Source organism: Geodermatophilus sp. CPCC 206100, from assembly GCF_048569675.1.
Classification (GTDB): domain Bacteria; phylum Actinomycetota; class Actinomycetes; order Mycobacteriales; family Geodermatophilaceae; genus Geodermatophilus.
Genome location: NZ_JAQISV010000015.1, coordinates 55,924 through 110,659, shown reverse-complemented (window position 1 = coordinate 110,659; position 54,736 = coordinate 55,924). Strand labels below are relative to the sequence as shown.

61 protein-coding genes and 1 pseudogene (1 of these 62 cut by a window edge) are annotated in these 54,736 nt (G+C 76.4%); 26 read left to right on the top strand and 36 right to left on the bottom strand.

Features of this window, described 5'->3' with window-relative positions; genetic code table 11:
• The 5 genes from PGN05_RS09080 to PGN05_RS09060 all read right to left on the bottom strand — a co-directional run.
• Positions 1-391: the 5' portion of a class I SAM-dependent methyltransferase gene (locus PGN05_RS09080; RefSeq protein WP_419752208.1), read on the bottom strand. It extends 380 nt beyond the left edge of the window; the window shows 391 of its 771 coding nt (coding positions 1-391); its start codon is at positions 389-391; its stop codon lies off the left edge, out of view.
• Positions 392-398: 7 nt separating this feature from the next.
• Positions 399-3,317 carry a type I DNA topoisomerase gene (gene topA, locus PGN05_RS09075; RefSeq protein ID WP_419752207.1) on the bottom strand — a complete coding sequence of 973 codons (2,919 nt, stop codon included), beginning with the start codon at positions 3,315-3,317 and terminating at the stop codon, positions 399-401.
• 197 nt (positions 3,318-3,514) lie between these two features.
• Positions 3,515-5,023 carry an alpha/beta hydrolase gene (locus PGN05_RS09070; protein ID WP_419752206.1) on the bottom strand — a complete coding sequence of 503 codons (1,509 nt, stop codon included), beginning with the start codon at positions 5,021-5,023 and terminating at the stop codon, positions 3,515-3,517.
• Positions 5,020-5,337, bottom strand: coding sequence for a hypothetical protein (locus PGN05_RS09065; RefSeq protein ID WP_419752205.1), 318 nt, complete (start codon positions 5,335-5,337; stop codon positions 5,020-5,022). Before PGN05_RS09065 ends, PGN05_RS09070 begins: the two co-directional genes overlap by 4 nt.
• 170 nt (positions 5,338-5,507) lie before the next feature.
• Complete coding sequence (locus PGN05_RS09060; RefSeq protein ID WP_419752204.1) at positions 5,508-7,772, bottom strand: sodium-translocating pyrophosphatase; 2,265 nt, start codon at positions 7,770-7,772, stop codon at positions 5,508-5,510.
• 195 nt (positions 7,773-7,967) lie between these two features.
• On the opposite strand from PGN05_RS09060, the gene PGN05_RS09055 reads away from it, so the two are divergent.
• On the top strand, positions 7,968-10,463 hold the full coding sequence (locus PGN05_RS09055) for a DEAD/DEAH box helicase (RefSeq protein ID WP_419752203.1): 2,496 nt from the start codon (positions 7,968-7,970) through the stop codon (positions 10,461-10,463).
• Positions 10,464-10,504: 41 nt separating this feature from the next.
• Here PGN05_RS09055 and PGN05_RS09050 read toward each other — a convergent pair.
• From PGN05_RS09050 to ssd, 7 genes and pseudogenes are all read right to left on the bottom strand, one after another.
• A pseudogene (locus tag PGN05_RS09050) lies at positions 10,505-10,849 on the bottom strand (Rv3654c family TadE-like protein); the annotation flags it as partial.
• Positions 10,846-11,214 carry a TadE family type IV pilus minor pilin gene (locus tag PGN05_RS09045; RefSeq protein ID WP_419752202.1) on the bottom strand — a complete coding sequence of 123 codons (369 nt, stop codon included), beginning with the start codon at positions 11,212-11,214 and terminating at the stop codon, positions 10,846-10,848. The gene PGN05_RS09045 and the pseudogene PGN05_RS09050, both read right to left, overlap by 4 nt.
• A gap of 71 nt (positions 11,215-11,285) precedes the next feature.
• The gene (locus PGN05_RS09040) at positions 11,286-11,594 is read right to left on the bottom strand and encodes a DUF4244 domain-containing protein (RefSeq protein ID WP_419752201.1); all 309 of its coding nucleotides are present in this window, start codon (positions 11,592-11,594) and stop codon (positions 11,286-11,288) included.
• Between the two features lie 124 nt (positions 11,595-11,718).
• Positions 11,719-12,435 carry a type II secretion system F family protein gene (locus tag PGN05_RS09035; RefSeq protein ID WP_419752200.1) on the bottom strand — a complete coding sequence of 239 codons (717 nt, stop codon included), beginning with the start codon at positions 12,433-12,435 and terminating at the stop codon, positions 11,719-11,721.
• Positions 12,432-13,235, bottom strand: a complete 804-nt coding sequence (locus PGN05_RS09030; protein ID WP_419752199.1) for a type II secretion system F family protein — start codon at positions 13,233-13,235, stop codon at positions 12,432-12,434. The genes PGN05_RS09035 and PGN05_RS09030 overlap by 4 nt, the downstream gene beginning before the upstream one ends.
• The gene (locus PGN05_RS09025; RefSeq protein WP_419752198.1) at positions 13,232-14,380 is read right to left on the bottom strand and encodes a TadA family conjugal transfer-associated ATPase; all 1,149 of its coding nucleotides are present in this window, start codon (positions 14,378-14,380) and stop codon (positions 13,232-13,234) included. The genes PGN05_RS09030 and PGN05_RS09025 overlap by 4 nt, the downstream gene beginning before the upstream one ends.
• Entirely contained in the window at positions 14,377-15,471 is a 1,095-nt protein-coding gene (gene ssd / locus PGN05_RS09020) for a septum site-determining protein Ssd (protein ID WP_419752197.1), read from the bottom strand. Before ssd ends, PGN05_RS09025 begins: the two co-directional genes overlap by 4 nt.
• 125 nt (positions 15,472-15,596) lie before the next feature.
• Here ssd and PGN05_RS09015 point away from each other — a divergent pair, with 125 nt between their 5' ends.
• Positions 15,597-16,439: an HAD family hydrolase gene (locus PGN05_RS09015; protein WP_419752196.1), complete on the top strand. Its 843-nt coding sequence runs from the start codon at positions 15,597-15,599 to the stop codon at positions 16,437-16,439.
• A gap of 13 nt (positions 16,440-16,452) precedes the next feature.
• Here PGN05_RS09015 and PGN05_RS09010 read toward each other — a convergent pair whose 3' ends face one another.
• On the bottom strand, positions 16,453-17,250 hold the full coding sequence (locus PGN05_RS09010; RefSeq protein WP_419752195.1) for an oxidoreductase: 798 nt from the start codon (positions 17,248-17,250) through the stop codon (positions 16,453-16,455).
• Positions 17,251-17,313: 63 nt separating this feature from the next.
• On the opposite strand from PGN05_RS09010, the gene PGN05_RS09005 reads away from it, so the two are divergent.
• Positions 17,314-17,865 carry a histidine phosphatase family protein gene (locus tag PGN05_RS09005; protein ID WP_419752194.1) on the top strand — a complete coding sequence of 184 codons (552 nt, stop codon included), beginning with the start codon at positions 17,314-17,316 and terminating at the stop codon, positions 17,863-17,865.
• A gap of 37 nt (positions 17,866-17,902) precedes the next feature.
• On the top strand, positions 17,903-18,661 hold the full coding sequence (locus PGN05_RS09000) for an adenosylcobinamide-GDP ribazoletransferase (protein ID WP_419752193.1): 759 nt from the start codon (positions 17,903-17,905) through the stop codon (positions 18,659-18,661).
• A gap of 3 nt (positions 18,662-18,664) precedes the next feature.
• On the opposite strand, the gene PGN05_RS08995 is transcribed toward PGN05_RS09000, so the two are convergent.
• Both PGN05_RS08995 and PGN05_RS08990 read right to left on the bottom strand, forming a co-directional pair.
• Positions 18,665-18,832 carry a hypothetical protein gene (locus PGN05_RS08995; protein ID WP_419752192.1) on the bottom strand — a complete coding sequence of 56 codons (168 nt, stop codon included), beginning with the start codon at positions 18,830-18,832 and terminating at the stop codon, positions 18,665-18,667.
• A 164-nt stretch (positions 18,833-18,996) separates the two neighbouring features.
• Positions 18,997-20,094 (bottom strand): LacI family DNA-binding transcriptional regulator, encoded by a 1,098-nt coding sequence (locus PGN05_RS08990; protein WP_419752191.1) that lies wholly within the window; start codon positions 20,092-20,094, stop codon positions 18,997-18,999.
• Positions 20,095-20,145: 51 nt separating this feature from the next.
• On the opposite strand from PGN05_RS08990, the gene PGN05_RS08985 reads away from it, so the two are divergent.
• Positions 20,146-21,516 (top strand): MFS transporter, encoded by a 1,371-nt coding sequence (locus PGN05_RS08985; protein WP_419752190.1) that lies wholly within the window; start codon positions 20,146-20,148, stop codon positions 21,514-21,516.
• A 7-nt stretch (positions 21,517-21,523) separates the two neighbouring features.
• Here the strand turns inward: PGN05_RS08985 and PGN05_RS08980 are convergent, their stop codons facing one another.
• Positions 21,524-21,853 (bottom strand): tetratricopeptide repeat protein, encoded by a 330-nt coding sequence (locus PGN05_RS08980; protein WP_419752189.1) that lies wholly within the window; start codon positions 21,851-21,853, stop codon positions 21,524-21,526.
• A 127-nt stretch (positions 21,854-21,980) separates the two neighbouring features.
• Here PGN05_RS08980 and PGN05_RS08975 point away from each other — a divergent pair, with 127 nt between their 5' ends.
• From PGN05_RS08975 to PGN05_RS08965, 3 genes are all read left to right on the top strand, one after another.
• Positions 21,981-22,664: a DUF4383 domain-containing protein gene (locus tag PGN05_RS08975; protein ID WP_419752188.1), complete on the top strand. Its 684-nt coding sequence runs from the start codon at positions 21,981-21,983 to the stop codon at positions 22,662-22,664.
• A 162-nt stretch (positions 22,665-22,826) separates the two neighbouring features.
• Positions 22,827-23,996, top strand: a complete 1,170-nt coding sequence (gene mftD / locus PGN05_RS08970; protein WP_419752187.1) for a pre-mycofactocin synthase MftD — start codon at positions 22,827-22,829, stop codon at positions 23,994-23,996.
• Positions 23,997-24,055: 59 nt separating this feature from the next.
• A complete protein-coding gene (locus PGN05_RS08965) occupies positions 24,056-25,285 on the top strand; it encodes an MFS transporter (protein WP_419752186.1) in 1,230 nt (409 codons plus the stop codon).
• A gap of 32 nt (positions 25,286-25,317) precedes the next feature.
• Here PGN05_RS08965 and PGN05_RS08960 read toward each other — a convergent pair whose 3' ends face one another.
• Positions 25,318-25,968, bottom strand: a complete 651-nt coding sequence (locus PGN05_RS08960; RefSeq protein ID WP_419752185.1) for an HAD hydrolase-like protein — start codon at positions 25,966-25,968, stop codon at positions 25,318-25,320.
• Positions 25,969-26,073: 105 nt separating this feature from the next.
• On the opposite strand from PGN05_RS08960, the gene PGN05_RS08955 reads away from it, so the two are divergent.
• Positions 26,074-26,466 (top strand): hypothetical protein, encoded by a 393-nt coding sequence (locus PGN05_RS08955; RefSeq protein WP_419752184.1) that lies wholly within the window; start codon positions 26,074-26,076, stop codon positions 26,464-26,466.
• Position 26,467: 1 nt separating this feature from the next.
• Here PGN05_RS08955 and def read toward each other — a convergent pair whose 3' ends face one another.
• Positions 26,468-27,025 carry a peptide deformylase gene (def, locus tag PGN05_RS08950; RefSeq protein WP_419752183.1) on the bottom strand — a complete coding sequence of 186 codons (558 nt, stop codon included), beginning with the start codon at positions 27,023-27,025 and terminating at the stop codon, positions 26,468-26,470.
• Positions 27,026-27,088: 63 nt separating this feature from the next.
• Positions 27,089-27,355, bottom strand: a complete 267-nt coding sequence (locus PGN05_RS08945; protein ID WP_419752182.1) for a hypothetical protein — start codon at positions 27,353-27,355, stop codon at positions 27,089-27,091.
• Between the two features lie 61 nt (positions 27,356-27,416).
• Between PGN05_RS08945 and PGN05_RS08940 the strand changes: the two genes are divergently transcribed.
• The 3 genes from PGN05_RS08940 to PGN05_RS08930 all read left to right on the top strand — a co-directional run bounded on the left by PGN05_RS08940 (position 27,417) and on the right by PGN05_RS08930 (position 30,588).
• Positions 27,417-28,868 carry a PLP-dependent aminotransferase family protein gene (locus PGN05_RS08940; protein WP_419752181.1) on the top strand — a complete coding sequence of 484 codons (1,452 nt, stop codon included), beginning with the start codon at positions 27,417-27,419 and terminating at the stop codon, positions 28,866-28,868.
• A gap of 209 nt (positions 28,869-29,077) precedes the next feature.
• Positions 29,078-29,815, top strand: a complete 738-nt coding sequence (locus PGN05_RS08935) for an ANTAR domain-containing protein (protein ID WP_419752180.1) — start codon at positions 29,078-29,080, stop codon at positions 29,813-29,815.
• A gap of 107 nt (positions 29,816-29,922) precedes the next feature.
• Entirely contained in the window at positions 29,923-30,588 is a 666-nt protein-coding gene (locus PGN05_RS08930; protein WP_419752179.1) for a lysophospholipid acyltransferase family protein, read from the top strand.
• Positions 30,589-30,594: 6 nt separating this feature from the next.
• On the opposite strand, the gene PGN05_RS08925 is transcribed toward PGN05_RS08930, so the two are convergent.
• Complete coding sequence (locus PGN05_RS08925; RefSeq protein ID WP_419752178.1) at positions 30,595-30,981, bottom strand: acyl-CoA thioesterase; 387 nt, start codon at positions 30,979-30,981, stop codon at positions 30,595-30,597.
• A 28-nt stretch (positions 30,982-31,009) separates the two neighbouring features.
• Between PGN05_RS08925 and PGN05_RS08920 the strand changes: the two genes are divergently transcribed.
• Entirely contained in the window at positions 31,010-31,600 is a 591-nt protein-coding gene (locus PGN05_RS08920; protein WP_419752177.1) for an MSMEG_1061 family FMN-dependent PPOX-type flavoprotein, read from the top strand.
• A gap of 33 nt (positions 31,601-31,633) precedes the next feature.
• Positions 31,634-32,059 (top strand): VOC family protein, encoded by a 426-nt coding sequence (locus PGN05_RS08915; protein ID WP_419752176.1) that lies wholly within the window; start codon positions 31,634-31,636, stop codon positions 32,057-32,059.
• A 25-nt stretch (positions 32,060-32,084) separates the two neighbouring features.
• On the opposite strand, the gene PGN05_RS08910 is transcribed toward PGN05_RS08915, so the two are convergent.
• Positions 32,085-32,282, bottom strand: coding sequence for a hypothetical protein (locus PGN05_RS08910; protein ID WP_419752175.1), 198 nt, complete (start codon positions 32,280-32,282; stop codon positions 32,085-32,087).
• A gap of 168 nt (positions 32,283-32,450) precedes the next feature.
• On the opposite strand from PGN05_RS08910, the gene PGN05_RS08905 reads away from it, so the two are divergent.
• Positions 32,451-33,017: a type II toxin-antitoxin system PemK/MazF family toxin gene (locus PGN05_RS08905; protein WP_419752174.1), complete on the top strand. Its 567-nt coding sequence runs from the start codon at positions 32,451-32,453 to the stop codon at positions 33,015-33,017.
• 51 nt (positions 33,018-33,068) lie between these two features.
• On the opposite strand, the gene PGN05_RS08900 is transcribed toward PGN05_RS08905, so the two are convergent.
• The 6 genes from PGN05_RS08900 to PGN05_RS08875 all read right to left on the bottom strand — a co-directional run bounded on the left by PGN05_RS08900 (position 33,069) and on the right by PGN05_RS08875 (position 36,917).
• Positions 33,069-33,497 carry a hypothetical protein gene (locus PGN05_RS08900; protein ID WP_419752173.1) on the bottom strand — a complete coding sequence of 143 codons (429 nt, stop codon included), beginning with the start codon at positions 33,495-33,497 and terminating at the stop codon, positions 33,069-33,071.
• Positions 33,498-33,590: 93 nt separating this feature from the next.
• On the bottom strand, positions 33,591-33,875 hold the full coding sequence (locus tag PGN05_RS08895; protein WP_419752172.1) for a hypothetical protein: 285 nt from the start codon (positions 33,873-33,875) through the stop codon (positions 33,591-33,593).
• A 64-nt stretch (positions 33,876-33,939) separates the two neighbouring features.
• The gene (locus tag PGN05_RS08890) at positions 33,940-34,986 is read right to left on the bottom strand and encodes an LLM class flavin-dependent oxidoreductase (RefSeq protein ID WP_419752171.1); all 1,047 of its coding nucleotides are present in this window, start codon (positions 34,984-34,986) and stop codon (positions 33,940-33,942) included.
• Positions 34,987-35,016: 30 nt separating this feature from the next.
• Complete coding sequence (locus tag PGN05_RS08885; RefSeq protein WP_419752170.1) at positions 35,017-36,060, bottom strand: AbrB family transcriptional regulator; 1,044 nt, start codon at positions 36,058-36,060, stop codon at positions 35,017-35,019.
• Between the two features lie 102 nt (positions 36,061-36,162).
• Entirely contained in the window at positions 36,163-36,456 is a 294-nt protein-coding gene (locus PGN05_RS08880) for a transcriptional regulator (RefSeq protein WP_419752169.1), read from the bottom strand.
• Positions 36,453-36,917 carry a hypothetical protein gene (locus PGN05_RS08875; RefSeq protein ID WP_419752168.1) on the bottom strand — a complete coding sequence of 155 codons (465 nt, stop codon included), beginning with the start codon at positions 36,915-36,917 and terminating at the stop codon, positions 36,453-36,455. The genes PGN05_RS08880 and PGN05_RS08875 overlap by 4 nt, the downstream gene beginning before the upstream one ends.
• Positions 36,918-37,102: 185 nt before the next feature.
• Between PGN05_RS08875 and cobA the strand changes: the two genes are divergently transcribed.
• Positions 37,103-38,356, top strand: coding sequence for a uroporphyrinogen-III C-methyltransferase (gene cobA, locus PGN05_RS08870; RefSeq protein ID WP_419752167.1), 1,254 nt, complete (start codon positions 37,103-37,105; stop codon positions 38,354-38,356).
• Here the strand turns inward: cobA and PGN05_RS08865 are convergent.
• Complete coding sequence (locus tag PGN05_RS08865; RefSeq protein WP_419752166.1) at positions 38,346-38,924, bottom strand: hypothetical protein; 579 nt, start codon at positions 38,922-38,924, stop codon at positions 38,346-38,348. The genes cobA and PGN05_RS08865 overlap by 11 nt on opposite strands.
• A 78-nt stretch (positions 38,925-39,002) precedes the next feature.
• On the opposite strand from PGN05_RS08865, the gene PGN05_RS08860 reads away from it, so the two are divergent.
• Genes PGN05_RS08860 through PGN05_RS08850 form a run of 3 tightly spaced genes read left to right on the top strand, consistent with a single transcriptional unit; the run spans position 39,003 to position 41,043 of the window.
• Positions 39,003-39,926, top strand: a complete 924-nt coding sequence (locus tag PGN05_RS08860) for an ABC transporter ATP-binding protein (protein WP_419752165.1) — start codon at positions 39,003-39,005, stop codon at positions 39,924-39,926.
• Positions 39,923-40,780 carry an ABC transporter permease gene (locus tag PGN05_RS08855; protein WP_419752164.1) on the top strand — a complete coding sequence of 286 codons (858 nt, stop codon included), beginning with the start codon at positions 39,923-39,925 and terminating at the stop codon, positions 40,778-40,780. The genes PGN05_RS08860 and PGN05_RS08855 overlap by 4 nt, the downstream gene beginning before the upstream one ends.
• A complete protein-coding gene (locus PGN05_RS08850; RefSeq protein ID WP_419752163.1) occupies positions 40,777-41,043 on the top strand; it encodes a helix-turn-helix transcriptional regulator in 267 nt (88 codons plus the stop codon). The genes PGN05_RS08855 and PGN05_RS08850 overlap by 4 nt, the downstream gene beginning before the upstream one ends.
• A 152-nt stretch (positions 41,044-41,195) precedes the next feature.
• On the opposite strand, the gene ygiD is transcribed toward PGN05_RS08850, so the two are convergent.
• Positions 41,196-42,047 (bottom strand): 4,5-DOPA dioxygenase extradiol, encoded by an 852-nt coding sequence (ygiD, locus tag PGN05_RS08845; RefSeq protein ID WP_419752162.1) that lies wholly within the window; start codon positions 42,045-42,047, stop codon positions 41,196-41,198.
• A gap of 70 nt (positions 42,048-42,117) precedes the next feature.
• The gene (gene soxR / locus PGN05_RS08840; RefSeq protein WP_419752161.1) at positions 42,118-42,588 is read right to left on the bottom strand and encodes a redox-sensitive transcriptional activator SoxR; all 471 of its coding nucleotides are present in this window, start codon (positions 42,586-42,588) and stop codon (positions 42,118-42,120) included.
• An 80-nt stretch (positions 42,589-42,668) separates the two neighbouring features.
• Between soxR and PGN05_RS08835 the strand changes: the two genes are divergently transcribed.
• The 3 genes from PGN05_RS08835 to hflX all read left to right on the top strand — a co-directional run bounded on the left by PGN05_RS08835 (position 42,669) and on the right by hflX (position 45,655).
• Positions 42,669-43,364 (top strand): SDR family NAD(P)-dependent oxidoreductase, encoded by a 696-nt coding sequence (locus PGN05_RS08835; RefSeq protein ID WP_419752160.1) that lies wholly within the window; start codon positions 42,669-42,671, stop codon positions 43,362-43,364.
• On the top strand, positions 43,361-44,380 hold the full coding sequence (locus PGN05_RS08830) for an S-adenosylmethionine:tRNA ribosyltransferase-isomerase (RefSeq protein ID WP_419752159.1): 1,020 nt from the start codon (positions 43,361-43,363) through the stop codon (positions 44,378-44,380). Before PGN05_RS08835 ends, PGN05_RS08830 begins: the two co-directional genes overlap by 4 nt.
• 129 nt (positions 44,381-44,509) lie before the next feature.
• Positions 44,510-45,655: a GTPase HflX gene (hflX, locus tag PGN05_RS08825; protein WP_419752158.1), complete on the top strand. Its 1,146-nt coding sequence runs from the start codon at positions 44,510-44,512 to the stop codon at positions 45,653-45,655.
• Here the strand turns inward: hflX and PGN05_RS08820 are convergent.
• Entirely contained in the window at positions 45,597-46,367 is a 771-nt protein-coding gene (locus PGN05_RS08820) for an iron reductase (RefSeq protein ID WP_419752157.1), read from the bottom strand. The two genes, hflX and PGN05_RS08820, sit on opposite strands and share 59 nt — an antisense overlap.
• Positions 46,368-46,485: 118 nt before the next feature.
• On the opposite strand from PGN05_RS08820, the gene acs reads away from it, so the two are divergent.
• The 3 genes from acs to PGN05_RS08805 all read left to right on the top strand — a co-directional run bounded on the left by acs (position 46,486) and on the right by PGN05_RS08805 (position 50,039).
• Positions 46,486-48,438, top strand: a complete 1,953-nt coding sequence (gene acs / locus PGN05_RS08815; protein ID WP_419752156.1) for an acetate--CoA ligase — start codon at positions 46,486-46,488, stop codon at positions 48,436-48,438.
• Between the two features lie 148 nt (positions 48,439-48,586).
• Entirely contained in the window at positions 48,587-49,087 is a 501-nt protein-coding gene (locus PGN05_RS08810) for a phage holin family protein (RefSeq protein ID WP_419752155.1), read from the top strand.
• 25 nt (positions 49,088-49,112) lie between these two features.
• Complete coding sequence (locus PGN05_RS08805; RefSeq protein ID WP_419752154.1) at positions 49,113-50,039, top strand: alpha/beta fold hydrolase; 927 nt, start codon at positions 49,113-49,115, stop codon at positions 50,037-50,039.
• Positions 50,040-50,344: 305 nt separating this feature from the next.
• Here PGN05_RS08805 and PGN05_RS08800 read toward each other — a convergent pair whose 3' ends face one another.
• The 5 genes from PGN05_RS08800 to nth form a co-directional block, all read right to left on the bottom strand.
• Positions 50,345-51,526 (bottom strand): MarP family serine protease, encoded by a 1,182-nt coding sequence (locus tag PGN05_RS08800; RefSeq protein WP_419752153.1) that lies wholly within the window; start codon positions 51,524-51,526, stop codon positions 50,345-50,347.
• A gap of 3 nt (positions 51,527-51,529) precedes the next feature.
• Positions 51,530-51,934, bottom strand: a complete 405-nt coding sequence (locus tag PGN05_RS08795) for a plastocyanin/azurin family copper-binding protein (protein WP_419752152.1) — start codon at positions 51,932-51,934, stop codon at positions 51,530-51,532.
• Between the two features lie 125 nt (positions 51,935-52,059).
• Positions 52,060-52,818: an NUDIX hydrolase gene (locus tag PGN05_RS08790; protein WP_419752151.1), complete on the bottom strand. Its 759-nt coding sequence runs from the start codon at positions 52,816-52,818 to the stop codon at positions 52,060-52,062.
• The gene (locus PGN05_RS08785; RefSeq protein ID WP_419752150.1) at positions 52,815-53,399 is read right to left on the bottom strand and encodes a TlpA family protein disulfide reductase; all 585 of its coding nucleotides are present in this window, start codon (positions 53,397-53,399) and stop codon (positions 52,815-52,817) included. The genes PGN05_RS08790 and PGN05_RS08785 overlap by 4 nt, the downstream gene beginning before the upstream one ends.
• Entirely contained in the window at positions 53,396-54,181 is a 786-nt protein-coding gene (gene nth, locus PGN05_RS08780) for an endonuclease III (RefSeq protein ID WP_419752149.1), read from the bottom strand. Before nth ends, PGN05_RS08785 begins: the two co-directional genes overlap by 4 nt.
• A gap of 181 nt (positions 54,182-54,362) precedes the next feature.
• On the opposite strand from nth, the gene PGN05_RS08775 reads away from it, so the two are divergent.
• Positions 54,363-54,605: a hypothetical protein gene (locus PGN05_RS08775; protein WP_419752148.1), complete on the top strand. Its 243-nt coding sequence runs from the start codon at positions 54,363-54,365 to the stop codon at positions 54,603-54,605.
• Positions 54,606-54,736 lie beyond the last annotated feature (131 nt).

Genomic DNA, 54,736 nt, shown 5'->3' with positions numbered 1-54,736 from the left:
GCACGCGACGCATCTCCGCGGCCGCCGGCGCGGGCCGGAACCAGTGCGCGGCCTGCCCGGCGACCACCGCGTCGACGTCCGCGTCCGGGAGCGGGATCTCCTCCGCCCCGCCGACCAGCGCCTGGACGCCGGGGTGGCGGGCGCGCAGCTCCGCGAGCATCTCCCCGGACGGGTCGACCGCCACGACATCGTGCCCGGCGGCGGCGACCACCGCGGTCAGCAGGCCGGTCCCGGCGCCCAGGTCGAGGACGCGCCGCGGCCGGTCCCCCAGCAGGAAGGCGACCGCGTCGGCCGGGTAGGTCGGCCGCAGCGCCGCGTAGCCCGCCGCGACCGACCCGAACGACCGGCGCCGCTCGTGCCAGGTCGACGGGTCGAGGTCCCCGGTCGGCACCGGGACCTCAGCCGGCGGGGACCGCGTCGGTGCCGGTCGCCGCCGCCTTCGTCGTCGTCGCCGCCTTCTTCGTGGTCTTCTTGGCGGCGGTGGTCTTCTTGGCGGTCGTCTTCTTCGCGGCGGTCTTCGTGGTCGCGGTCGCCTTGGTGGCCGTCTTCTTCGCCGCGGTCTTCCTGGTGGTCTTCTTCGTCGTCGGGCGGCTGCGCCGGTCCGCGAGGAGCTCGGCGGCGCGCTCGAGGGTGATGCTCTCGACGTCGTCGCCCTTGCGCAGGCTGGCGTTGGTCTCGCCGTCGGTCACGTAGGGCCCGAACCTGCCCTCGCGGACGGTGACCGCGCCCTCGGTGACCGGGTCGGCGCCCAGCTCCTTGAGCGGCGCGGCCGCGGCGCGCCGTCCCCGCTGCTTGGGCTGGGCGAAGATCGCCAGGGCCTCGTCGAGGGTGACGGTGAACAACCGGTCCTCGCTCTCCAGCGAGCGGCTGTCGCTGCCCTTCTTCAGGTACGGCCCGTAGCGGCCGTTGAGCGCCTGGATCTCCTCGCCGTCCGGCGCCGCGCCCACCGCGCGCGGCAGGGTGAGCAGCTTGAGCGCGTCGTCGAGGGTGACCGTCTCCGGCGACATGGTCGAGAGCAGGCTCGCCGTCCGCGGGGCGTCCTTGCTGCCCTCCGGCACCACCGTCGTCACGTACGGGCCGTAGCGGCCGGCCTTGACCACGACGGGCAGGCCGGAGTCCGGGTCGGTGCCGAGCTCCCGGTCGTTGGAGGGAGCGGCCAGCAGCTCCTCGACCTTGTCCTGGGTCAGCTCGTCGGGGGCGAGGTCCTCGGGCAGGCTGACCCGCGCGCCCTCCTCGGCGCCGACCTGCAGGTACGGGCCGTAGCGGCCGACCCGGACGAGGACCGGCTCCCCGCCCGGACCCGTGGCCCGCAGGGGGATGGAGTTCACCCCGCGCGCGTCGATCTCCTCCAGCCGCTGGCCGATGACCTGCTTGAGCCCACCGGACTTGGCGATCCCGCCGGCGTGCCGCCCCTCGCCGCCGAAGTAGAACTCGGTGAGCCAGTCGACCCGCTGCAGGTTCCCGCCGGCGATCTCGTCGAGCTCCTGCTCCAGCGAGGCGGTGAAGTCGTAGTCGACCAGCTGGGCGAAGTGCTGCTCGAGCAGGTTCACCACGGCGAACGCCACGAAGGTGGGCACCAGCGCGGCGCCCTTCTTCCACACGTACCCGCGGTCCTGGATCGTCTGCAGGATGGAGACGTAGGTCGAGGGCCGGCCGATCCCGAGCTCCTCGAGCCGGGCCGTGAGGCTCGGCTCGGTGTAGCGGGACGGCGGCGTGGTCGTGTGCCCCTTGGCGTCCAGCTGCCGGGTGTCGAGCTGCTGGCCCCGCTCGAGCCGCGGCAGCCGGCGCTCGGCGTCGTCGTTGCCCTGGTCGTCGTCGGCGGCGGCCGACCCCTCGTCGCGGGACTCGACGTAGGCCCGGAGGAACCCGGGGAAGGTGATGGTGCGGCCGCTGGCGGTGAACTCGACCGCCTCGTCGGTGCTGCTGCGGCCGGCCAGCCGGATGCTCACGGTCTGTCCGACGGCGTCGGCCATCTGGGAGGCGATGGTGCGCTGCCAGATCAGCTCGTAGAGCCGGAACTCGTCGCGGGCGAGCTGGCCGGCGAGCTGGCCGGGGGTGCGGAAGTTGTCACCGGCGGGACGGATGGCCTCGTGGGCTTCCTGCGCGCCCTTGGCCTTCTTCGCGTAGCGCCGCGCCTCTGCGGGGACGAAGGCGTCGCCGTACAGCTGGCGCGCCTGGGTGCGGGCGGCGTTGATCGCCTCGTTCGAGAGGTTGGTCGAGTCGGTCCGCATGTAGGTGATGTGGCCGTTCTCGTACAGCCGCTGGGCGACCCGCATGACCTGCGCGGAGGACCAGCCGAGCTTGCGCCCGGCCTCCATCTGCAGGGTCGAGGTGGTGAACGGCGCGTACGGGCGGCGCCGGTAGGGCTTCTCGTCCACCCTGGTGACGCTCACCTGCCGGCCCTCGAGCCGGGCGGCCAGCCCGCGGGCCCCGGCCTCGTCCAGGTGCACGACGTCGCCGGTCACCCGGCCGGTGGCGGCGTCGAAGTCGCGGCCGGTGGCCACCCGGCTGTCGTCGACGCTGACCAGTTTCGCCCGCAGGGTCGTCGGCTCGCCCTCGTCCGCGCCGGTGCGCCGGCCGGTGACGGCGAACGTGCCCTCGAGGGACCAGTAGTCGGCGGCGTGGAAGGCCATCCGCTCGCGCTCGCGCTCGACGACGATCCGCGTGGCCACCGACTGCACGCGGCCCGCCGACAGCTTGGGCAGGACCTTCTTCCACAGCACGGGGCTGACCTCGTAGCCGTAGAGCCGGTCGAGGATGCGGCGGGTCTCCTGCGCGTCGACCAGCGCGGTGTCGAGCTCCCGGGGGTTGGCCACGGCGCGGGCGATGGCCTCGGGGGTGATCTCGTGGAACACCATGCGGCGCACGGGCACCCGCGGCTTCAGCGTGTCGACCAGGTGCCAGGCGATGGCCTCGCCCTCGCGGTCCTCATCGGTGGCGAGGTAGACCTCGCTGGCGTCCTTCACCAGCTGCTTGAGCCGGCCGACCTGCTGCCTGCGGTCGGGGCTGACCACGTAGAGCGGCTCGAACCCGTTGTCGACGTCCACGCCCAGCCGTGCCCACGAGGCGCCCTTGTGCTCGGCCGGCACGTCCGCGGCGTTCCGGGGCAGGTCGCGGATGTGCCCCACGCTGGCCTCGACGACGTAGCCGTTGCCGAGGTAGCCGGCGATCTTCCCGGCCTTGGTCGGGGACTCCACGATGACCAGCGGGCGCCCGCCACCGGCGGCCGCGGTCCGGCGGCGGGCGGGCGTGCTCGTGCCACCGGCCGTCGGGGCGGCGGCCTGGCTGCCGTTGTCAGCGGTCTTCGTGAGGGCCACGGTGCTCCTGTCGGTGCTGCTCGTTGCGGGCGCCGGGAGGCCGGCGCCGGAGGACGCGGTTGCTGCGCGTACGCCCTCGGCGACGCCACGGTAGGCCACGACCCCGACACGGAGGCGCGCGGCGACTTCCTGCGGGCGTGCCGTCACCGGCTCCAATGGCCGGGAGCGGCCCGGTGTTCCCACGCCTCCGGTCGCCGTCAGTCCGGCCGCCGGGGAGCCGCGACCACCTCGCCGATCGCGGCCACGGTCGGGAAGTGCTCGTCGTAGTACTCGCCGTGCAGCATCACGGCGTCGGTGGGCAGAGGGACGGCGCCGAAGTCGTCGTCCCACGTCGGGTACGCACCGTGCAGGTCCCACCAGCTGATCGGATCGAAGCCGGCGGACGCCTCGTACACCTCGTCGGCCTCCAGGCTCCCGGCGTTCCCGTCCAGGCCCGGGCTGCCGGCGAGGACGACCGCATCGGCGGCCATCTCCCCGGGTGCGCGAGCGGCTTCCTCCGCGACCCTCGTGCCGTAGCTGTGCGCAGCGACGACGACCCGCGCCGGGTCGGTGGCGCGGGCGGCGGCGAGACCGTCCAGGGCGCGGTCCAGCGCGCGCCCACCCGCCCGGCTCGCCCCCGTCCCCAGGGCACCGACGAGCCCCGGCGGTCGGTAGCCGAACCAGGCCAGGCCGGCGACCGCGAGCCCCGGTGCGGCGGCGCGGGCCGCGTCGGCGACCGCGTCCGCGTTCTCCGTCAGCCCGTCGAGGTCGTCCGCGGGCGTGTTGCGGATGCCGGGGACCACGACGGCGACCGAGTCGGCGGTGTCCAGGTCGCCCAGGGCCAGCGCCACCAGCTCCTCCGACGGCCGGAATTGGTGGAGCTGCACCGTCTCCCCCTCGTCCTCCCTCCGGGCGATCTCGGCGGCGACCGAGACCGCGACGGCGTGCCCCGGCGCGGACGGGTCGGCGAGCACGTCCTCGAGGTGGACCCGGTTGGCCTGGTCGCGGGCCCAGGCCGGCAGCCCCTCCAGGGCCCCGACGACGACCGGGGTGCGCGCGATGGCAGCCGTCCGGTCCGCCGTCGACAGGCCGGCCCACCAGGCGGCCACCTCGGCCGGCGGGCGGTTCAGCACCTGTGTGGGGAACGGGAACCGGCCCTGCGGGACCAGCGGCGCGAGTGCGGCGGAGGTGACGGGTGCCTGCGCCCCGGCGATGCCGAGCCCGGCGAGCGCGTCGGCGGCCGCGGTCGCGGCGGAACCGGCGCGCGCGGCGGCCTCCAGCGCCTCGAGCGCGAGGTCCTGGGCGTGCAGGACCGCCGCCACCTGGTCGGGGCCCAGGCCGGTGCCGTCCGCGCCCGCCGGGCCCAGCCCGACCAGCCGCCCTCCGTCGTCGAGCGGGACCGGGACGGCGCCCGCGGCCGCCAGTGCCTGCCCGGCCAGCTCCTGCGCGGTGTCGGCCTGACCCAGCAGGCGCTGGGCGTGCTCCACGGAGTCGGTGAGCGCCGTGGTGACCGCGGTGGTCACGCCGGAGACCTGCACCAGCGCCGTGCCCGCGGCCTGCGCCGCCGGTCCGTACCAGCAGTCGGCGTCGGTGAGCGACCGGCCCACGGACTCCATGCGGGCGCGCCACGGCGGCAACCGGTCGGCGACCGCGGTCAGGGTGTACACGGCGCCGCGCAGCAGCGGGACGTCCCAGGCGGCCACGGCGGTCAATGGCGGAGCGCTCACCGGGTCGCCGTCCCCTGACGCGCCTCGAGCACGCGGTCGGCGAGGATCGCGTCGGTGCGGCGGTAGGACCGGACGGTCTCGTGCAGCGTCGCGGCCAGCGAGCCGGTCTGGGAGGCCAGGAGGTCGAGCACGAGGGCCCAGCCCGACCCCGCGGCACCCGCGCGGTCCCCGGCCTCGCCGCTGAGCGCCGCGCCCAGGGAGGCGGCGGTGGACCGGCACAGCTGGGCCTCCTCGCCCAGCTCGGCGGACAGCAGCGTCAGCTCGTCGGCGAGCACGTCGATGGCGTCCAACTGCGCGGCGATGGTGGCGGACACGCACGACCTCCCGGCGTCGAGCCGGTCCGACGGTCGGACCGGCGCGGCCGGACGTTAGGCGGCCTCCCCCACGGCCCGCCGTCCGTCGTCCACAGTGACCCCCGCCGTCCACAACCTGCCGCCACGACCCTCCGGCCGGCGCCTGCCGGCCGGAGGATCGCGGCGTGCGCTCAGGGTGCGGTGGTGGTCAGCGAGGAGTTGGCGGTGTCGGTCGAGGCCCCGCCGACGACGACCGAGCGCCGCTTGGAGACGACGACCGCGCCGACGATGACCAGCACCGCCACCAGGGCGATGACCACCCGCAGGGTGGTGTTCTGGTCCTCGCCCACCGACATCCCCACCACCGCGGGTGCGATGAGCAGGGCCACCAGGTTCATGACCTTGAGGAGCGGGTTGATCGCCGGCCCCGCGGTGTCCTTGAAGGGGTCGCCGACGGTGTCGCCGATGACCGTGGCGGCGTGCGACTCGCTGCCCTTCCCGCCGTAGGCGCCGTCCTCGACCATCTTCTTGGCGTTGTCCCACGCGCCGCCGGAGTTGGCGAGGAAGACCGCCATCAGGGTGCCGGCCGCGATGGCGCCGACCAGGTAGGCGGCCAGCGGCCCGAACCCGAGGCCGAAACCGACCGCGACCGGGGCGAGGACGGCCAGGAGGCCCGGGGTCGCCAGCTCGCGGAGGGAGTCCTTGGTGCAGATGTCGACGACGGCGCTGTAGTCCGGGCGCTCGCTGTAGTCCATGATCCCGGGCCGGGTCCGGAACTGCTCCCGCACCTCGAAGACCACCCGGCCGGCCGCGCGGGAGACGGCACTGATCGCCAGCCCCGAGAAGAAGAACACCACCGCGGCACCGAGCACCGCACCGACCACGTTGTTCGGGTTGACCAGACTGAACGCGTTGCCGAGCGTGTCCCCCGCGTCCTCCAGGGCGGCCTCGATCTGGGCGTTGTACGAGCCGAACAGCGCGGTGGCGGCCAGCACCGCGGTCGCGATCGCGATCCCCTTGGTGATGGCCTTGGTGGTGTTGCCGACCGCGTCGAGGTCGGTCAGCACCCGGGCCCCGTCCTCGTCGATGTCGCCCGACATCTCGGCGATGCCCTGGGCGTTGTCGCTCACCGGGCCGAAGGTGTCCATGGAGACGATGACGCCGGCGGTGGTCAGCAGGCCGCAGCCGGCCAGGGCCACCGCGTACAGGGCGGCGCCGCCGCCCACCAGGAACGCCGCGTACACCGCGCCGCTGATGAGCAGCGCCGCGTAGACCGCCGACTCCAGGCCCAGCGAGATCCCGGACAGGATCACCGTGGCCGGGCCGGTCAGGGAGCTGCGGCCGACGTCCTGGACGGGCTTGCGCGACGTCTCGGTGAAGTAGCCGGTCAGCAGCTGGATGGCCGCGGCGAGCACGATGCCGACGAGCACCGCGATGAAGCCGAGCACCTGCGGGCTCACCACGCTGTCGGGGACGTCGGCCACGCTCGGCAGCACGGTGAACGCCGCCGCCGCCACCAGCACCAGGGAGACGACCGCCGAGGTGAAGAAGCCGCGGTTGATCGGCGCCAGCCCGTTGGCGTCGCCCTTCCCGGGGTTGCTGGCCAGGATCCCGACGATGGAGGCGATCACGCCGATCGCGGCGACCACCAGCGGGAAGACCATGCCCACGGCGCCGAAGAAGACCTGCCCGAGGATCAGTGCGGCGACGAGCGTGACGGCGTAGGACTCGAAGAGGTCGGCGGCCATGCCCGCGCAGTCACCGACGTTGTCGCCCACGTTGTCGGCGATGGTGGCCGCGTTGCGGGGGTCGTCCTCCGGGATGCCGGCCTCGACCTTGCCGACCAGGTCCGCCCCGACGTCGGCGGCCTTGGTGAAGATGCCGCCGCCGACACGCATGAACATGGCCAGCAGGGCGCCACCGAAGCCGAAGCCCTCGAGCACCACCGGCGCCGTCTCGTCGAACAGCAGCAGCGCCAGTGCGGCACCGAAGAGCCCGAGACCGACGGTGATCATCCCGCAGACGCCGCCCGTGCGGTACGCGATGCGGAAGGCCGGCCGGTACCCGCCGGTCCGGGCCGCCGCGGCCACGCGGACGTTGCCACGGGTCGCCAGCGTCATGCCGATGAACCCGACCAGCGCCGAGAACAGCGCACCGACCAGGAAGAACAGCGCGCGGCCGATCCGGGTGCCCCAGCCGCCGTCGTGTACGGGCAGGACGAGCAGCAGGAGGAACACGATGACCGCGAACACCGCGAGCGTGCGGAACTGCCGGCGCAGGTAGGCCGCTGCCCCCTCCTGCACCGCTCGCGCGATCTCGCGCATCGTCGTGGTGCCCTGGTCGGCTGCCATGACGGCGCGGACCAGATACGCGGCGAACGCGAGGGCGGCGATCGAGATGGCGAGGACGATCGTCACCAGGACGACGTCCCCGCCGGAGAGTGCACTGTCCGGCATCGTGTTTCCTCCCAAGCGGTCGGCTGCCCCCGGGGCTCGCGCTCCGGTCGGCGGAGGTCCCGTCCAGGCGTCCGGAGCCGTTCCGGACGCCTGGGCGCCGCGTGAGTGTAAGGGGAATCACACGCCGTACCGATAGCTCGACCGTGCGCTCTCGTCGGGCGGCGGGGGGTTGCCGGGAGGTGTGACAGTGGTGGGGTGACCACGCTCCACCCGGTCCGGTCGGCTCCCCCTCCCGGCACGGACCCCGGTCCAGGGGGGAGCATCCTGCCCGGCGCCGACCTGCTGGCGGCCGTGCTCGCCGGGACGCCGGAGGAGGAACAGCCGGTCACCCACGTCCACCGGCTGCCGGTGCGGGAGAGCAGCACCCGGTCCTGGCCGGAGTGGGTCGGCCCGGAGCTGCGGGAGAGGCTCGCGGCGCACGGCGTCGACACCCCGTACCGGCACCAGGTCGAGGCCGCCGAGCTCGCGCACGACGGCCGGCACGTGGTGGTGGCCACGGGCACGGCGTCGGGCAAGTCCCTGGCCTACCAGCTGCCGGCCCTGGCGCGGCTGGCCGAGGACCCCCGCGCCTGCGTCCTCTACCTGGCGCCGACCAAGGCGCTGGCTCGCGACCAGCTGGCGTCCGTCGCCGCGCTGGCCGACCCGTCGGTCCGCCCCGCTGCCTACGACGGCGACACCCCCATGGAGGAGCGGGAGTGGGTCCGGCGGCACTCGCGCTGGATCGTGACCAACCCCGACATGCTGCACCGCGGCGTCCTGCCGGCCCACCAGAAGTGGTCGAGCACCCTGCGCCGGCTGGCCTACGTGGTCGTCGACGAGTGCCACGCCTACCGGGGCGTCTTCGGCTCCCACGTCGGCCACGTGCTGCGCCGGCTCCGGCGGATCTGCCGCCGCTACGGCACCGAGCCGGTGTTCCTGCTCGCCTCGGCGACCGTCGCCGAGCCGGCCGCGGCCGCCACCCGCCTCGTCGGCGCCCCGGTGGCGGCGGTGACCGACGACGGCTCGCCGCGACCGGGCGCCACCTTCGCCCTCTGGGAACCGCCGCTCACCGAGCGGACCGGGGAGCACGGTGCGCCCCTGCGCCGCTCGGCGGCCGCGGACGCCGCCACGCTGCTGGCCGACCTGGTCGAGCGCGACGCCCGCACGCTGGCGTTCGTCCGCTCCCGCCGCAGCGCGGAGTCCGTGGCCGAGCAGGCCCGCCGGGTGCTGTTGGACCGGGGCCGGGGCGACCTCGCCCGCCGGGTGGACTCCTACCGGGGCGGCTACCTCCCGGAGGAGCGGCGCGAGCTGGAGCGCGCGCTGTCGGCCGGCGAGCTGCTCGGGGTGGCGACGACCAACGCCCTCGAGCTCGGCATCGACATCGCCGGCCTGGACGCGGTCGTGCTGGCCGGCTATCCGGGGACGCTGGCCTCGCTGTGGCAGCAGGCCGGCCGCGCGGGTCGGGCGCAACGGGAGTCGCTGGTCGTCTTCGTCGCGCGGGACGACCCGCTGGACCACTACCTCGCCCACCACCCGCGGGCGGTGTTCGGCCGCCCCGTCGAGGCGACGGTCACCGACCCGACGAACCCGTACGTGCTCGGCCCGCAGCTCTGCTGCGCCGCCGCGGAGCTCCCGCTGGCACCGGCCGACCTCGCCGACTTCGGCGGCCCGGCGGCCGAGGCGCGGGTCGAGGAGCTCGTCGCCGAGGGACTGCTGCGGCGGCGCCCCACCGGCTGGTACTGGGCCGGCCGGGGACGCCCGGACGTCGACATCCGGGGCAGCGGCCTCGAGCCGGTGACCATCATCGAGGGCGCCACCGGACGACTGCTGGGGACCGTCGACGGCGACGCCGCGCACGCCACCGTCCACACCGGCGCGCTCTACGTGCACCGCGGGGAGACCTACGTCGTCGACGAGTTCTGCGTCGAGGACGCCACCGCGGTGGTCCACGCCGAGAGCCCGGAGTGGACCACCGTCGCCCGAGACGTCACCGACCTGTCCGTCGTCTCCACCGACCGCTCGCGACGGCTGGGCGAGGTCGGGGCGCACACCGGCGTCGTGGACGTGACCAACCAGGTGGTGGCCTACCAGCGGCGGCGGCTCGGGACCGGCGAGGTGCTCGCGGAGTTCCCGCTCGACCTGCCGGCGCGCCAGCTGCGCACCCGCGCGGTGTGGCTGACGCTCGACGAGCGGGCGGTCGCCCGGGCCGAGGTGGACGACGTGGCGCTGCCCGGGTCGCTGCACGCCGCGGAGCACGCCGCCATCGGCATCCTGCCGCTGCTGGCCACCTGCGACCGCTGGGACCTCGGCGGGGTCTCCACGGCACTGCACCCGGACACCGGCGCGGCGACGATCGTCGTCTACGACGGTCATCCCGGCGGTGCCGGCTTCGCCGAGCGCGGCTTCGCCGTCCTCCGGCGCTGGCTGCAGGCCACCCGCGCGACCGTGGCGAGCTGCGAGTGCGAGAGCGGCTGCCCGTCCTGCGTCCAGTCGCCCAAGTGCGGCAACGGCAACGACCCGCTCGACAAGGCCGGCGCGGTCCGGGTGCTCGACGTCGTCCTCGACGAGCTCGCCGCCGCCGAGGACCGGGCCGGCGAGACGGACGAGGACGCCGACCGCCCGTCGCCGGAGGACCCACCGGGTGAGACCGTCCGCGCCTCGGCGGGCACGCCCGCGGCGGCTCCACCGCCCGAGGACGACCTCGTCTTCTGAGTCACGGCAGGCGCGGCGGCCGGCGCCACCGGACCGGCCCGGGCCCGACCGGCGGCGCGACCGACCCCGAGGGGTCCGAGGCCGACGGGCACCTCGACGACGACCTCGACGACCGCCCCGGGGCCCACGCTGCAGCCGACGAGGACGGCCCCGTTCGCCGCGGCGACCCGGCCGGCCGACGTGCAGGCCCCCGGGTCTCCCACCACCGCGCGTTCGGCCGCGGCGAGGGCCGTGAGGTCGGCGGCCGACGTGGCCCGGTGCCGCGCGACCACGGCCGTGCCGACCAGGACGGCGGCGACGCCGACCGCGGCGAGGACCCCGGAGAGGGCGACCACCCAGACGGTCGCGGAGCCGCGCTCGTCGGCCAACCGCGGCCCGGCGCTCACCCGCCCTCCCCGGCGGCGGAGCCCCCGACCACGCCGCCGACCTCGCCCGGCTCCCGCTGGGCCATGGCCGAGGCGTGCACGCGGACCCGCAGCGGCACGGGCCCGAGCGGGGCGACCTCGGCGGTGACGGTCACGACGACCGTGGCACCGGTCGCGGCCACCGCGACCGACGCCCCGTCGGGCGCCGCCCGCCCGGCGACGGCATGGACGAACGCGGACTCCTCTCCCCGGGCGGCGGCGCGGGCGCCCTCGCGGGCCGCGTCGACGCACCGGAGCTGGGCCCCGACGACGGTGACGGCAGCGACCGCGCCGGCGAGGACCAGCAGGAGGACGGGGAGGACGACGGCGGTCTCGGCCGTGACCATGCCGTCCTCCCGGCCGCCCCGCCGCCAGGTCGGCGCGGCACGGCGCCGCACCGGTCGGGCCCGCGGCATGGTCAGGAGAGCGTGGCCAGCGCGGAGGCGACCAGGTCGCCGAGCGCGTCCACGACCGAGCCGCCGGTGACGACGCGGTACAGCACCGCCGCGAAGGCGCAGGCGGCGACGGTGCCCACCGCGTACTCAGCGGTGCTCATGCCCGCCTCGCCGGTGGCCCGCACGCGGGCCCACCGCGCCCGGAGCGACCCGCCTGCCGACGGGCCGCCCTGCTCGGCGCCCGCCGGCTCCGACGCGGACGCCAGCTCCGGGGCGGTCGCCGGCCCGTTGCCGGCCGGCGGGTCCAGTTGGGGGATCGGGGTGCTGCTCACGGGTGCCTCCTCGTCCGGGCCCGCGGTTCGGGGCCGTCGTCCTCGACCCTCGTGGCGGCCGGGGCGGGATCCCATGGCGCAGCGGCATCTGTGGACGGCGCGGCCGGCTGTGGACGGCCCGGTCTCACCCGAGGACGTCGGCGGCGATGCCGAGGACGAGCGGCACGACCCCGAGGCAGAGGAAGGCGGGCAGGAAGCAGGCCCCGAGCGGCGCCAGCACCCACACACCGGCGCGGCGGACGGCGGCGTCGGCACGGCCACGCGCCTCCGCCCGCAGGTCGGCCGCGAGCGCCTGCACCGCGGGCACCACGGCGGAGCCGGACTCCCCCGCCCGGACCATCACCCGGCCCAGCCCCGCCAGCTCGGCCGGGACGTCCGCCCAGGCCCGCGACGGTGCGGCACCCATCCGGGAGAGGCCGGCCACCGCGGCCAGCGCGGGCCCCGGCGCGTCGGGGAGGACGGCGGCGACCGCGGCGAGGGCACCGCCGACGGGCAGGCCCGCGGCCAGGCAGACGGCCAGCAGGTCACAGGCCATCGGCAGGTCGGCGGCCGACCCGTCCGCCCCGCCCCCGATCCGGCGGCGCAGCAGGCGCTCACCGCCGACGGTTCCCGCGACCGCGACCGCGGCCCCCGGGAGCCCGCCGACCAGCAGCCCCGCGGAGACCCCGACCGCGCCGGCCAGCAACCACCGGCGACGCGGACCGGCGTCCCCACCGGCGCGGCCGGCGTCGTCAGGATCCCGGGCGGACAGGGCGCGCACCCGTCGCCGGAGCAGCGTCCGCCGCTCCGGCCACACCAGCGCGGCCGCCGCGACGAGGAGCAGGGCGGCGGGCCCGGTCACGGCAGGGCCCGGCGGACCAGCCGGGCCGACCACGCGACACCGGCGACCTCCAGCGCCACCCCGGCCACGAGCAGCACCTGTCCGGTCCCCGTCGTGGTGAGCACGCGCCACGGGTCGGCGCCGATCCCCCCGCCCATCGCCAGCCCGAGGAGCGGGAGCGCGGCCAGGAGGACCGTGCTGGCGCGGGCTCCCGCGGTGGCCGACCGGAGGTCCAGCCGCTGGCGGTGGCGGGCGCGCAGGTCGTCCTCCACCGCGCCCACGACGGCGGCCAGGGAGCACCCGGTGCGCTCGCTGAGCAACGTCGCGGCCGACACCCGGTCCAGCGCCTGCGCCAGCAGACCGGTCCGCGGCGGGCTCGCCGCAGCCGCGGAGGCCGGCGCCCGCACCGCCCGTGCCAGCGCCCGCCCGCTGTCGACGTCGGCACAGGCGGCCACGGCGGCCGCGGTCGCGCCCTCCAGCGGGCGTCCGCTGCGCAGCTCCGCGCCGAGGGCGCCCAGGGCCTCGGTGAGCGCCGCCAGGCGCGCCTCCTCACGGATCGTCTCCCGCCGGCGCTGTTCGGCGCGCGCGGCCAGCGCCGCCACCGCGCCGGCGAGGACCGCCACCACCGGGGTGCTGAGCAGCAGGCCCGCCGCGGTGGCCGCGACCCCGCCCAGCACGGGGAGCGGGAGCGCCGGCCGGGAGCGGAGCCACCCGGTCCCGCCCCGCGGCTTCCCGCGCACCTCCCGCCGGACCCGGCGGGCGGTGCCGCGCCCCGGCCACGTCGCCAGGGCGGCGCCCAGGAGCAGCAGGGCGGGGGTCATCCGGACCACCCGTCCGGCTCGAGCAGCGCCGCGAGCCGCGCGGCACCCGGGCACGGACCGCCGTCGACGCGCCAGCCGGCCTCGACGACGACCAGCTCCCCCGCGCGACGGACGACGCCGATCTCCTCGACCCGCCGGCCGGACGGCGCCCGGCGCACGTGCACGACGACGGCCAGCGCCGCCGCGGCCTGGCTGTGGACGGCCAGCCGGTCGAGCCCCGCCGCCACCCCGAGGGCCTCGAGCCGGGCCGGCACCTCGGCCGGCCGGTTCGCGTGCAGGGTGCCGCAGCCGCCGTCGTGTCCGGTGTTGAGCGCGGCGAGCAGGTCGGTGACCTCGGCACCGCGCACCTCCCCGACGACGAGGCGGTCCGGGCGCATCCGCAAGGCCTGCCGCACCAGGTCGCGCAGGGTCACCTCCCCCACCGACTCGACGTTGGGCGGCCGGGTGGTCAGGCGCACGACGTGCGGGTGGGCGGGTGCCAGCTCCGGGGCGTCCTCGCACACCACCAGCCGCTCGCCCGGTGGGACCAGGCCGAGCAGCGCCGACAGCAGCGTCGTCTTGCCCGAGCCGGTGCCCCCGGTCACGAGGAAGGCGTGCCGCCGGGCGACCAGGGCGCGCAGGAGTGCCTCGGACCCGCCGGGGAGGGTCCCGCGCCCGACCAGGTCGGGGATCGACAGCGACGCGCGGCGCAGGACCCGCAGGGACAGGCAGGTGCCGGTGCCGGAGACCGGCGGCAGCACCGCGTGCAGCCTCGTCCCGTCGGGCAGGCCGGCGTCGACCCACGGTGCGGCGTCGTCCAGCCTCCGGCCCGCAGCGCCCGCCAGCCGCACGGCCAGCCGGCGGACGGCGGCCTCGTCGGGGAACCGGACGTCGCTGCGCTCCAGGCCGCGTCCGCGGTCGACCCAGACCTCCTCGGGCCCGTTGACCAGCACGTCGCTGACCCCGGGCGCCCGCAGCAGCGGCTCGAGCGGCCCCGCCCCGGCGAGCTCGTCGACGGCCTCACGGACCGCGCGCAGCACGTCGTCGTCCCCGAGCAGTCCCCCGGACTCCTCCCGCACGAGAGCGGCGACCGCGGCCCTCGTCGGCGCACCGGGCTCCAGGGCGAGGCGGGCCCGGACGCGGTCGACCAGCGGCGGGCCGCTCACGCCGCCCTCCCCGCCGGCCGGGCGGCCGCGGCCAGCACCCGGCGGGCCACCGCTCCCAATGGCGACCGGGCGCCCACCGCCGGCGGCTCGCCGCGCTCGCCACGGGCAGCGGCGCCGCGGTCGTGACCGAGCTCCGCGAGCACCGGCCGGCCCACCACGTCGGCGACCTCGTCGGGCGACAGCCCGCCGGCCGTCCGGCGGACGACCAGCTGCGCCGCCGCCCACGGCGCGGGCCGGCCGTCGGGTCCGGCGGTGACCAGGAGCCGGGCGGCCGACGCCGCCCGCAGTCGGCCGGCCACGACGAGCACCGCCAGGTCCGCCTCGGCCAGCACCACCTCGGCGAGCTCCGGCCCGGCCGTCCGGGGCAGGTCGACCACGACCGGCCAGCCGCCGGCCCGCGCGGCCTCGACGACGGCCTGCAGCGCCTCGGCGGGGACGTCGGCGGGCGCCCCGCGGGACGGCGCCAGGACCGAGACGCCGGAGACCTCGGGCAGGGCCGCCATCAGCGCGTCGCCGGCGACGCGGCCCCGCAGGCCGGCCAGCTCGGGCCAGCGCAGCCCCTCGGTGTGCTCGGCGCCGAGGACCAGGTCCAGCCCGGCGCCCCACCCGTCGGCGTCCACCAGCAGGGCGCCGCCGCCCGGGGCGGCGCTGAGCGCCACGGCCGCGGCCACCGTGCTGGCGCCCGCGCCCCCACAGCTGCTGCCCACCACGAGCAGGGAGCCGCGCTCGACCGGGGAGCGCAGTGCCGCGGCGACCCGGGACAGCAGCCAGGCCTCGTCGTCGGGCAGCACGGCCACGCGTTCGGCGCCGAGCTCCACCGCCGCCGCCCAGGCACCGGCCGGCGGCTCGCCGGGAGCGATCACCACGACGCCGGGCCGGCGGGGCAGGCCGCGGACCGGGGCGGTGGTCAGGACGTCGGCACCGAGCAGGACCAGCGGTGCCTCCCGGTGCGCCCGGCGCAGCCCCGAGCCACCGGAGGCGACCACCGGCTCGGCGCCGGCGGCGGCCAGCAGGCGGAGGAGGTCGTCGAGGAGCTCCTCGTCGGCGGCCACGACGAGCGGGCGGGGCGGGAGGGACCGGGGGGATGCCACGGACCGAGCCCACTGCGGTCGCGGCGGTGACGCGAGGGGCGCACGGGATCTGTGGATGACCCGATGGGGTGTGGAGGGACGGCGATGCCCGTTCCGGTGGGCCTGTCGACCTACAGTCGTGAACCGTGACCCGCGCAGCGGCGTTCTTCGACCTGGACAAGACCGTCATAGCCAAGTCCAGCACCTTGGCCTTCGGCCGTCCGTTCTTCCAGGGCGGGCTGATCAACCGGCGGGCCGTCCTCAAGGGCGCCTACGCCCAGTTCGTCTTCTCCCTGGCCGGCGCCGACGCGCAGCAGATGGAGCGCATGCGGGCGCAGATCACCCAGATGTGCACCGGATGGGACGTCGCGACCGTGCACGAGATCGTCCGGGAGACGCTGCACGACATCGTCGACCCGCTCGTCTACGCCGAGGCCGCAGACCTGATCGAGGAGCACCGGGCGGCGGGCCGGGAGATCGTCATCGTCTCCAGCAGCGGCGCGGAGATGGTGGAGCCGATCGGTGAGATGCTCGGCGCCGACCGGGTGGTCGCGACCCGCATGGTGACCGTGGACGGGCACTACACCGGGGAGATCGACTTCTACGCCTACGGGGAGAACAAGGCGGTCGCGGTCCGGGAGGTGGCGGCCGAGAACGGCTACGACCTGGCCGACTGCTACGCCTACAGCGACTCCGTCACCGACCTGCCGATGCTGTCGGAGGTCGGCCACCCCACGGCCGTCAACCCCGACCGGGCGCTGCGCCGGGCCGCGGCCGAGCGGGGCTGGCCGGTCCTGGAGTTCACCCGGCCGGTGTCCATGCGCTCCCGCTTCGCGGTGCCGACGACCCCGGTCGTGACCGGCGCGGCCATGGGCGTGGGTGCCGCCGTGGTCGGGCTGGCCTGGTACGCCCGCCGGCGCGCCCTGCGCGAGGCCGGCCTCAGCCCGTCCGCGCCGGTCCCGGGGAAGCGCCGCCGCCGCGGGGCCTGACCCCGCCGGACGCTCAGCCCCGCAGCAGGCTCTCGCAGATCGCCAGGCCCTCCCGCGCGCCGAGCTCGGTGGCCCGGCAGCAGTGCACCAGCCAGGCCGCGACGCCCTCCGGCGCGCCGGTGGCGTACCCGGCCAGCGCCGCGGCGTACGCCTCGCGGCCGAGCTCCACGAACCCGACCTCGGGCACCGAGACGGCCTTGGGGTCCAGTCCACGCGCGATGCCGGTGAGCCGCCCGGCCGCCCGGGCGACGATCCCGTCGGCCACGCCGAACGGCGCGAGGGCGGCCAGCTCACCGTGGACCAGCGCCGCGAGGACCACCGCGGGCACCTCTGTCCCCCCGGCGACCAGGGCGGACAACCCGCCGAGCCGCGGGGCGGCGTGCGGTCCCGGGCGGCCGAGGGCGGCCCGGTCGGTGAGGTCGGCGGCGGCCAGCACGTGCAGCCGGGCGAGCACCTGCCCGGGGGCCCGGGACCAGGTGTCGACCATCGACCCCAGGGCCAGGGAGCTGCGCAGCGCCCCCTGCACGACCGGGTCGCCCACCTGCCCGGCCCGGAGGTCGGCCAGCGGCACGTCGACCCCCTCGAGGGCGGCGGAGGCGCGGGCGCCCCGCAGCGCGGACTCCGAGCTCACGCCGGCGGACTCCCGCCGCAGCACCCGGTGGGTCAGCAGCCGGTCGATGCCCGCGCGGGCCGCGTCGGCGGCGTCCCGCACGCCGGGCAGGTCGAGCAGCGGCCCCAGCGGGTCACGACGGGCAGCGCCCGCCCGGCCCGTGTCGGGACGGCCGGCACCGGGCCGGACGGGGATGGTCACCTGGACGACGGTACGAGGGCCGGCCCGGTGACCGGCGGCACGCTGGCTACCCTGCCTCCCACCATGGCCCGGCCGCTGACCCTGCTCCTCGTGCGCCACGGCCAGAGCGCGTGGAACGCCGCGGGCCTGATGCAGGGGCAGACGGCGCACGTGCCGCTGACCGAACTCGGGCACGCCCAGGCGTCGGCCGCCGCCGGGGAGTTGCGCGCGCTGCGGCCGGGCGCCCTCGTCTCCAGCGACCTGCGGCGCGCGGTCCAGACCGCGGAGCACTGCGCCCGGGCCACGGGACTGCCGTTCACCACGACCGCTGCGCTGCGCGAGCAGGGCTACGGGAGCCTGGAGGGGCGCCCGTCGCGGGAGCTGTGGGACGTCGTCGACTGGACCGACCCGCACTGGGCCGCCGACGGCGGGGAGAGCCTCGCGGAGCTGCACGGCCGGGTCGCGGCCTACCTCGGCGCCCTGTGCGCCGAGCCGCCGGCGGACGTCGTCGCGCTGGTCACGCACGGCGACACCATCCGGGCGGCGCAGGCGGTCGCCGCGGGTCTCGGCCCCGGCGCCCTGCCGGCGCTCACCCCGCACAACGGCAGCGTGACCCGCCTCGAGGTGGACCTGTGAGCAGGTGCCGCGCCGCCGGCGCCGTCCCGGCGCTCCGGTGAGGTGGACGGGGCCGCTGGAGGCCGCCGCCGTGCTCACCGTGCTGCCGGTCCCGGCGCGGGCGGCGGCGGGGACCCGGGGCGTGCTGCCCTGGGCGCCGCTGGTCGGGCTGGTCCTCGGCGGCGTCGCGACCGGTGTCGCCGTGGCCGGTACCCGCCTCGTCGGGCCGCTGGTGGGCGCGGTCCTGGGCGTGGCGACCCTGGCGGCGCTCACCCGGGGCCTGCACCTGGACGGGCTGGCCGACACCGCCGACGGGTTGGGTCCGCTGCGGGGCCGGGAGCGGGCCCTGGAGGTGATGCGCCAGGGCGACGTCGGCCCGTTCGGCGTCGCGACGCTGCTGCTGGTGGTCCTGCTGCAGGTGTCGTGCGCCGCGGTGCTGCTCGCGGACGCCGATGGCTGGGCGGGGCTCTGGGCCGCGGTGCTCGCCGCGCGGCTGGCGATGACCCGCACCGGGTTGCCGCGCGTCGCGGTCGCGGAGGGCTCCACGCTGGGGCGGGCGGTCGCCGGCACCGTGTCCCGGCGCTGGTGGACCGGGTGCCTGCTGGCGGCGGTCGCGCTGGCCCTCGGAGCGGCGGGCGGGGACTGGCGGCTCGCCGGTCAGCTCGTCGGCAGCGCCGCGGCGGGCCTCGTCGCGGCCGAGCTCCTCCTGCGCCGGGCGCGCACCCGGTTGGGTGGCGTCACCGGCGACGTCATGGGGGCGGTGGGCGAGACGGCGGCCGCGGTGACCCTGCTGGTGGCCGCGGCCGCCGTCCCCTGACCGTCAGCGGCGGCGGAGCAGGCCGCTGAGCATGCCGCCGAGGCCGGAGGCGGTCGTGGCCGGGCGCCCGCGCCCGGTGGTCCGCGCCGTCGTCCGGCTGAACCCGCGGCCGGTCGACGCCCGTCCGGCCGCGCCCCGGCCGGTCGTCGCGCGACCGGTGGAGCGCGCCATCCCGCGCCCGCTGGTGCGGCCACCGCGAGCGGCGGTGCGTGCAGTGTTCTCTGCCGTGCCCATCAGTCGTCCGAGGATGCTCATGAGGTCCGGGTACCCGTCCTGGCCGCGTCGATGCACGGCCCCGAGGACCAGCTCAGCGCGGCGGGTCGCCGTCGTCCGGCTCAGCCCGGCGGTGCCGACGAGCGGCGCACGACGAGCCCGGCCGGCAACGCGGTGACCGCGTCGGGACGCTCCCCGCGGAGCAGTGCCAGGAGCGCCCCCGCGGCCACCTCGCCCTTGCGCCGGTGCGGCTGCGCGACCGAGGTGAGCCCGAGCCGGCCGGCCGGCTCGGCGTCGTCGAACCCGATGACCGTGAGGTCCTCGGGCACCCGCAGCCCCAGGCGGGCCGCCGTCCGGAGCGCCCCCTCCGCCAGCCGGTCGCTGAGGCAGATCAGCGCGGTCGGCCGGGGCGTGCGGGCCAGGACCGCGGCCGCCCCCGCCTCCCCCTCCGCCACCGTGCTGTCGGTCCCCTCGGCGACCGGCACGCCCGCCCAGTCGATCCCGGCCGACTCCGCCGCGGCCCGGTAGCCGGCCAGCCGGTCGCGGGTCACCGCGTAGGTCGCCGCCTCCTGGGCCGGGACGTCGACCAGGCGCCGCTCGGCGGCCCGGGTCAGGCCGAAGCCGACGACACCGAGCCGCCGGTGGCCCAGCTCGAGCACGTGCCGCGCCGCCTCCGCGGCCGCGGCGCGGTCGTCCACGCCGACCCACGGGATGGGGCCGGGTCCCAGCGCGGCCAGCCGGGAGGGCCGCGGCTGGTCGATCACCGCCAGCGGCAGCCGGCGCGCGGCCGCGGCGGCGAGCACCGGGTCGTCGTCGGCCAGCGAGCAGGCCACCAGCCCGTCGACGAGCGCACCGCCCACCGCCGCGGCCGCGCGGGCGACGTCGACCGATCCGGGCACCAGCAGCAGCCCCAGGCCCGCGGGCTCGGCGACGGCCGTGGCACCGGTCAGCACCGCCACCGCCACCGGGTCGGCGAAGGCGTAGGACAGCCCGTTGTCGTACGCGAACCCGAGGGCGCCGGCCCGTCCCCGCCGCAGCCCCGCGGCGAGCGGGTCCGGCCCGGCGTAGCCCAGCCGCTCCGCGGTGTCCAGCACCCGGTCCCGCAGCGCCGGCGACAGCTGGTCGGGCCGGCTGAACGCGTTGGACACCGTCTTGGCCGAGATCCCCAGCTCCGCGGCGACCTCGCGGAGGGTGATCCGTCGCGCGGGTCCCAGGGACATGCCACCATGGTGCTTCTTCATCGATGAAGAAGCACCGTCAGGGGGTTCCGCGTGGACACGCAGACCGGGCCGAGGTCAGGGGGCGCGACCGCCGCCGTCGCCACGCTCGCCGCCGTCCAGTTCGTCGACGTCCTCGGCGGCACCGTCGTCATCACCGCCCTGCCGGCCGTGCTGGCCGACCTCGACGCGCCCCCCTCGGCCGCCGGGCCCGTGGTCACCGGCTACGCGGTCTTCTTCGGGGCGCTGCTCCTCCTGGGTGCGCGGCTCGGCGACCGGTTCGGCCACCGGCGGGTGCTGGCGACGGGTGTGACGCTCTTCGGCGTCGCGTCGGTCCTGGCCGCCCTCGCCCCGGCCGCGCCGGTGCTGGTGGCCGCGCGCTGCCTGCTGGGCGCGGCCGCCGCCGTGTCCGTCCCCCCGGCCCTGCGCCTGCTCACGGCGGCGACCGAGGACGAGGACGCCCGCCGCCGGGCCCTGGCGGTCTGGAGCGCGGCGGGGGCAGCGGCCGGTGCCACCGGCTTCCTGCTGGGCGGGGTCCTGAGCGACCTCACCGGCTGGCGCAGCCTCTTCTGGCTCAACGTGCCGCTGGCCGCGGGCCTGCTGGTCGCCGTCTCCCGATGGGTCCCCGACCCGCCCCGGGTGCGCAGCGGCCGGCTCGACCTGCGCGGAGCGGCGCTCCTCGCCGCCGGTGTGGCGGCGCTCGTGCTCGGCGCCTCGGTCCTGGAGCAGGCCGGCAGCCGTGGGCGGGGGGCGCTGCTGGTCCTCGCCGGCGCGGCGCTGCTCGCGGCCTTCGCCCGGGCCCAGCGCCGGGCCGCCGACCCGCTGCTGCCGCCGGCGGCGGCCCGGCTGCGCCGACTGCGCACCGGCGCGGCCACGGCCTTCCTCAACACCGCCACGACCAGCTCGGCAGCGACGCTGGCGACCCTCCACCTGCAGGAGGAGCGGGGGTTCGGCCCCACGGCGACCGGTGCGCTGCTGCTGCCGTTCAGCCTGTGCGTGGTCCTCGGCGCCACCGCCGCGGCCCCGGCCCTGCGCCGGCTCGGTCCGCGGACGGTGGCCGGACTGGGGCTGGCGGCCATCGGCGGCGGGAACGCCGTCCTGCTCGCCGCCGAGACCTCACCGGCCTGGATCGGCGCCGGGATGGCGGTGGCGGGCGCGGGCATCGGGCTGTCCTCGGTGGCCTCGACGGCGATGGGCACCGACGTCCCCGAGGCGCTGCAGGGCGCCGCCTCCGGCGTGCTCAACACCGCCGCCCAGCTGGGCACGGCCCTCGGCGTGGCCGCCGTGCTCCTGGTCGCCCGCGCGACGGCGGGCAGCGACCTGCCGCTCGCGGGCACGGCGCTGGGCTGGGCGGCGGCGGCGGCCGGTGCGGCCACCGCCGCCGTCGTCCTGCTCGGGCGCGTTCCACGCCGGGGTGACCGCTGAGGCGGTGTCAGTCGGCGCCGAGCGCGTCGGCCATCCGGTGGTGCGGCACCGCCTCACCGGCCCGGCTCTGCCGTTCCAGCGTGCGGGCCAGCGCCCGGCGGGCCCACCCGTTGGCCGGCGCCCTCTCGACCAGCCGGCCCAGGGCCTCCTCGGCGCGACCGAGCTGCGCGGAGCCGAAGTAGGCGCGGGCGAGCAGCTCGAGGGCCGCCTCGTTGTCCGGCTCCGCCTCGACGACGGGCACCAGGACGCGGGCCGCCTCGATCGGCTGCCCCATGGAGAGGAACAGGTCGGCGCGCAGGAACTCCGAGTGCAGGTCGATCTCGAACGGACGGCTCATGGCGACCAGAACGGCGCCGGGGCCCCCGGGCTTCCCCGGCGGGCGCGGCGCGGCGGACCGACCGCATCCGGGCGGCGCCGCAGCGCGGAAGGGAGGAGTACCAGCCCCCACACCGGGAGGTCCTCCCATGGCCCTGCTCCACCGCAGCTCGCACCGGACGCCGCAGCCCCCCGCCGACCCCGGACACCGCGTGCTGGCCGTGCACCGGCTGGGCGCCGTCGCCGTCGCCCTGGTCATCGCCACCTTCGGCGTGCTCGGTCTCGCCGGCGGGCTGGACTTCTTCTCCACGGAGGGCGAGCGGGTCCTGGGCCTGTCGTCCAACGGCCTGCTGTCCACGATCTCGCTGGTCACCGCGGCCGTGCTCCTCGCCGCGGCCGTCCGCGGGCCCCGGATCGCCTCCACGGTGATGATCGTCGTCGGGGTGCTGTTCCTCGTGTCCGCGCTGGCGAACCTCGCCGTCCTGCGGACGTCGCTCAACGTCCTGGCCTTCGAGTTCGCCAACGTCGTCTTCTCGATCGTCGCCGGGCTGGTCCTCCTCCTCCTCGGCGCGTACGGCCGGCTCAGCGGCAACCTGCCACCCGACAGCCCCTACGCCCGCGCGGAGGACGACGCCGTCGACGAGCCCCTCGACGAGCGGCCGGCCACCCCGGCCGAGGCGGCTGCGGAGCTCGCCATGCGCGACGCCGAGGTGGCCGTCGTGCAGCGCACCGCCACCGGGGACCAGCGCCGCCGGGTCGAGGCCATGGCGCGGGTGCGCACGCGGGTCGAGCGGCGGCAGGTGTGGATGTCCTTCGACGGCCCACCCGCCTGAGCGGCAGCCGCGGCCGGGGTCCCGGCCCCCCATGGCTTCCGTGGGCGAGAAGTCGCGCGTGACACTCAGTGCCACGGTTTGGCAGCATGGCGCGGGACGTGGCGCGCGTCACCGGCAGGACCGGGGCGCCGCCGGTGGACAGCGACAGGCGCGGAGGACCGCATGGCGAGCACCAAGGACTGGTTCGAGACCGTCGAGGAGGCCCAGCACCGGGCGAAGAAGCGGCTACCCCGGTCGGTCTACCTGGCGCTGGTCGCCGGCACCGAGAAGGGCCTGACCGCCGGCGACAACGTGCAGGCCTTCGACGAGATCACCTGGCGGCCGCACGTGGCCGACCTGCCCGCCAAGCGCGAGACGGCGACGACGGTCATGGGCCAGGAGGTCTCCATGCCGGTGCTGATCTCGCCGACCGGCGTCCAGGCCGTGCACCCCGACGGGGAGGTCGCCGTCGCCCGGGCCGCCGCCGCCGAGGACGTCGCCATGGGGCTGTCGTCCTTCGCCAGCAAGCCGGTCGAGGAGTGCGGCGCCGCGCACTCGAAGCTGTTCTTCCAGATGTACTGGGTCGGCTCCCGCGAGACGATCCTTGCCCGCGCCGAGCGGGCCCGCGCCGCCGGCGCCAAGGGCCTGATCATGACGCTGGACTGGTCGTTCGCCTCTCGCCGCGACTGGGGCAGCCCGCCGATCCCCGAGAAGATCGACGTGAAGAACGCGCTGAAGTTCGCGCCCGAGGTGCTGCGCAAGCCGCGCTGGCTGGCCACCTACCTGCGCACCGGCGCGATCCCCGAGCTCAGCGTGCCCAACCTGGCCCTCGCCGGGCAGGAGCCGCCGAACTTCTTCGGCGCCTACGGCGAGTGGATGGGCACCGCCCTGCCCCGCTGGGAGGACGTCGCCTGGCTGCGCGAGCAGTGGGGCGGGCCGTTCATGCTCAAGGGCATCACCCGCCCCGACGACGCCCGCCGCGCGGTGGACGCCGGCGTCAGCGCCATCTCCGTCTCCACCCACGGCGGCAACAACCTCGACAGCACGCCCGGCGCGATCCGGTCGCTGCCGGCGGTCGTCGACGCCGTCGGCGACCAGGTCGAGGTGCTGATGGACGGCGGGGTCCGCCGCGGCGCCGACGTCGTCAAGGCGATGGCGCTGGGCGCCAAGGCCGTCATGATCGGCCGGGCCTACCTGTGGGGCATGGCCGCGAACGGCGAGCGCGGCGTGCAGAACGTGCTGTCGATCATCCGGCAGGGCATCGACGAGGCGCTGCTGGGCCTGGGGAGGTCCTCCGTGCACGACCTGACCCGCGAGGACGTCGTCCTGCCCGCGGGCTTCACGCGCAGCTGAGCGGCCCGACCCGCCGCGCCGGGGGAATGCGGTCGCGGCGGGAGGGCTTGCTGGCTGTCGTGCCCTCCCGCCGCGTTCCCCGCGGGGTCTCCTTCTGGACCGCCGCCGCCCTGCTCGTGCTGGTGCTGGGCGCCGCCGGGGTCCCCTCTCCGCTCTACCGCGTGTACCAGGAGGAGTTCGGGTTCTCCCCCGGCGTCCTGACGACCATCTTCGGGATCTACGCGTTCGCCCTGCTGGCCACGCTCCTGGTGGCCGGCGCGCTCTCCGACCACGTGGGCCGGCGGCCGGTGCTGGTCGCCGGCCTGCTGCTGCAGGCGGCCGCCAGCTCGCTGTTCCTGGCCGCCGACGGCGTCGGGTGGCTGCTGGCGGCCCGGGTCGTGCAGGGCCTGTCGGTGGGCACGCTGACCGGGGCGCTGGGTGCCACCCTGCTGGACTTCCAGCGCGCCGACCGGCCGAAGGGCGCCCTGCTCAACGGCGCCGCCCCCGGCCTCGGGCTGGCTCTGGGCGCGGTGAGCGCGGGCCTGGCCGTCGACGTCGTCCCGGAGCCGACGACGTGGGTGTTCGGCGCGATGACGGTCCTCTTCGCCGGAGCCGCGCTGCTCGTGCTGGTCCTGCTGCCGGAGTCCTCCCCCCGGGTGCCCGGTGCGCTGGCGTCGCTGCGCCCGCGGGTGCACGTCCCGGCCGCCCAGCGCGGGGCCTTCCTCGTCGCGCTGCCCTGCGTCTTCGCGCTGTGGGCGCTCGGCGGCCTCTACCTGTCACTCGGCCCCTCGATGGCTGCCGACGTCTTCGGCATCGAGGACCACCTGGTCGGCAGCCTGGTGCTCGGCGCGGTCAACGGCACCAGCGTGGTCGGCTCGATCGCCCTCTCGCGGGCGGCTCCGCACACGGCGATGTTGACCGGCTGCCTCGTCTTCGCCACCGGGGTCTGCGGCACCGTCGCCTCGCTCGTCCTCGGCAGCACGGTGCTCTTCTTCGCCTCCGCGGCCGTCTCCGGGTTCGGATTCGGTGCCGCCTTCCTCGGCGCCATCGCCACGGTGACCCGTGGCGTGCAGCCGGGTGAGCGCGGCGGCCTGCTGTCCAGCGTCTTCGTCGTCGGCTACCTGGGGTTCAGCGTCCCGGCCATCGCGGCGGGCCTCGCCGTCGGCGAGTTCGGCCTGCAGCCGGTCGCCGAGGTGTACGGCGCCGCCGTGGTCGCGCTGGCGCTGGTCGCGGTCGCCGGGCTGCTCCGCCGGCGCCGCGCCGCCCGCCTCGGGACGCCGGCGGAGCAGGCCGAGCCCGTCGCCGCCTGAGAGCACACCCGTCGAGCGGCCCGATCGGGCCGTCAGCCGAGGTCCCGCGACAGCGCCGTCCGCACCTCCGCGGGGGTGGCCACCACCACGGCTGCACCGGCGTCCTCGAGCTCGTCGACCTCGGCCGGGCCCCAGCCGGCGCCGATGCACGGCAGCCCGTGCGCCGCGGCGCCCAGGACGTCCTGCGCCCGGTCGCCGACCAGCACCGGGTCGCGACCGTCGGGGTGGGCGGCCAGCGCGGCGGCGACCACCTGGTCCTTGTGCCGGACGGCGCCGTCCAGGGTCGCGCCGTGGACGCTCGCGAACGCGGGCAGCAGCCCGGTGTGCGCCAGCACCCGCAGGGCGAACGGCTCCGGCTTGCTGGTGGCCACCGCCAGGGTCCCGCCGTCGGCGCGCAGCGCGGCCAGCAGCTCCGGGACGCCGTCGTGGACGGTGACGTCGAGCAGCGCCCCGGCGGTGTAGTGCGCCCGGTAGGCGGCCACCGCCCGCGGGACGTCGGCGGGCGGGACGCCGAGGACCAGCGCGAACCCGTCCTGCAGCGGCGGGCCGATCATCCCGCGCAGCTGGGCGGGCGTCGGCGGTGCCAGGCCGAGCTCGGCGGCCGCGTGCCGCACGGAGGCATGGATGCCCGGCGCGGAGTCGACCAGCGTGCCGTCGAGGTCGAACAGCACCAACCGGTTCACAGCGAACCCCCAGGCCCGGGGGCTGGTGCACCTCCCACGAGGGTGCTGCAATCTTCAAGCAGTACCCCGACCCCGACCCCGACCCCGCCCGACCGGAGGACCCCGATGACACGGACCCGCGACGCCGCTGTCGCCCCCCAGACGTCGACCATCCGGCTGGCGCAGGCCACGGCCGTGCTGTCGGTGCTCGTGCTGCTGTGGCAGTTCTTCTCCGCCGGACAGCTGGTCAGCGGCGAGGACGCGCTCACCGGCCACGGCGCCGGGGCGATCGCCCTCCACGTGAGCACCGGCCTCCTCCTGGTGGCGACGGGGCTGCACGCCCGGCGGACCCGGCTGTGGTGGCCCGCCGCACTGGCCGCGGTCGTCTTCGTGCTCACCTTCGTGCAGGCCGCGCTGGGCAGCGCCGGCAACATCATCGCGCACGTGCCGGTGGCGCTGATCGTGACCGTCGGCATCGTGTGGCTGACCGCCTGGGCGTTCTGGCCCCCCTCCGCCTGACTCACGCCGGCAGTTCGCCTCCGGGGCCGGCCGCCTCGGCCAGCAGCCGCTCGCGCTGGTCCTCCGGCAGCCGGTCCACGTAGACGGTGCCGTCGAGGTGGTCGACCTCGTGCTGCAGGCAGCGCGCGGCCATGCCGGTCGCCTCGATCGACACCGGCTGCCCCGCCGCGTCCACGCCGTCCACCCGGGCGCGGAAGGCCCGCGGCAGCTCGGCGTACGGGCCGGGCACCGACAGGCAGCCCTCCTCGGTGACCTCCTCGGCCGGCTCGCCCTCGCGCGGCTCGAGGACGGTCAGCTCGGGGTTGACCACGTAGCCCACGACGTCCTCCCCCGCAGCGTCGGGGCAGTCGATGACGAAGACGCGCGCGTCGACGCCGATCTGATTGGCCGCCAGGCCCACCCCGTCGGCGGCCTCCATCGAGGCGAACATGTCGAGGACGAGGCGCCGCAGGTCCTTGCCGAACTCGGTCACCGGCGCGCACGACCGGTGCAGCACCGGATCGGTCCCGTAGGTGACGATCGGCCGGGCTGTGCCGGAGTACCGGCCGGGCAGGCGCATGTCGGCCGATCCTAGGGATGCCGCGTCGCGGCGCCCGGCCGAGGGACGCCGCGACGGGTGCGGTCAGCGCGCCGGCGAGGCCCGCCGGGCGCCCCGGACCGCCGGGCGCCGCCGCGGCACCACCCGCGCCGGCCGTGCGCGGTCCGGTCCGCGGTGCAGGGCGCCGCGCGGCGCGGACAGGACGGGGAAGCCGGACGGGTCGGTCCGCAGGCGACTGGCCGGCGGGTCCGCCGGGCCACGGCCGCCGCGGACGGCGAGGACGAGGGTGGTCACCGACAGGGCGACCACTCCGAGCAGGACGAGCAGGACGACGACACCACCTGAGGTCATGTGGAGAGAGTGGCACCATCCGGACTGGTGAGAATGGGTCCACTGCGGCATGGTGGACCGCATGCCACCTCGGCTCGACCAGTCCATTTCGGCGCAGGAGCTGGCCACCCTCGTCGGCCCGGTCGAGGCCGTGCCGGGCCCGCGCTACGCGGCGCTGGCCCGGCGGATCCGTGAGCTGGTCACGACCGGCGCGCTGCCCAGCGGCAGCCGGCTGCCCGCCGAGCGGGAGTTCGCCGCGGCGCTGGGCGCCAGCCGGGTCACGGTCGCCTCGGCCTACCGGCTGCTGCGGGCCGAGGGGTTCGCCGTCACCCGGCACGGCTCGGGGACGGTCACCGAGCTGCCGGCCGCCAGCAGTGCGTGGCGGGCGCCGACCACCGACCCGGCCCAGCTCGACCTCGCCCACGCCGCGCCCGAGGCCGTGCCCGAGGTGCTCGACGCCTACCAGCAGGCCCTGGCCGCGCTGCCCGCCCACGTCTCCGGCCACGGGTACGCGCCCAGCGGGCTGCCGGAGCTGCGCACGGCGATCGCCGACCGGTTCACCGCCCGGGGCCTGCCCACCGACCCCGACCAGGTCGTCGTCACGGCCGGGACCGGTGACGCCACCGCGATCGTGTTCCAGACGCTGCTGCAGCCCGGCGACCGCGTGCTCGTGGAGCACCCGACCTATCCCGGGGCGCTGGGCATGGTCGACGCCGCGGGCGGCCGCTGCGTGCCCGCGCCGGTCGACGCCGCCGACCCCGACGCCCTGGTCGGTGCGGCCGCACTGGTCGCCCGCCAGAGCAGTCCGCGGATGGCGTTCCTCATGCCGGACTTCTCCAACCCGTCCGGCGCCCGGCTCTCCGCGGCCGGCCGGCGGCGGCTGTCGGCCACCCTGTGGCAGCACGGCGTCCTGGCCGTCGTCGACGAGGTCACCGCCGAGCTGCACCTGGACGACGGCCCGCTCCCGCCGTTCGCCGCCGGCCTCCCGGACGCCGCCACCGTCACCGTCGGCGGGTTGTCCAAGGTCGTCTGGGGCGGGCTGCGGATCGGGTGGCTGCGCACCGACGCGGCACTCGCCGCGCAGGTGGGCGCCGCGCTCGGCCGGCGGCAGCTGTCGGTGGGGGTGGTCGACCAGCTGGCGGCCACCGCCCTCCTCCGCCGCCTCGACGCCGTCCTGGAGGAGCGCCGGCGGACGCTGCGGGAACGCCGGGAGGTGCTGCTGGAGGAGGTGGCGCGCGTGCTCCCCGACTGGCACGCGCCCCGGCCGGCCGGCGGGCTGTCGGTGTGGTGCCGGCTCCCACCGGGCACCAGCTCGGCCGCCGTGGTCGCGGCCGCGGCCCCGCACGGGCTGCTCCTGGCCGAGGGCCGGGCGTTCGGGACGGGGCACGCCTTCGACGACTGCCTGCGGCTGCCGTTCACCCTGCCCCCCGACCGGCTGCGGACGGCGGTGCGCCTGCTGGCCGAGGTGACCGCGGGGCTGCCCGCCCGCGCCGCCGCCCACACCGGCCCGGCCCGCCCCGCGACGGTGGTCTGACCCGACCGCTGGGGGGTGCCGACCGGGGACAGCGCGTGGCGACGCGACGCGGCCCGCAGTCACCCGGTCGCTGGGCGTGCGCCCCCGCCGAGAACGACGTACGGTCCGCACATCGGAGTGCCGGCGGATGCCGTCGGCGTCCCGCGGTGGTCGAACACACGGCCGGCGAACCCCCACCGGGTGCACCCGGAGACTCCCGTGGAGTCGAGATGACAGCGTCACCTTCCCCCATCCTCGCCCGCCCGGCACCGGCCAGTGGTCGCACGGCGGCGTCGCCCGCGTCCCGGCCGGTCCCGGCCGTGCGCCGACTGGCCGGGCGCTACCGGTACGACCGGCGCGTCGGCACGTGGGCCTGGTCCCCGGAGATGACCGCGCTGCTCGGGCACGCGCGGGGCGGCGCCCAGCCCTGCACCGAGCTGCTCGTGCGCTCCCTGCACGCCGGCGACCGCACGCGGGCGCTCGAGGCGATCGCGACCGCGTGCACCAGCGGGCTGCCCTTCTCCCTGCGCGTGCGGCTGTGCAACCGGGCCGGGATGGAGCGCACCGCCGTCCTGATCGGGGAGCCGGAGGTGGACCCGGGCGGGACGGTCAGCGCCCTGGAGGGCCTGCTCGTCGAGGTGCCGCCCGAGACGCACCGCCCGGGGACGACCCCGGGTCAGGACGACGGCGACCGCGTGCACGCCCTGGAGACCGAGGTGGCGCAGCTGCGCACCGCGATGAGCAGCCGGGCGGCGATCGAGCAGGCCAAGGGGATCCTCATGCTGCTCACCGGCTGCGGCGACCAGGTGGCCTTCGAGACGCTCGCGCACATCTCGAGCAACTGCCACCGCAAGGTGCGCGACGTCGCGGTGGCGATCGCGGAGTCGGCCTGCGGACGGGCGCCGCTGCCCGACGACGTCCGCGGGATGATCCGGGACATCTGCCCACCCGCCCCCCGCATGCACTGAGCGGCCCGGGTCCGCCGGGGGTCCGCGCGCCTCGGGCGGGTGCACGGGAGAATGCCGCTGACGTCGGCGGCCGCCGGCGGACCCCGCTCCGAGAGGGGAAGCGCGGCGTGCTCTACCTCGTCGTCCGGTTCCTGCTGCGCCCGTTGTTCCGGATCGTGCTGCGGATGCACGTCGCGGGTCGGCAGAACGTGCCGGCCACCGGCCCGGTCATCCTGGCCAGCAACCACCTGTCGTTCATCGACAGCATGGTGATCCCCCTCTCGGCGCCGCGCCGCGTGCACTACCTCGCCAAGGCGGAGTACTTCACCGGCCGCGGCATCGGGGGCTGGCTGACGAAGACGCTGTTCACCGCGCTGGGTGCCATGCCGGTGGAACGCCAGACGCACCGGGCCGCGCAGGAGGCCCTCGACACCGCGCTGGGCGTGCTGCGGCAGGACGAGGGCTTCGGCATCTACCCGGAGGGCACCCGCTCGCGCGACGGCCGGCTGGCCCGCGGCAAGACCGGGGTCGCCTGGCTGGCCCTGACCGCCGACTGCCCGGTCGTCCCGGTCGCCGTCGCCGGCACCGACCGGGTCCAGCCGGTGGACTCGCGCTGGCCGCGCCCGCACCGGGTGTCGGTCACCTTCGGCCCGCCGCTCACCTTCCCCGAGCACCGCGGCATGGCGGGCAACGGCCGGGCCCGGCGCGCCGTCACCGACCAGATCATGGAGGCGATCGCCGAGCTCTCGGGCCAGGAGAAGGCCGACTGGGGGAAGCCCCGCGAGACCGTCTGAGCGCGGTCAGGAGGTCAGCCGCGCCCGGACGTCGTCCGGCCACGGGGTGGGCCGGCCGTCGGAGGAGCACACGTACGTCGTCCGGACCACGCAGCACACCTGCTCGCCCACGCGGACGGTGAACCGGGCGGTGACGCTGGTGCGGCCCACCCGCTCGGTTTCGGCGTCCACGGTCACGGTGTCCCCCCACCGCGCCGGCGCCGACCACTCCAGCGTGCTGGCCTTGACCAGCGGGTCGATGCGCCGCTCGGTCAGCTCCGCCCAGGACAGGCCCGCCGACGCCCACCAGCCGTTGGAGGCCTCGTCGGCCCACGTGAGGTAGTGGGCGTTGAACACGACGCCCTGCTGGTCGCACTCGACGTACCGGACCGGGGAACTCCACTGTGCGGGCACGGGGGACGACGGTAGTTACGGTTCCCCCATGGACGACGTGCTGGCCCGGTACCGCAGCCCCTCCCAACTGGTGCAGGACAAGGTGATCGACCACCTCGACCGGCACTGCCGGGCCTTCATCGCGCTCTCGCCCTTCGCGACGCTCGCGACGGCCGACGCCGAGGGCTGGCCGGACGTCTCCCCGCGCGGCGGGGACCCCGGCTTCGTGCACGTCCTCGACGAGCACCACCTCGCCCTGCCCGACCGGCCCGGCAACAACCGCGTCGACAGCCTGGCCAACCTGGCCGGCAACCCGCGGGCCGCCCTGCTGTTCCTCGTGCCGGGCATCGAGGAGACGCTGCGGGTCTACGGCACGACGGCACTGGCCGATCCGGACGACCTCGACGTGGACCTGACCGAGTTCGGGCGCGCGCCGCGCTCGGTGCTCGTGGTGACCGTGACCCGGGCCTACTTCCAGTGCGCCAAGTCGGTCATGCGGTCGGGGCTGTGGGACCCGGAGCGGCGGGTCGAGCGCTCGGTCTTCGCCCCGATGCGCGAGGTGTTCGCCGATCACTGCCGGCTCACCACCCCGCTGCCCGACGACGCGGTCATGCGCACGGAGCTGGCCAAGGAGCTCTGAGACCGTCGGTGGCCGCCCCTAGGGTGCGGCCCCATGGCGACCGACGTGCAGATCGTGATCGACAGCGCCGACCCGCACCAGCAGGCCGACTGGTGGGCGGAGGCGCTCGGCTGGGAGGTCGAGGCGCAGGACGAGGCCTTCATCCGCCGGATGGTCGAGTCGGGTGCCGCCACGGAGGCCGACACGACCACGCACCGGGGCGCGCTCGTGTGGCGGTCGGGGGCGGCCCTGGTCTCCCCCGACGCGGGCCGCCCGCGGGTGCTGTTCCAGGCCGTGCCGGAGCCCAAGACGGTCAAGAACCGGCTGCACCTGGACCTGCACGTCGGCGCCGAGCGGCGCGACGACGAGGTCGCCCGCCTGATCACCATGGGCGCGACGGAGCTCTACCGGGAGTCGCAGGGGCCGTTCACGTGGGCGACGCTGCGCGATCCGGAGGGCAACGAGTTCTGCGTGGCCTGAGGGGACCCGGGCCGGGCGGCGGGCCTCAGCTCGCGGGCAGGTCCCGGGCGAGCTTGCGGTAGGCGACGGTGCGTTCGGCCACGGCCCGGCGGCGGTCCTGCTTGCTCCGACGTCCGGTGCCGAGGTAGCGCGCGTCCTCCACGAGCTGGAACGCGGCGAGGACGCTGGCCTTCACCTCCCGGGCACGCGGTGGTGCGGGCGGGACCGGCTCGGCCGAGGTCATGGGAGACCCCCCTCTCCCGGGGAGACCACCTCTGACCGCCCCGTTCTCACATCCTGCCCCCGTCTCGGCAGTTCGAACCGCCCTCGTGACCAATTGGTACCTGTGTGTCACATGTGACACACGAGGTCTCCGCGGCCGGTCCCGGACGCCGTTCCGTACGGTGCCGTCATGGCTGGGAGTGGGTTCGGACGGCGCCTGCCCGGGTTGCTGCGCGCCGCGCTGCGGGCGGTCGCCGCACCGGCGCCCCGGCGCGCCGCACGGAGGTCGGCACGGCCGGTGGACCCGGCCGGCGGGGCGGACCGGACGGCGCCCGGCCCTGCGGGCGTGCACGACCTCGCGGGCGGCCTGGCCGGCGCCGACCTGACCTACCGCCCGCGCGCGGACGGCTCTCCCGACCCGGGCGAGGTCGTGTGGGCCTGGGTGCCGTTCGACGAGGGGGACGGCCGGGGCAAGGACCGGCCGGTGCTGGTCCTCGGCCGCCGCGGTGCCGACCTGGTCGGGCTGATGCTGTCCAGCCAGGACCACGACCGGGACGCCGCCGACGAGGCCCGCCACGGCCGCGTCTGGATGGACGTCGGGACCGGCGCGTGGGACGCGCGGGGCCGGCCGAGCGAGGTGCGCCTGGACCGGCTGCTCGTCCTGCCGCCGGGCGCCGCCCGCCGCGAGGGCGCCGCACTGGACCGCCGCCGCTTCGACGCGGTGGTCGCCGCCGTCCGCGGGCAGCACGGCCACTGACGGCGGCGGCCGGGCCGGCCCGTCGCGGAACCCGCCCGCGGGCCCGCCGGCTCAGGCCGGCAGCGCGTGCAGCCGGCGCTTCGCGACCGCGATCGGGACCTGCGCCACCACCGCGGGGACCACCCACCACACCGGCGACCCGGTGCCGGCCACCAGGGCGCCGGTCAGCAGGGCCGCGTAGGAGCCGCCGAGCAGGTGCGGCTGGAGCGTCCGCCAGGTCCGCCACCCGCGCCGCCGGGCGAGCGCGCCCGCCACGGCCAGCCCCTGGGTGAGGACGGCGACCGCGCACAACCAGGCCAGCCCGGGGACGGCGACCGCGAGGGCCGCACCGCTGAGGGCGACGCCGGCGACGGCGACCTGGTAACCCGCGGCCATCCCGGCGCCGCCGCGGTGCCGCCACCGGGCCAGCAGCCATCCCGGACCGAGCACGAGCCCCGCCGTCCCGGCGAGGACGTGCAGGGCGAGCAGCGCGTCAGGCACGGCGGGCGCTCCGGGAGGTCGTCACCCGACGACCGTGGCACCGGGCCGCGGCGCTCGGCAGTGCCGCCCGTCACCGACCGGCGGTGACGGCTGTCAGGACCCCTCGGCGACCGGCCCCTCGGCGACCGGCTCCTCGCGCGCGGTGCAGCGGGGCCGCACGGTGTAGACGCCGGCCGAGCCGCTCAGCGTCGTGAGGTCGTAGCGGTGCACCACCTTGGGCCCGCCGTGGAGGTGCACGTGGGTGATCGTCGGCAGCGGCTCACCGTGCCGCGCCTCGCGGATCTCCACCCGCCCGTCCAGCGGACCGCCCACGAACAGCAGGACGGCGTCCTGCGTCCCGGCGTCGGTACCGGTCATCTCCTCGGACAGCTCCCTCACCTCCCTCGCACCCCGGGCCAGGGTAGGCGCGCGCGCCGGCCGGCGGCGTCCGGCGAGGGGGTGCTCAGGCCGACGCCCGCGACCGGGAGCCCAGCTCGGCCCGCACGATCGGGGCGACCTCCGTGCCCAGCAGCTCGATGGACCGGAGCACCTCGCGGTGCGGCGCGGCGCCCAGCGAGGACTGCACCAGGAAGCGGTCGTGCCCGAACACCTCGTGCTGGAAGAGGATCTTCTCGGCCACCTGCTGCGGGCTGCCGACGACGACCGCGCCGTGCAGGCCGGCCAGCGCGTCGAAGTCGGGGCGGGTCATGGGCCCCCAGCCGCGCTCGCGGCCCAGCTGGGTCATCACCTCGGCGTAGGTCTCGTAGAAGCTGTCGGCGGCGGCCTGCGAGGTGTCGGCGACGAAGCCGTGCGAGTTGATCGACACGGGGAGCGGGCCGTGCCCGTACTGCTCGGCGGCCCGGCGGTGCAGCTGGGCGAGCGGCGCGAACCGGGCCGGCTCGCCGCCGATGATCGCCAGCGCCAGCGGCAGGCCGAGCGCGCCGGCGCGCACCACCGACTGCGGGTTGCCCCCGACCGCCACCCACACCGGCAGCGGGTCCTGCACCGGGCGCGGGAACACCGGCTGGTCGGCCAGCGCCGCGCGGTGTCGGCCCGACCAGGTCACCCGCGGGGCGTCGCGCAGTTGCAGCAGCAGGTCCAGCTTCTCGGCGAACAGCTCGTCGTAGTCGTCGAGGTCGTGGCCGAAGAGGGGGAAGGACTCGATGAACGAGCCGCGCCCGGCCATCACCTCGGCCCGGCCGTGGGAGAGCAGGTCGACCGTCGCGTACTGCTGGAACACCCGCACCGGGTCCTCGGAGGACAGCACCGTGACGGCGCTGGTCAGCCGGATGCGCGACGTCCGGACGGCGGCCGCGGCGAGCACGGTGGCCGGCGAGCTCACCGCGTAGTCGCGCCGGTGGTGCTCCCCGACGCCGAAGACGTCCAGGCCCACCTGGTCGGCGAGCTCGACCTCCTCCAGCAGGTGGGCCAGCCGCTGCTCGGGGCTGATCGTCGTCCCGGTGCGCGGGTCCCGGAGGACGTCGCCGAACGTGTAGACCCCGAGCTCCACTGCCACTCCCTGCCGTCGTCGGTCGAGCGGTCAACCGCCCTGCGGGACCCCGGATTCCCCACCGGCGCCGCGCAGCCACCGGGCCAGCAGCGGCGCGGCCAGCAGCATGACGAACAGCCGGAGCACCTGGACCGCGAGCACGAAGGTGGCGTCGGCGCCGCCGTCCTGAGCCGTGGCCAGGACGGCGTACAGCCCGCCGGGGGTGGTGGCGAGGTAGGCGTCGAGAGGGCTGGCCTCCGTCGTGACGGTCAGGACCACCCCGAGCCCGGCGCAGCCGGCGATCACCCCCAGGATGACGACCAGCGCCAGGGGCAGCGCTCGCCCGATGGTGCGCAGGCTGTCGCGGGTGAAGTTGAGCCCCACCATCAGGCCGATCAGCAGGAACGCCGCCACCTCCAGCAGCGCCGGGACCTCCGCACCTCGCGAGAGCCCGCTCAGGTCCAGGGCGGCCGCCACCAGCATCGGGCCGAGCAGCGCCGGCACCGGGATCCGCAGCAGCCGTGCCAGCGGGACGCCGGCCAGCAGGCAGGCGGCGGAGAACGCCAGGCCGGCCGGCCAGCCGGGGCCGCCGTCGTCGACCACCGGGCCGCCGGACCCGGGCTCGGCGCCGAACAGTGCCGTCGCGGCCACCGGCATGAGCACGACGATGATCAGCACCCGCAGGTACTGGAGGACCGCGACCATCCGGTCGTCTGCGCCCAGCTCCTGGGACATCGCGGTGATGCCCGAGGCGCCGCCGGCGATCATGGCGAAGGCGCCGGTCACCGGGCTGATCCCGGGCTGCAACCGCATGAGCAGCCCCGCGACGATGGTCAGCAGCAGCGTGCCGACGGTGACGGAGAGGACCGGGAGCCAGTCCCGGCCGATCGCGGCGAGCGTCTCCACGTCGACCAGGGCGCCGATGGACACCCCGATCAGCCCCTGGGCGGCGACCGTCCCCTGGCGCGGGACGACGAGCCGCCGGCGGCCGGCCAGGCCGCGCACCAGGCCGGCGATCAGCCCGGCGAACAGCGAGGGCGAAGGCAGGTCGACGGCGTCGAGGAGCACCGTGAGGGCCACGGCTGCGGCGACCACGAGCGCCGCGTCGGCCACTCGACCGGATCGCCCCGCAGCGCACACGGCGCACCACTCTGCCGGTCGCCGCACCCGGGCCCGGGAGCGGGTGCCCGGGCTCTCTCAGGCGCCGGTGATCCGGCGCAGCTCGGCCACGTGCGCGTCGAAGGCGGCCCGGCCGGCGTCGGTGAGCGCGAGGCTGGTGCGCAGCCGGGCGGCCCGGGTGGCCTTGCGCACCCTCACGTAGCCCGCCTCCTCCAGCTGCCGCACGTGCTTGGAGAGGACCGAGTCGCTGACCCCGACCTCCTCGCGCACGGCGGCGAAGTCCATCGTGTCGACGACCGCCAGCACGCCGCAGATCTGCAGCCGCGGCGGCGGGTGGATGACCGCGTCGAACCGGGGGGCGACGGTGGTCACACCCCGCTCCGCAGCTCGGCGACGTACAGCCGGGTCCACCAGCGGCTGGTGAGGGCGACCCCCACGCCGGCGACGATCCCGGCGACCACCATCGCGCCGCGGATCTCGAGCAGGTACTCCGCCAGCGCGCCGCCGGCCAGGGCCGCTCCGTAGAGCACCGCGAACGCCGCGACCGCCTTCTGCGGCGCTCCGCCGCGCTTCCCGCTCAGCCAGACACCCGTGCGCCGCTTGTAGACGCCGACCAGCAGGAGCGACCCCACGGCGAGGAGGGCGAGCCCGCCCATGATCCACCAGACGCTGCGCGTGGTGTACGAGCTGATGAACACGGCCATCAGCACCCCCAGCGAGACGTCGTACCACCACGGCTGGACCACCCGGTCGGCGAGCGCGGCGCGGGAGCCGGCGAGGGCGGCCAGGTCGGCGGCGGCGGCGGCGCGGTCGGAGACCTCGTGGCTTTCCATGTCGGAAAGCATGCTCGTCACTTTCCGATGCGTCAAGTCACTCGTGCGGGGTGTCGTGCCGGTGCCGCACCGGCCTGCGATCCTGGTCTCGCCCGCTTCCCGCGCCACCGCCGTCGCGGCTCGTGCCCTCCCCGAGGAGATCCGCTGAGCACCGACCCGACCCGCCGCCCCGGCGCGGAGCGCCCGTGAACGCCACCCCGGTCGACCCGGCCAGCGGAGTGGTCTACCCGGTGGGCCTGCGCCTGCTCGGCCGCCGGGTCGTCGTCGTCGGCGGCGGCCAGGTCGCCCACCGCCGCGTCGCCGGGCTGCTGGAGGCCCGGGCCCGGGTGACCGTGGTCAGCCCGCAGGTGACGCCGGCCCTCGAGGCGCTCGTCGAGCCGGGGTCGGTGACCTGGGTGCGGCGCCGCTACGCGGACGGGGACCTGGCCGACGCCTGGTACGCGGTGGCGGCGACCGACGACCCCGCGGTCAACGCCACGGTCGCGGCCGAGGCCGAGCGGAACCGCGTCTTCTGCGCCCGCGCCGACGACCGGTCGGCGTCCAGCGCCTGGACCCCCGCCGTCGGGCGCCTCGGGGACCTCGTCGTCGGCGTGCACGGGGGCGGGGACCCGCAGCGGTCGGTCGGCGTCCGCGACGCGGTCGTCGCCGGGCTCACCGACGGCACCATCCGCGACACCGCGGGGCGGGCGCCCGCGGGCGGCTCCCGGGGCAGCGTCGTCCTGGTCGGCGGCGGGCCGGGCGACCCCGGCCTGGTCACCGTCCGCGGCCAGCAGGCGGTGGCCCAGGCCGACGTCGTCATCGCCGACCACCTGGCGCCGCAGGGACTGCTGGCGTCCCTGCCGCCCGAGGTCGAGGTCATCGACGCCGCCAAGCTCCCGCGGGGGCGGTCCATGGCGCAGGAGCAGATCATCGCCCTGTTGGTCGAGCACGCCCGCGCCGGACGGCGGGTGGTCCGGCTCAAGGGCGGGGACCCGTTCGTCTTCGGCCGGGGGATGGAGGAGGTCGAGGCGTGCGCCGCCGCGGGCATCCCGGTGGAGGTGGTCCCCGGGGTGACCAGCGCGATCGGCGTCCCGGCGCTGGCCGGCATCCCCGTCACGCACCGCGGCCTCACCCACGAGTTCACCGTCGTCTCGGGCCACCTCCCCCCGGGGCACCCGTCGTCGCTGGTCGACTGGGTCGCGCTCGCGCGGCTGACCGGGACGCTCGTCGTCCTCATGGGCGTGGAGACGGCGCCGGCGATCGCCGAGGCGCTGGTCCGGCACGGCCGGGACGCCGGGACGCCGGTCGCCGTCGTCGCCGACGGCGCGAGCCCGTCCCAGCGGACGGTGCGCACCACCCTGGGTGGACTGGCGCAGGCCCTGGCCGACGAGGGCATCCGGCCCCCGGCGGTCTGGGTGGTCGGCGAGGTCGTGCGGCTCGGGACGACTGTCAGCCGCTGAGCGCCCGCAGTTCCCGCACCGCGGCGGCCGGGTCGTCGGCGAAGAACGCGACGCGGGCCACCGGTCGCGGCTGCCCGGGGACCTGCACCGGCGGGTCGAACCGCAGCTCCACGTTGGTCTCCCCCAGCACGGAGAGCGCCAGCCGGTCCCCCTCCAGGACGACGTTCCGGCGGTGCTGCGCGTCGACCGCGCGCCGCGCCCCGACCAGACCCTGCAGCGGGACGACCGTCGACCGGAAGTGCCCGAAGCGCAGCACCAGGTCCGCGCCGCGGAGCAGGTGCGGGTGCTGGCGCAGGGTGAGCCCGAAGCCGACGGCCCACACCAGCGCGTAGACGCCGAGGACGAACAGCGCCCACCGCACCGCCGGCCACGGCAGCAGCAGGTGGACGACGCCGAGCTCCACGGCGCCGATCGCGACCATGCCGCCGACCACGACGCCGAAGCGTCCCGCGTAGGGCAGCGCGACCGCGCCCCCTGAGGCCGGCGCCCGCCCGCGCACCCCGTTCCGGAGCGCCCGAGCGATGCCGGCCTCGGACCGGACCACCGCGCCCACCGCCGACCGCAGCACCCTGCCTCCTTGAGCACTTGTACGTCTGATGTAGTAGTTCTACTATCTCGGAAGCGCGAGCGCTACGAGGAGGCAGCGATGGAGACGGACGTGGACCCCGGCCCGGTCGTACAGGTGCGGGGCCTGCGGATGACCTACGGCACGCACGAGGTCCTCGCCGGCGTCGACTTCGACGTGCACCGCGGTGAGGTCGTGTGCCTGCTGGGGCCCAACGGCGCGGGCAAGACGACGACGATCGAGGTCCTGGAGGGCTTCCGGCTGCGCTCCGCGGGCGAGGTGCGGGTGCTCGGCACCGACCCGGCGCGGGCCGGCGACGAGTGGCGGGCCCGGGTCGGCGTCGTCCTGCAGTCCTGGCGCGACCACGCGCGGTGGACGCCGCGGCGGCTGCTCACCCAGCTCGGCGGCTACTACCGGCCCTACTCGACGCCGGAGCAGCCGCGGCCCTACGACGTCGACTGGCTGCTGGAGACGGTGGGCCTGGCCGAGGACGCCGACCGCAAGATCGCCACGCTCTCGGGCGGGCGGCGGCGCCGGCTGGACGTCGCCGTCGGCATCATCGGCCGCCCGGAGCTGCTGTTCCTCGACGAACCCACCGCCGGGTTCGACCCGCAGGCCCGGCGCGACTTCCACGACCTGGTCCACCGGCTGTCCGACCTGGAGGGCACCAGCATCCTCCTGACGACGCACGACCTGGCCGAGGCCGAGCGCCTGGCCGACCGCATCCTCATCCTCGCCGGCGGCCGCATCGTGGCCGACGGCAGCGCCGCGGAGCTGACCCGGCAGGTGGCCGGCACCAGCGAGGTGCGGTGGACCTGCCGGGGCGAGCGCTTCGTGCACGCCACCGACGACGCGACGCCGTTCGTCCGGCAGCTGTTCGAGCAGCACGGCGACGAGGTCGCCGACCTCGAGGTGCACCGCGCCAGCCTCGAGGACACCTACATCGCCATGGTCGCCCGGCAGGAGTCCGGCACCCGGCCCGAGCTCGTGGAGGTCACCCCGTGAGCGGCAGCACCGCCTACGCCGTCCGGCTCGGCGCCCGCCGGGGCTGGACCGAGTTCCTGCTCAGCCTGCGCAGCGCGCAGGACCAGGGCTTCTACCTGTTCATGGGCGTGGCCACGCTCGTGTACCTGTGGTTCAACCGCGACAGCGAGGTCGAGGGGACGACGCTGCTCTACCCGTCGGTCGCGCTGCCGAGCATCCTCGCCGCACTGGTCGCCTTCGGCGTCGTCATCGGCCCGGCGTTCGCCCTCGCGATGGAGCGGGAGGACGGCACGCTGCTGCGGCACAAGGCACTGCCGCACGGCATGGAGGGGTACGTCACCGGCCAGGTCGTCTTCCACTCCCTCGGCCTGCTGCCGACGCTGCTGGTCATCCTCGTGCCCAGCGCCCTGCTGTTCGAGGACGTCATGCCGAGCGGGGTCGGCGGGTGGCTCACCGTCGCCTGGGTGCTCGCCCTGGGCCTGCTCGCCACGCTGCCGCTCGGGATCATCCTGGGCTCGGTCGTGCCCGGCACGCAGAAGGTCGGCACGTGGGGGATGCTGCCCGTCGTCGTGGTCACCGTGATCTCGGGGATCTTCTTCCCGGTGCAGGCGCTGTGGGGCTGGGTGCAGGCGGTCGCGCAGGTCTTCCCGACCTACTGGATCGGGCTGGGCATGCGCTCGGCGTTCCTGCCGGACGCGGCGGCCGCGGTCGAGCTCGGGGGTTCCTGGCGCACCGGCACGGTCGTGCTCGTGCTCGCCGCCTGGGCGGTCGCCGGCCTGCTCGTCACGCCGGTGGTGCTGCGGCGGATGGCCCGCCGCCAGTCCGGCTCGCAGGTCGCCGCGGCGCGCGATGCCGCCCTGCAGTGGGTCCATTGACCGGGGACCGCTCCGGGGACGCCGTCTACAACCGGATCGCGCTGCTGCGGGCCGAGCAGGGCGTGACCCGGCGGGAGCTGGCCGACGCCCTCGGCGTGCACTACCAGACGATCGGCTACCTGGAGCGCGGCGAGTACAACCCGAGCCTGCACCTCGCGCTGCGCATCGCGGAGTTCTTCCGGCTGCCCGTCGAGGTGGTGTTCTCGACGTCGCCGTTCCCCCGGATCAGCGACGCCGCGCGGTCGTCCTCCGAGGCCGGCTGAGAGGGGACCAGCTCCTGCTGGCTCCTGGCCCCTCTGCAGGGTCCCGCCGCGAGCTCGCGAGGGGTGGGGAGGACGGGGTCACCCTCGGCTCCTGGCCCCCTCCCGGGCACCGCCCCGAGCGGAGCGAGGGGTGGGGAGGAGGGGGTCCTTCCTCAGATGTTGGCGCCGTCCGCCGGTGGCTCCTCGGGCAGGGGCGCGGCGAAGCCCGCGCCGTCGGTGACCGGCGGCGTCATCCCCACCGTGTAGGCGGTCATCGACAGCGAGCCGTAGGCGTACCCGTCGACCAGCACGTCGGCCGTCGTGCCGGTGGCGCCGGCCATCCCGGCCAGGTACAGCAGCGGCAGGAAGTGGTCGGGCGTCGGGACGGCGAGGTCGAAGTCGCGGTGCCCGTCGAGCCGGGCCACCTCCGCGGGCTCCAGCTGCATGAACTCCTGCGCCTGCTCGTCGAACCGCCGCGCCCAGTCGAAGCCGGCATCGGGCAGGGCCCGGCTGACCCCGCCGAGGTTGTGGACGACGTTGCCGCTGGCGATGACCAGCACGCCGTCCTCGCGCAGCGGCGCCAGCGACGCCCCGAGCTGCAGGTGGTAGTCGAACCCCTTCAGCGCGTTGATCGACAGCTGAACGACGGGGATGTCGGCCTCCGGGAAGGCGTGCCGCAGCACCGACCAGGCCCCGTGGTCGATGCCCCAGCTGTCGAGGTCGGCGCCGACCCACGACGGGTGCACGACGTCGGCGACCTCCTGGTAGAGCCCCGGCAGCCCGGGGGCGTCGTAGCGGACCTCGAAGAGCTCCTGCGGGAAGCCGAAGAAGTCGTGGATGGTGCGCGGCCGGGGCATCGCCGTCACGGCGGTGGCGTGCACGTACCAGTGCGCGGAGACGACCAGGATCGCCCGGGGCCGCGGCACCGCCCGCCCGAAGGCGCGCCAGGCCTGCGTGTAGCGGTTCTCCTCCAGGGCGTTCATCGGGTTGCCGTGGCCGATGAACGCGGCGGGCATGACCGGCATGCGACCCTCCCCAGTGACGGCGACCGGCCGATCATCTCCCGCCCTCCCGGCCCGGGGCGAGAGCGGACGGCTACCCCGCGTTGGAGACCGGGGGCACCCGGCGCAGCGCCGGGGACAGCCAGCGCGCGCCGGGGCCGCCCTCGCCCGCGACGTCCCCGGGGTTGGACAGCCGGCAGCGGGTGAGCGACAGGCAGCCGCAGCCGATGCAGGACGACAGCCCGTCCCGCAGCTGCACCAGGGCCTCGATCTGCGCGTCGAGCCGGTCCCGCCAGCCCTGCGAGAGCCGCGCCCAGTCCCGCGCCGACGGGGTCCGGCCCTCGGGCAGGGTCGCGAGCGCCGTGCGGATCTCCGGCAGGGACAGCCCCACGTTCTGCGCGGCGCGGATGAAGGCCAGCCGGCGCAGCACGCTGCGCGGGAACCGGCGGGCACCGCCCCCGGTGCGGGACGCCGAGACCAGGCCCTGGGCCTCGTAGTAGCGCAGCGCGGACGCCGCCACCCCCGAGCGCTCGGCCACCTGGCCGATGGTCAGCAGGTCGGTCACGGGGCCTCCTCGAATGGCGTCTCCCTCGAGTGAACTCGAGCTCTTGACTTCAAGTCAACTAGAAGCCGCACGGTGACTCCATGACACCGACAGCACTGGTCACCGGAGCCTCCCGCGGCCTCGGGGGAGCCCTCACCGACGCGCTCGTCCGCCGCGGCTGGCGGGTGGTGGCCGACGCGCGCGACGCCGACCGGCTGGCGACCGCGGTCGCGGCCCTCCCCCGCCCCGACCTGGTCACCGCCGTCCCCGGCGACGTGGCCGGCCCCGCCCACCGGGCCGCGCTCGCCGCCGCCGTCGGCGACCGCCTCGACCTGCTGGTGGCCAACGCCAGCGACCTCGGCCCCACCCCGCTGCCCCGGCTCGCCGACCTGCCGGTGGCCGCGTTCGAACGGGTGCTCGCGGTCAACACCGTCGCGCCGCTGGCCCTGCTGCAGCTGGTGCTGCCGGCGCTGGAACGGGCCGGGGGCCGGGTGCTCCTGGTCAGCAGCGACGCCGCCGTCGAGGCCTATCCCGGCTGGGGCGGCTACGGCGCCAGCAAGGCGGCGCTGGACCAGCTGGCCGCCGTCCTCGCCGTCGAGCTGCCCGCTCTGCGGATCCACGCCGTCGACCCGGGCGACATGGCCACCGACATGCACCGCGCCGCCGACCCCGACGCGACCGGGCTCCCGGATCCGCGGAGCGTCGTCCCGGCGCTGCTCCAGCTGGTGGACGGCGACCTGCCCAGCGGTCGCTACCGCGCGGCGGACCTGACGGTCGGTGCGGAGGCCGCCCGGTGAGCGCCGTCGCGATGGGCCGCGAGGCGGCCGCCCCTCCCGAGCGGCGCGGCCTGGCCCGCGACGGCGTCCGGCTCATGGCGGTGCGGCCGGACGGCATCGCGCACGCCGTCTTCCGCGATCTGCCCGACCTGCTGGAGCCGGGCGACCTGGTCGTGGTCAACACCTCGGCGACGCTGCCCGCGCGGCTCGACGTCCGCCGGGCCGACGGGACCCGCACGCCGCTGCACGTGTCCACCGCACTGGACGACGGCGACTGGGTGGTCGAGCTGCGCCGTCCGGACAACGACGGGCCCGACCGCGGGGTGGAGCCGGGCACCGAGGTCGACCTCCCCGGCGGCGTGCGGCTCCGGCTGCTGGCGGGCTTCCCCGACCCGGCTCAGGCCACCCGCCTGTGGCGGGCCCGGCCTGAGCCGTGGGTGCCGGCCGCCGCGCACCTGCTCCGGCACGGGACGCCGATCCGCTACGGGTACCTCAGCGCCGCCGTGCCGCTGTCGGACGCGCGGAACGTCTACGCCACCGAGCCGGGCAGCGCCGAGAACGCCAGCGCTGGGCGGCCGTTCACCGACCGGCTGCTGGTGCGGCTCATGAGCCGCGGGATCCCCGTCGCCCCCGTCGTGCTGCACGCCGGCGTCTCCAGCCCGGAGCTGCACGAGCCACCGGCACCCGAGCGGTTCCGCGTCCCGGAGGTCACCGCGCGGCTGGTCGCCGGCACCCGCGCGGCCGGGCGCCGGGTGGTGGCCGTCGGCACGACGGTCACGCGGGCCCTGGAGTCCGCGACCGGCGAGGACGGCACCACCCGCCCGGCCGAGGGCTGGACCGACCTGGTCCTCGGCCCCGACCGGCCGGCCCGCGTCGTCACCGGGCTGGTCACCGGGCTGCACGCCCCGGACGCCAGCCACCTGCTGCTCCTCGAGGCGGTGGCCGGGCGGGCGATGGTGGAGGACGCGTACGCCGCCGCGGTGGCCGAGGGCTACCTGTGGCACGAGTACGGCGACACGATGCTCTTCCTGCCGTAGGACGGCCCGCCCGGCGGGGTGCACGGGCGGGCTCCGGCGACGAAGCTGGGGGGAGCCGGATCGCGGACCAGGACGGCCCGCCCGTCCCGGCCCTGGACCGGGCGCGGCGCCCGGGATCCGGAGGAGCACATGCCAGGCACGTGGCTGATGGGCGCGCAGACGCAGGACGCCGACACCCGGGACGACGGAGCCGCCCGCGCCGTCCTGCTCGGCCTGCGGGCGGGGAGCGGGGACGCGGCCGACCCCCTCGACGAGCTGGAGCGGCTGGCCGACACCGACGGGGTCGAGGTCGTGGGCCGGCTGGTGCAGCCCCGCGACCGGCCCGACCCGGCGACCTACCTCGGCTCGGGGAAGGTGGCCGAGCTCGCGACCATGGTGGCCGACCGCGCCGCCGGCCTGGTCATCGCCGACGGCGACCTGTCCCCCACCCAGGTCCGCAACCTCGAGGAGCGGCTGGGGGCGCGGGTGGTGGACCGCACCGCGCTGATCCTCGACATCTTCGCCCAGCACGCCCGCAGCAGTGAGGGCAAGGCGCAGGTGGAGCTGGCCCAGCTGGCCTACCAGCTGCCCCGGCTCACCGGCCACGGCACGGAGATGTCCCGTGTCGGTGGTGGCCGGACGGCCGGCGGCGCGGGCACGGGTGTCCGCGGACCCGGCGAGATGCGGCTGGAGAGCCAGCGCCGGCACCTGCGCCGCCGGATCACCCTCCTGCGCCGGCAGGTGCAGCAGACCGCCCGCCGGCGCGAGCGGACCCGGCTGCGGCGCCGGCGCAACCAGGTCCCCTCGGTGGCACTGACCGGCTACACGAACGCCGGGAAGTCCGCGCTGATGAACCGCCTCGCCGGCGCCGACGTGCTGGTGCAGGACGCGCTGTTCGCGACCCTGGACCCCACGGTGCGCCGGACCCGCACGCCCGACGGCCGGCCGTACACGCTCACCGACACCGTCGGGTTCGTCCGCCACCTGCCGCACCAGCTGGTCGACGCCTTCCGCTCCACGCTCGAGGAGGTCGTGGACGCCGAGCTGGTCCTGCACGTCGTCGACGCCTCGGCGCCCGACGCGATGGCTCAGGTGACGGCGGTGCACGGGGTGCTCTACGAGATCGGCGCGCGCGACCACCCGGAGCTGCTGGCACTCAACAAGGTCGACGTCGCCCCGCCCGGCTGGATGGCGGCACTGCGGACCGCCTACCCCGACGCGGTCCCGGTGTCCGCACTCACCGGCGAGGGGGTCGAGATGCTCCGGCGGGCGGTGGAGCAGCGGCTGGGCTCGTAGCGGCGGACGCTCCGGACGCTCCGGCGGCCGCCGCCAGCAGGGCGTGCCGTTCCGCAGGGGGCCGGCGCGGGCACGCCGTGCACAGCATCGGCCGCGGCACCCGGTACAGCCGGCAGCACGACACCCGCCGGACGAACCGGGTCCCGGCGACGTCCACGTACCCGGGGACGGGCATGCCCCCGACCGCGGCCGCGAGCGGCGCGGCCAGCGCGGTCGCCCGGTGCTCGTCCCCGACGGCCCGGCCCAGCGTGAGCAGCCGCTCGGCCAGCGCGTCCGCGGCGACGGCCTGCAGCGGCCGCGGGCGCAACCCACCGACGGCCGCGATCGTCGCCACCACCGCCGCCAGCGCCTCCCGCAGCTCGGCGGCGAGATCGCGGCCCGGTGCCGACGCCGTCGCCGCCAGGAGCCGGGGCCCGGGCAGCACCGACAGCGCGGTGTCGGCCAGCCGGGCCGACAGCGGCCGCCCGGTCACCAGGCCGGCCAGCGACGGGGTGAGCAGCACCGTGGACGCCGAGTACCACCACACCGTGGCCAGCGTCCGCCGGTCCCCGCCGCCGTGGCGCGCGGCCAGCTCGGTCAGCCGCTCAGCGGTCCAGCCCGGATCGGCCAGCAGCGCGGCGGGGACGGACGGGACCGACGGCGGGGCGAGCAGGCCGAGGGCCGCCGCACCCGGCACCCGGGCGGCGACCCGGGCGTGCGGCTCCCCGGTCACCGGGCCAGTCTCCCGCCTGCGCGGACGCGGGGCAGACGCGGACCGGCCCGGGCCCATACGGTGTGGTGGGGAGCACGCCCGTCGTCCCGGACGACGCCTGAGAACGGGAGGGAGCCGCATGAGCGAGTCGACCGAGGTGGAGGGCCGCCGGTTCCCGGCGCCGGAGCAGGTGGCCGGGCAGGCCAACGTGGGTCCCGACGTCTACGAGGCGGCGTCGCGCGACCGCCTCTCGTTCTGGGCCACGCAGGCCGAGCGCCTCACCTGGACGCAGAAGTGGGACGAGGTCCTCGACTGGACCAACCCGCCCTTCGCCAAGTGGTTCGTCGGCGGCAAGCTCAACGTCGCCTACAACTGCGTCGACCGGCACGTCGAGGCCGGCCACGGCGAGCAGGTCGCCTACCACTGGGAGGGCGAGCCCGGCGACACCCGCACCATCACCTACGCCCAGCTGAAGGACGAGGTCTGCAAGGCGGCCAACGCCCTCGTCGAGCTCGGCGTCCGGGCCGGTGACCGGGTGGCCATCTACATGCCGATGATCCCGGAGACGGTGATCTCGATGCTCGCCTGCGCCCGCATCGGCGCGGTGCACATGGTGGTCTTCGGCGGCTTCTCCGCCGACGCCCTGGCCAGCCGGCTCACCGACGCCGGCGCCCAGGTCGTCATCACCGCCGACGGCGGCTACCGGCGCGGCGCGCCGAGCGCCCTCAAGCCCGCCGTCGACGACGCCGTCTCCCGCGTCGAGGGCGTGCGCTCGGTCCTCGTCGTGCGGCGCACCGAGCAGGACGTCGCGTGGACCGAGGGCCGCGACCTGTGGTGGCACGACCTGGTCGAGCGGCAGTCGACCGAGCACACCCCGGAGTCCTTCGACGCCGAGCACCCGCTCTACATCATGTACACGTCCGGGACGACGGCGAAGCCCAAGGGCATCCTGCACACCTCCGGCGGCTACCTGGCGCAGGTCGCCTACACGCACTGGGCCACCTTCGACCTCAAGCCCGACACCGACGTCTACTGGACCGCCGCCGACGTCGGCTGGGTGACCGGCCACAGCTACATCGTCTACGGGCCGCTGGCCAACCGGGCGACGAGCGTCATGTACGAGGGGACGCCGGAGACCCCGCACCGCGGCCGCTGGTTCGAGCTGATCCAGAAGTACGGCGTGACGATCCTCTACACCGCCCCCACGGTGATCCGGACGTTCATGAAGTGGGGCGAGGACATCCCGGCCGGCTTCGACCTGACCAGCCTGCGGGTGCTCGGCTCGGTCGGTGAGCCGATCAACCCCGAGGCCTGGCTCTGGTATCACCAGAACATCGGCGGCGGGCGCTGCCCGATCGTGGACACCTGGTGGCAGACCGAGACCGGCGCGCACATGATCACCCCGCTGCCCGGCGTCACGAACCTCAAGCCCGGCTCGGCGCAGACCCCGTTCCCCGGGATCTCCGCCAAGGTCGTCGACGACGAGGGCAAGGAGCTCGGCGACGACACCACCGGCCTGCTGGTGCTCACCGAGCCGTGGCCGGCGATGCTGCGCACGATCTGGGGTGACGACGAGCGCTACGTCGACACCTACTGGTCCCGCTTCGGCAAGGAGGTCTACTTCGCCGGGGACGGCGCCAAGAAGGACGCCGACGGCGACATCTGGCTGCTCGGCCGGGTGGACGACGTCATGAACGTCTCCGGGCACCGGATCTCCACGACCGAGGTCGAGTCCTCGCTGGTCGCGCACCCGTCGGTGGCCGAGGCGGCGGTCGTCGGCGCCAGCGACCCGACGACGGGCCAGGGCATCGTCGCGTTCGTCATCCTCCGCGGCAGCGCCGAGGACTCCGGCGACGACCTGGTCCAGACGCTGCGCAACCACGTGGCCCGGGACATCGGCCCGATCGCCAAGCCGCGCCAGATCATGGTCGTGCAGGAGCTGCCCAAGACCCGCTCGGGCAAGATCATGCGCCGGCTGCTGCGGGACGTCGCCGAGAACCGCGAACTCGGCGACGTCACCACCCTCACCGACTCCTCGGTGATGAACCTGATCAAGGACAAGCTGCCCGCCAGCGCCGGCTCGGACGAGTGAAGCGGAGTGCAGGAGCGCGGGTTTCCTGCGCTCCTGCACTCCGGTCGGGGGACCTGGGACGCGCGGCCGGCGATCATGGGGCACGATTCCCCCAGCCGGCGCGTCCGCGCGGCGACGTCCGACAGCACCGTCCAGGGAGGAGCCCCCCGTGGCCCACAGCGCATCGTCGACCCCATCCCAGGGCCGGCCCGCCGGCGCGGAGGAGACCTCGATCGGCACGCTCGTGCAGAGCGCCATGGCCGACGTCTCGACCCTCATCCGCAGTGAGGTCGAACTGGCCAAGGCCGAGATCGGGAAGTCGGCGAAGAAGGCCGGCATCGGCGCCGGCGCGTTCGCCGCGGCCGGTGTCCTGCTGGCCTTCGCTGGCATCTACTTCTTCGTCGCGATCGCCGAGGCCATCGCCGAGGGCCTGCCCCGCTGGCTGTCCTACCTGATCGTCACCGTCTTCCTCGTGCTGCTCGCCGGCATCGCCGCGCTGTTCGGCCGGGCGTCGCTCAAGAAGATCGAGAAGCCCGAGCGCACCCTGGAGACCCTCCGCGAGCTGCCGGAGGTCGTGCACCGCGAGGCCCCCGGCGAGCGCCGCCGCGAGGTCCCGACCGTCACCAACGGCCGGGTGCAGTTGCGCGGCAGCGACAACTACACCGTCTGAGGGGGCGCGGCCCACGACCGCACCCGTGACCGCCCCCGAGGAGGAGCCGCCCGACGCGACCAGCGTCCTGCTCCCCGGCCCGTGGAGCCACCGCGACGTGTCCGCCAACGGCGTCCGGCTGCACGTCGCCGAGGCCGGCGAGGGCCCGCTGGTGCTCCTGCTGCACGGCTTCCCGCAGTTCTGGTGGACCTGGCGGGCGCAGCTGCCCGCCCTCGCCGCCGCCGGGTTCCACGCCGTCGCGCCCGACCTGCGCGGTTACGGCGGCAGCGACAAGCCACCGCGCGGCTACGACCTGCCGACCGCGGCCTCCGACGTCGCCGCCCTCGTCCGCGCGCTCGGCGAGGAGGACGCCGTCGTCGTCGGGCACGACTGGGGCGGCCTGGTCGCCTGGAGCGTGGCCGCCCTGCACCCGCGAAGCGTCCGCCGGCTGGCCGTGCTGTCGATGGCCCACCCCCGGCAGCTGCGGGCGGCGCTGCGGGACCGGGCCCAGCGGCGGGCGCTGCGGCACGTCCTGGGCTTCCAGCTGCCGCGGGTGCCCGAGCGCCGGCTCACCCGGGCCGACGACGACCCGGTGGCCGAACTGATCCGCCGGTGGGCGGGCCCGGCCTGGACGTCGACCGCCGACTTCGCCGAGGCGGTGGCCCGCTACCGCTCCGCGGCGCGCATCCCGCAGGCCGCCTACGGCTCGATGGAGTACTTCCGGTGGGCGGGTCGCTCGCAGCTGCGCCCTGACGGCTGGCGGTACGCCCGCCGGATGGCCGCGCCGGTCACCGCGCCCACCCTGCAGCTGCACGGCGACCTCGACCCGTGCGTGCTGCCCTCGTCGGCCCGCGGCTCGGGGCGCTACGTCGCCGGCGCCTACCAGTGGCGGGAGCTGCCCGGCGTCGGGCACTTCCCGCAGGAGGAGACCCCCGACCAGGTCAGCGAGGCCCTCGTCGCCTGGGCCCGCTGAGGGAGGACCCCGCCTCGGTGGGGAGGACGGGGTCCCGCCTCGGCTCCTGGCCCCGTCCGGAGGCTCGCCGCGAGCCTGCGAGCGGGGAGAGGGACGGGGTCCCGCCTCGGCTCCTGGCCCCGTCCGGAGGCTCGCCGCGAGCCTGCGAGCGGGGAGAGGGACGGGGTCCCGCCTCGGCTCCTGGCCCCGTCCGGAGGCTCGCCGCGAGCCTGCGAGCGGGGAGAGGGACGGGGTCCCGCCTCGGCTCCTGGCCCCGTCCGGAGGCTCGCCGCGAGCCTGCGAGCGGGGAGAGGGACGGGGTCCTCTTACTCGCAGGCGCCGGTGGGGACCTCCGCGGTCGCCGTCTGCCCCTGCCGGGCGGCCTCGCCGACCTCGTCCAGGGTGAGCGCGTAGCCGGTCTGCGGGTCGTCGATCGCCGAGGCGAAGACGACGCCGAGGACGTGGCCCTCCGGGTCGAACAGCGGGCCGCCGGAGTTGCCCGACCGCACCTCGCCGAACAGCGAGTACACGTCGCGGACGACGGTCGCCGTCTTGCGGAAGTCCGGGCCGCTGATGTCCCCGTGCGCGCGCACCCGCGCCGGCCCGATGAACAGCTCGCCGCCGCCGGGGTAGCCCATGATGATCGCGCTGTCGCCCGCGTCGGCCGTGGCGTCGGCGAAGGTGAGCGGCACCTGCGGCAGCCCGGGGACGGCCAGCACGGCGACGTCGGTGGCCTCGTCGACGAACACCGGCGTCGCGTCGTAGTCCTCGCCCTCGGCCTCGACCACGACGTCGGTGACGCCGGCCAGCACGTGCGCGTTGGTCATGACCCGCTCGGGCGCGTACACGAAGCCAGAGCCGTCGATCTGCCGCGAGCACGACGGCGCGACCCCGCTGATCTGCACCACGGACCCACGCACCGCGGTCACCACGGGGCTGGCGGCCAGGGCCGGGTCGGGTGCCGGGACGTCGGGGGCCTCGGTGGGGGTGAGCGGGTCGAGCACGTCGGGCAGGCCGCGACGGTCGATCGCCTCCCGCAGCGAGTCGTACACCGACCGGACGCCGTCGGGGACGCTGCGGTCGACCGCCTGCACCAGCGCCGACTGCCGCACCTGGCCGGCGACCTGGGGGAACGGCGCCGTCGCCAGCGGGGTGGCCACCATCCAGGCGACCAGCAGGACCGCCGCCGCGGAGAGCACCGCCCCGGCGACCGCGTCGACGATCTTCGCCGGCTCCCAGGTGACCCGGCGGCGCACCGCCCGGCCGACCGCACCGGCGAGCACCTGCCCCAGCAGCGCCCCGGCCAGGACGACGACCAGCGCGACGAACACCCGCGTCACCGGGGACCCGTCGATGCCGCCGGCGACCGGGCCGGACAGCTGGGCACCGAGCACCGCCCCGCCGAAGAACCCGAAGAACGACGCGGCCGAGACGATCACGCCCTGCCGGAAGCCGGTGAAGGCGAAGGCCAGCGCCAGGACGATGAGGGCGAGGTCGACGAGGGACACCGGTCAGCCCTCGACCGTCATGGTGCCGGTCTGCCCGAGCTGCAGGTGGAAGGTGCAGTCGAAGACGTAGTCCCCGGGCTGCTCGACGGTGAACTCGATGGTGCGGCTCTCCCCCGGTGCCAGCAGCGTGATCTCCTCCGGGATCGGCTGCGGCACGGCGTCCGGCCGGAACCGCAGGTTGTGGGTCAGCTGCTCGGCGACGTTCTCCACGGTCAGCCGGACCCTGCCCGGGGCGACGGTGAAGGTCGCGGGCGTGAACACGTAGTCGTCCTGCGTACGGAGGGTGACCTCCTGGACGCCGTCGGGCGCGGTGGTCACCGCCCCCGGTGCGGTCGACGACGACTCGGCCGCCGGCGGCGCGTCCGCCCCACCGCAGCCGGCGAGCAGGACCACTGCGGCAACGATCACAGCGGCCTTCCTGCAGGGGCCCGCCGCGAGCCACGACCGGCCCCCCTGCAGGATCCTGCCGCGAGCCTGCGAGTGGTGGGGGGCAGGGAGGTCCTCCACGGGGGGCACGGAGGTCCTTCTGCCGCTCATCGCGGGGGAACCGTACGCGTCGGAGGCCCGTCCGGTGCGGGGTCGGCGACCGTCGGCGCGGCGGCCTCCTCCGCCTCGGCGGTGTCCGGCGTCCCGGGCAGCTGCGGCCGCCGCACGCCGAGCACGGGCAGCGGCCGCACGTCGCCGGTGTCCCACGGCCGGGCCAGTCCCGCGGCCTCGAGGATCGCGTCGAGCAGCGCCCCGGTGAACCCCCAGACGACCATGCCGGCCACCCCGAACGCCGGGCCGACGTAGCCCGAGGGGTGCCGGGTGCGGAACCGGTTGGCGGGGTCGACCAGGTCGGCCAGCGGGACGCGGGCCACCCGCGCCACCTCCCGCGGATCGCCGACGGACACGTCCCGCGGGTCGTCCCACCAGCCCACCACGGGGACGACGAGGTTGTCCGAGGGCCCGAGGAACAGCTCCGGCAGCGTGGCCAGCACCCGGACGCCGTCGGGGTCGATCCCGGCCTCCTCCTCCGCCTCGCGCAGCGCCGTCCCGACTGGGTAGTCGTCGCCGGGGTCGACCCCGCCCCCGGGGAAGGCCGGCTGCCCGGCGTGCGTGCGCAGGTGCGCGGACTTCTCGATGAGCAGGACGTCGGCCCCGCGCGGGCCCTCGCCGAAGAGGATGAGCACCGCCGAGCGGCGGGCGGTCGCCGTCGGCCGGGGCATGCGGTGCTGCAGCGGGAGGTCGGCGCCGGCGTCCAGCAGCCGGTGCAGGTACTCCGGCAGGCCGTCGTCCCGCGCCGCCGTCACAGCGTCACCCCCAGGTGCTCGGCGACCAGGCCGCGCAGCTGCTCGTAGGAGGTCACCGGGCGCAGCTGCAGGTGGGCGACCGAGCCGTCGGCACGGAGGAGGTAGGTGTAGGGCAGTCCGCGCAGCCCCTGCTCGATCGCCAGCTCGCCCTCCTCGTCGATCCCGGTGGGCATGGTGATGCCCGCGTCGGCGGCGAAGGCGACGCCGTTGCTCGCCGGGTCCTGGCTGACCAGCCCCACCACCCGCAGCCGGTCGCCGGCGGCGTCGGCCAGCTGCTGCACCAGCGGCAGCTCCTCCCGGCAGGGCCCGCACCAACTGGCCCAGAGGTTGACCACCGTGGGCCGCCCCTGAGCGCGACCGAGGGCCAGTTGCCCGCCGCCGAGGCAGTCCACGGTCACGTCGGCCAGCACCTCCCCGCCGCCGGCGGGCTCGGCCGGCTGCTCGGGGCAGGGCGCGGTGGTGTTCTCGACGGCCGGGGTCGGGGACGCGGCGGCGCCCGCGTCGTCGTCCCCGGCGCCGCACCCGGCCAGCACGGCCATCGAGACCAGGGCGGCGACCGCCGCCCGGCCGCGGGCGGTCATTCCGTGTCGGAGGCGGCCGGCGACTTGACGAGCTTCAGCGCGACCTCCGGATCGGTGGGGCCGATGCCGTACGACGGGCACCAGCGGGCCAGACCACACGCCCCGCAGGCCGCCTTCTTGGCGTGGCAGACCCGCCGGCCGTGGAAGATCACCCGGTAGCTGAACATGGTCCACTCCCGCTTGGGGATCAGCTCGGCGATCTCGGCCTCGACCTTGACCGGGTCCTCCTCCGCCGTCCAGCCGAACCGCCGCACGAGCCGGCCGAAGTGGGTGTCGACGGTCAGCCCGGGGACGTCGAAGGCGTTGCCGAGGACGACGTTGGCCGTCTTCCGGCCCACCCCGGGCAGGGTCACCAGGTCGGCCATGCGACCGGGCACCTCGCCGTCGAACCGCTCCACCAGCGCCTGCGCCAGGCCCAGCGCCGAGTTGGCCTTGGCGCGGAAGAAGCCGGTGGGCTTGAGGATCGCTTCGAGCTCCTCGCGGTCGGCTCCGGCGAGGGCCACCGCGTCGGGGTACTTCGCGAACAGCGTCGGCGTGACCTTGTTGACCATCTTGTCGGTGGTCTGCGCCGACAGGACGGTTGCCACGAGCAGCTCGAAGGCGTTGGTGAAGTCCAGCTCGCAGTGGGCGTCGGGGTGGATGACCGCCAGCTCCCGCGCCATGCGCCGCGCCCGCCGGGTGCGGGCCAGCGACGTCTCCTCGGGGTCGAACGGCGAGCCACCGCGGGCAGCGGCGCGCCGGGCGTGCGGGGGGACGGGACGTGCGTAGGCGGGCGAGGACACGCGGTCGAGGGTAGGCGGACCCGCCGACGCTCCCCGGTGCGTGACATCATCGCTGCCGTCGCCGGCCGGGTATCGCCCGCCGGGGCGTGGGGTACGCAGCCAGTGCGCGCGGGGGCGACCGGTCCGGCGTCCTCGGGACGACGACGACCGCGCTCCGGCGTCGAGATGGAGGAGGTACCCCGTGGTCGCCCTCATCGTGATCCTGTTCCCACCGCTGCTCATCGCCTTCCTGCTGGTGATGGAGCGGGTGGAGGAGCCGCTGCGGCGGCCCACCGGCCCCCGCGAGGTGGCCGAGTTCCTCAACACGGCCAGCCAGGGCGAGGTCGACACCCTCGCCACGTCGGGCATCCGCCGGGCGATGGCGCGCTGGCGCCGGCGCCGCAGCGCGCGGGTGCTGCAGGAGGCCGAACCCCCCGTCGTGTGAGGTGGCCGGCTCCCCCGATGGGGTCGGCCGTTCGCCCACCGAACGGGTGACGATGGGCACAGCCCCCTAGACTCGACCCGGTACGGCGCCGCCCGGCGTGCGCCGGACCGGGAGCAACCGGCCGTCGGGGC

What these genes read in the sequence shown, in the direction of transcription:
- PGN05_RS09060 (WP_419752204.1), bottom strand. Translation starts at nt 7,772, where the DNA reads ATGCCGGACAGTGCACTCTCCGGCGGGGACGTCGTCCTGGTGACGATC.
- PGN05_RS09045 (WP_419752202.1), bottom strand. Translation starts at nt 11,214, where the DNA reads ATGGTCACGGCCGAGACCGCCGTCGTCCTCCCCGTCCTCCTGCTGGTC.
- PGN05_RS09030 (WP_419752199.1), bottom strand. Translation starts at nt 13,235, where the DNA reads ATGACCCCCGCCCTGCTGCTCCTGGGCGCCGCCCTGGCGACGTGGCCG.
- PGN05_RS09005 (WP_419752194.1), top strand. Translation starts at nt 17,314, where the DNA reads ATGGCCCGGCCGCTGACCCTGCTCCTCGTGCGCCACGGCCAGAGCGCG.
- PGN05_RS08995 (WP_419752192.1), bottom strand. Translation starts at nt 18,832, where the DNA reads ATGGCGCGCTCCACCGGTCGCGCGACGACCGGCCGGGGCGCGGCCGGA.
- PGN05_RS08990 (WP_419752191.1), bottom strand. Translation starts at nt 20,094, where the DNA reads ATGTCCCTGGGACCCGCGCGACGGATCACCCTCCGCGAGGTCGCCGCG.
- PGN05_RS08980 (WP_419752189.1), bottom strand. Translation starts at nt 21,853, where the DNA reads ATGAGCCGTCCGTTCGAGATCGACCTGCACTCGGAGTTCCTGCGCGCC.
- PGN05_RS08975 (WP_419752188.1), top strand. Translation starts at nt 21,981, where the DNA reads ATGGCCCTGCTCCACCGCAGCTCGCACCGGACGCCGCAGCCCCCCGCC.
- mftD (WP_419752187.1), top strand. Translation starts at nt 22,827, where the DNA reads ATGGCGAGCACCAAGGACTGGTTCGAGACCGTCGAGGAGGCCCAGCAC.
- PGN05_RS08955 (WP_419752184.1), top strand. Translation starts at nt 26,074, where the DNA reads ATGACACGGACCCGCGACGCCGCTGTCGCCCCCCAGACGTCGACCATC.
- def (WP_419752183.1), bottom strand. Translation starts at nt 27,025, where the DNA reads ATGCGCCTGCCCGGCCGGTACTCCGGCACAGCCCGGCCGATCGTCACC.
- PGN05_RS08945 (WP_419752182.1), bottom strand. Translation starts at nt 27,355, where the DNA reads ATGACCTCAGGTGGTGTCGTCGTCCTGCTCGTCCTGCTCGGAGTGGTC.
- PGN05_RS08940 (WP_419752181.1), top strand. Translation starts at nt 27,417, where the DNA reads ATGCCACCTCGGCTCGACCAGTCCATTTCGGCGCAGGAGCTGGCCACC.
- PGN05_RS08935 (WP_419752180.1), top strand. Translation starts at nt 29,078, where the DNA reads ATGACAGCGTCACCTTCCCCCATCCTCGCCCGCCCGGCACCGGCCAGT.
- PGN05_RS08920 (WP_419752177.1), top strand. Translation starts at nt 31,010, where the DNA reads ATGGACGACGTGCTGGCCCGGTACCGCAGCCCCTCCCAACTGGTGCAG.
- PGN05_RS08915 (WP_419752176.1), top strand. Translation starts at nt 31,634, where the DNA reads ATGGCGACCGACGTGCAGATCGTGATCGACAGCGCCGACCCGCACCAG.
- PGN05_RS08910 (WP_419752175.1), bottom strand. Translation starts at nt 32,282, where the DNA reads ATGACCTCGGCCGAGCCGGTCCCGCCCGCACCACCGCGTGCCCGGGAG.
- PGN05_RS08905 (WP_419752174.1), top strand. Translation starts at nt 32,451, where the DNA reads ATGGCTGGGAGTGGGTTCGGACGGCGCCTGCCCGGGTTGCTGCGCGCC.
- PGN05_RS08875 (WP_419752168.1), bottom strand. Translation starts at nt 36,917, where the DNA reads ATGGAAAGCCACGAGGTCTCCGACCGCGCCGCCGCCGCCGCCGACCTG.
- PGN05_RS08860 (WP_419752165.1), top strand. Translation starts at nt 39,003, where the DNA reads ATGGAGACGGACGTGGACCCCGGCCCGGTCGTACAGGTGCGGGGCCTG.
- ygiD (WP_419752162.1), bottom strand. Translation starts at nt 42,047, where the DNA reads ATGCCGGTCATGCCCGCCGCGTTCATCGGCCACGGCAACCCGATGAAC.
- PGN05_RS08835 (WP_419752160.1), top strand. Translation starts at nt 42,669, where the DNA reads ATGACACCGACAGCACTGGTCACCGGAGCCTCCCGCGGCCTCGGGGGA.
- hflX (WP_419752158.1), top strand. Translation starts at nt 44,510, where the DNA reads ATGCCAGGCACGTGGCTGATGGGCGCGCAGACGCAGGACGCCGACACC.
- acs (WP_419752156.1), top strand. Translation starts at nt 46,486, where the DNA reads ATGAGCGAGTCGACCGAGGTGGAGGGCCGCCGGTTCCCGGCGCCGGAG.
- PGN05_RS08785 (WP_419752150.1), bottom strand. Translation starts at nt 53,399, where the DNA reads ATGACCGCCCGCGGCCGGGCGGCGGTCGCCGCCCTGGTCTCGATGGCC.